This is a genomic window from Marinomonas communis (genome assembly GCF_004363305.1).
GTDB classification, from domain to species: Bacteria; Pseudomonadota; Gammaproteobacteria; order Pseudomonadales; family Marinomonadaceae; genus Marinomonas; species Marinomonas communis.
In genome coordinates, this window is the sequence record NZ_SNZA01000005.1 from 288,358 (window position 1) to 341,587 (window position 53,230).

The 53,230-nt window shown below is 45.8% G+C and carries 42 protein-coding genes and 1 tRNA gene; 27 read left to right on the plus strand and 16 right to left on the minus strand.

Annotation, left to right across the window (positions count from 1 at the left end):
• The first annotated feature begins 426 nt into the window (after nt 1-426).
• The 9 genes from sdhC (at nt 427) to sucD (ending at nt 12,019) form a co-directional block, all read left to right on the plus strand.
• Nucleotides 427-804, plus strand: coding sequence for a succinate dehydrogenase, cytochrome b556 subunit (sdhC, locus tag C8D85_RS14985; protein WP_133564210.1), 378 nt, complete (start codon nt 427-429; stop codon nt 802-804).
• Entirely contained in the window at nt 798-1,145 is a 348-nt protein-coding gene (gene sdhD / locus C8D85_RS14990) for a succinate dehydrogenase, hydrophobic membrane anchor protein (RefSeq protein ID WP_133564212.1), read from the plus strand. Before sdhC ends, sdhD begins: the two co-directional genes overlap by 7 nt.
• A 3-nt stretch (nt 1,146-1,148) precedes the next feature.
• Nucleotides 1,149-2,921 carry a succinate dehydrogenase flavoprotein subunit gene (gene sdhA, locus C8D85_RS14995; protein WP_133564215.1) on the plus strand — a complete coding sequence of 591 codons (1,773 nt, stop codon included), beginning with the start codon at nt 1,149-1,151 and terminating at the stop codon, nt 2,919-2,921.
• Nucleotides 2,922-2,933: 12 nt separating this feature from the next.
• On the plus strand, nt 2,934-3,638 hold the full coding sequence (locus C8D85_RS15000) for a succinate dehydrogenase iron-sulfur subunit (protein WP_133564218.1): 705 nt from the start codon (nt 2,934-2,936) through the stop codon (nt 3,636-3,638).
• Between the two features lie 347 nt (nt 3,639-3,985).
• Nucleotides 3,986-6,823 (plus strand): 2-oxoglutarate dehydrogenase E1 component, encoded by a 2,838-nt coding sequence (locus C8D85_RS15005; RefSeq protein ID WP_133564220.1) that lies wholly within the window; start codon nt 3,986-3,988, stop codon nt 6,821-6,823.
• 31 nt (nt 6,824-6,854) lie between these two features.
• The gene (odhB, locus tag C8D85_RS15010; RefSeq protein ID WP_133564223.1) at nt 6,855-8,369 is read left to right on the plus strand and encodes a 2-oxoglutarate dehydrogenase complex dihydrolipoyllysine-residue succinyltransferase; all 1,515 of its coding nucleotides are present in this window, start codon (nt 6,855-6,857) and stop codon (nt 8,367-8,369) included.
• Between the two features lie 81 nt (nt 8,370-8,450).
• Complete coding sequence (gene lpdA, locus C8D85_RS15015; protein ID WP_133564225.1) at nt 8,451-9,890, plus strand: dihydrolipoyl dehydrogenase; 1,440 nt, start codon at nt 8,451-8,453, stop codon at nt 9,888-9,890.
• Between the two features lie 87 nt (nt 9,891-9,977).
• Nucleotides 9,978-11,144 carry an ADP-forming succinate--CoA ligase subunit beta gene (sucC, locus tag C8D85_RS15020; RefSeq protein WP_133564228.1) on the plus strand — a complete coding sequence of 389 codons (1,167 nt, stop codon included), beginning with the start codon at nt 9,978-9,980 and terminating at the stop codon, nt 11,142-11,144.
• A 2-nt stretch (nt 11,145-11,146) separates the two neighbouring features.
• Complete coding sequence (gene sucD, locus C8D85_RS15025; protein ID WP_067210799.1) at nt 11,147-12,019, plus strand: succinate--CoA ligase subunit alpha; 873 nt, start codon at nt 11,147-11,149, stop codon at nt 12,017-12,019.
• Between the two features lie 254 nt (nt 12,020-12,273).
• On the opposite strand, the gene C8D85_RS15030 is transcribed toward sucD, so the two are convergent.
• A complete protein-coding gene (locus C8D85_RS15030) occupies nt 12,274-13,173 on the minus strand; it encodes a LysR family transcriptional regulator (RefSeq protein WP_133564230.1) in 900 nt (299 codons plus the stop codon).
• A 95-nt stretch (nt 13,174-13,268) separates the two neighbouring features.
• Between C8D85_RS15030 and C8D85_RS15035 the strand changes: the two genes are divergently transcribed.
• The 3 genes from C8D85_RS15035 (at nt 13,269) to C8D85_RS15045 (ending at nt 16,445) form a co-directional block, all read left to right on the plus strand.
• A complete protein-coding gene (locus C8D85_RS15035; RefSeq protein WP_133564232.1) occupies nt 13,269-14,507 on the plus strand; it encodes a gallate dioxygenase in 1,239 nt (412 codons plus the stop codon).
• A gap of 122 nt (nt 14,508-14,629) precedes the next feature.
• Complete coding sequence (gene lhgO / locus C8D85_RS15040) at nt 14,630-15,859, plus strand: L-2-hydroxyglutarate oxidase (RefSeq protein WP_133564234.1); 1,230 nt, start codon at nt 14,630-14,632, stop codon at nt 15,857-15,859.
• Nucleotides 15,860-15,986: 127 nt separating this feature from the next.
• Nucleotides 15,987-16,445, plus strand: a complete 459-nt coding sequence (locus tag C8D85_RS15045) for a hypothetical protein (protein WP_133564236.1) — start codon at nt 15,987-15,989, stop codon at nt 16,443-16,445.
• A gap of 16 nt (nt 16,446-16,461) precedes the next feature.
• On the opposite strand, the gene C8D85_RS15050 is transcribed toward C8D85_RS15045, so the two are convergent.
• Nucleotides 16,462-16,950 (minus strand): MarR family winged helix-turn-helix transcriptional regulator, encoded by a 489-nt coding sequence (locus C8D85_RS15050; protein ID WP_133564238.1) that lies wholly within the window; start codon nt 16,948-16,950, stop codon nt 16,462-16,464.
• A 111-nt stretch (nt 16,951-17,061) separates the two neighbouring features.
• Here C8D85_RS15050 and C8D85_RS15055 point away from each other — a divergent pair, with 111 nt between their 5' ends.
• Complete coding sequence (locus C8D85_RS15055; RefSeq protein WP_133564240.1) at nt 17,062-17,940, plus strand: DMT family transporter; 879 nt, start codon at nt 17,062-17,064, stop codon at nt 17,938-17,940.
• Here the strand turns inward: C8D85_RS15055 and C8D85_RS15060 are convergent.
• From C8D85_RS15060 to C8D85_RS15075, 4 genes are all read right to left on the minus strand, one after another.
• Entirely contained in the window at nt 17,906-18,589 is a 684-nt protein-coding gene (locus C8D85_RS15060; protein WP_133564242.1) for a response regulator, read from the minus strand. The two genes, C8D85_RS15055 and C8D85_RS15060, sit on opposite strands and share 35 nt — an antisense overlap.
• A gap of 1 nt (nt 18,590) precedes the next feature.
• On the minus strand, nt 18,591-20,198 hold the full coding sequence (locus C8D85_RS15065; protein ID WP_133564244.1) for an ATP-binding protein: 1,608 nt from the start codon (nt 20,196-20,198) through the stop codon (nt 18,591-18,593).
• 61 nt (nt 20,199-20,259) lie between these two features.
• Nucleotides 20,260-21,546: a 2-hydroxycarboxylate transporter family protein gene (locus C8D85_RS15070; RefSeq protein WP_133564246.1), complete on the minus strand. Its 1,287-nt coding sequence runs from the start codon at nt 21,544-21,546 to the stop codon at nt 20,260-20,262.
• 231 nt (nt 21,547-21,777) lie between these two features.
• Nucleotides 21,778-23,352 (minus strand): methyl-accepting chemotaxis protein, encoded by a 1,575-nt coding sequence (locus C8D85_RS15075; RefSeq protein ID WP_133564248.1) that lies wholly within the window; start codon nt 23,350-23,352, stop codon nt 21,778-21,780.
• Between the two features lie 232 nt (nt 23,353-23,584).
• Between C8D85_RS15075 and C8D85_RS15080 the strand changes: the two genes are divergently transcribed.
• Nucleotides 23,585-24,622: a pirin family protein gene (locus C8D85_RS15080; protein ID WP_133564251.1), complete on the plus strand. Its 1,038-nt coding sequence runs from the start codon at nt 23,585-23,587 to the stop codon at nt 24,620-24,622.
• Between the two features lie 16 nt (nt 24,623-24,638).
• Here C8D85_RS15080 and C8D85_RS15085 read toward each other — a convergent pair whose 3' ends face one another.
• Nucleotides 24,639-25,037, minus strand: coding sequence for a GtrA family protein (locus C8D85_RS15085; RefSeq protein ID WP_244937032.1), 399 nt, complete (start codon nt 25,035-25,037; stop codon nt 24,639-24,641).
• Between the two features lie 127 nt (nt 25,038-25,164).
• On the opposite strand from C8D85_RS15085, the gene C8D85_RS15090 reads away from it, so the two are divergent.
• Genes C8D85_RS15090 through C8D85_RS15100 form a run of 3 tightly spaced genes read left to right on the plus strand, consistent with a single transcriptional unit; the run spans nt 25,165 to nt 26,641 of the window.
• The gene (locus tag C8D85_RS15090; protein WP_133564253.1) at nt 25,165-26,049 is read left to right on the plus strand and encodes a DMT family transporter; all 885 of its coding nucleotides are present in this window, start codon (nt 25,165-25,167) and stop codon (nt 26,047-26,049) included.
• Between the two features lie 12 nt (nt 26,050-26,061).
• Entirely contained in the window at nt 26,062-26,424 is a 363-nt protein-coding gene (locus tag C8D85_RS15095; protein WP_133564255.1) for a VOC family protein, read from the plus strand.
• 19 nt (nt 26,425-26,443) lie between these two features.
• Nucleotides 26,444-26,641: a CPXCG motif-containing cysteine-rich protein gene (locus C8D85_RS15100; RefSeq protein ID WP_133564257.1), complete on the plus strand. Its 198-nt coding sequence runs from the start codon at nt 26,444-26,446 to the stop codon at nt 26,639-26,641.
• Between the two features lie 3 nt (nt 26,642-26,644).
• Here C8D85_RS15100 and C8D85_RS15105 read toward each other — a convergent pair whose 3' ends face one another.
• From C8D85_RS15105 to C8D85_RS15115, 3 genes are all read right to left on the minus strand, one after another.
• A complete protein-coding gene (locus tag C8D85_RS15105) occupies nt 26,645-27,049 on the minus strand; it encodes a DUF2721 domain-containing protein (RefSeq protein WP_133564259.1) in 405 nt (134 codons plus the stop codon).
• Nucleotides 27,050-27,168: 119 nt separating this feature from the next.
• The gene (locus C8D85_RS15110; RefSeq protein WP_133564261.1) at nt 27,169-28,185 is read right to left on the minus strand and encodes an asparaginase; all 1,017 of its coding nucleotides are present in this window, start codon (nt 28,183-28,185) and stop codon (nt 27,169-27,171) included.
• A 9-nt stretch (nt 28,186-28,194) separates the two neighbouring features.
• Complete coding sequence (locus tag C8D85_RS15115) at nt 28,195-29,604, minus strand: aspartate ammonia-lyase (protein WP_133564264.1); 1,410 nt, start codon at nt 29,602-29,604, stop codon at nt 28,195-28,197.
• Between the two features lie 234 nt (nt 29,605-29,838).
• Between C8D85_RS15115 and C8D85_RS15120 the strand changes: the two genes are divergently transcribed.
• Together C8D85_RS15120 and C8D85_RS15125 are read left to right on the plus strand one after the other, a co-directional pair.
• Nucleotides 29,839-30,651, plus strand: coding sequence for a helix-turn-helix domain-containing protein (locus C8D85_RS15120; RefSeq protein ID WP_133564266.1), 813 nt, complete (start codon nt 29,839-29,841; stop codon nt 30,649-30,651).
• 15 nt (nt 30,652-30,666) lie between these two features.
• Entirely contained in the window at nt 30,667-31,914 is a 1,248-nt protein-coding gene (locus C8D85_RS15125; RefSeq protein WP_211342210.1) for an amidase family protein, read from the plus strand.
• Between the two features lie 57 nt (nt 31,915-31,971).
• Here the strand turns inward: C8D85_RS15125 and fhuB are convergent, their stop codons facing one another.
• The 4 genes from fhuB to C8D85_RS15145 all read right to left on the minus strand — a co-directional run bounded on the left by fhuB (nt 31,972) and on the right by C8D85_RS15145 (nt 37,791).
• Entirely contained in the window at nt 31,972-33,951 is a 1,980-nt protein-coding gene (gene fhuB / locus C8D85_RS15130; protein ID WP_133564268.1) for a Fe(3+)-hydroxamate ABC transporter permease FhuB, read from the minus strand.
• Nucleotides 33,948-34,862, minus strand: a complete 915-nt coding sequence (locus C8D85_RS15135; RefSeq protein WP_133564270.1) for an ABC transporter substrate-binding protein — start codon at nt 34,860-34,862, stop codon at nt 33,948-33,950. The genes fhuB and C8D85_RS15135 overlap by 4 nt, the downstream gene beginning before the upstream one ends.
• Nucleotides 34,853-35,635 (minus strand): ABC transporter ATP-binding protein, encoded by a 783-nt coding sequence (locus tag C8D85_RS15140; RefSeq protein ID WP_133564272.1) that lies wholly within the window; start codon nt 35,633-35,635, stop codon nt 34,853-34,855. Before C8D85_RS15140 ends, C8D85_RS15135 begins: the two co-directional genes overlap by 10 nt.
• A 65-nt stretch (nt 35,636-35,700) precedes the next feature.
• The gene (locus C8D85_RS15145; protein ID WP_133564274.1) at nt 35,701-37,791 is read right to left on the minus strand and encodes a TonB-dependent siderophore receptor; all 2,091 of its coding nucleotides are present in this window, start codon (nt 37,789-37,791) and stop codon (nt 35,701-35,703) included.
• A gap of 321 nt (nt 37,792-38,112) precedes the next feature.
• Here C8D85_RS15145 and C8D85_RS15150 point away from each other — a divergent pair, with 321 nt between their 5' ends.
• The gene (locus C8D85_RS15150) at nt 38,113-40,014 is read left to right on the plus strand and encodes a PhoX family protein (RefSeq protein ID WP_133564276.1); all 1,902 of its coding nucleotides are present in this window, start codon (nt 38,113-38,115) and stop codon (nt 40,012-40,014) included.
• 97 nt (nt 40,015-40,111) lie between these two features.
• On the opposite strand, the gene C8D85_RS15155 is transcribed toward C8D85_RS15150, so the two are convergent.
• Nucleotides 40,112-41,113: a LacI family DNA-binding transcriptional regulator gene (locus tag C8D85_RS15155; RefSeq protein ID WP_133564278.1), complete on the minus strand. Its 1,002-nt coding sequence runs from the start codon at nt 41,111-41,113 to the stop codon at nt 40,112-40,114.
• Between the two features lie 162 nt (nt 41,114-41,275).
• On the opposite strand from C8D85_RS15155, the gene iolG reads away from it, so the two are divergent.
• Nucleotides 41,276-42,262, plus strand: a complete 987-nt coding sequence (gene iolG / locus C8D85_RS15160) for an inositol 2-dehydrogenase (protein WP_133564280.1) — start codon at nt 41,276-41,278, stop codon at nt 42,260-42,262.
• Nucleotides 42,263-42,331: 69 nt separating this feature from the next.
• On the opposite strand, the gene C8D85_RS15165 is transcribed toward iolG, so the two are convergent.
• Nucleotides 42,332-42,417, minus strand: a tRNA-Leu gene (locus C8D85_RS15165).
• Nucleotides 42,418-42,639: 222 nt separating this feature from the next.
• Here C8D85_RS15165 and queA point away from each other — a divergent pair.
• The 6 genes from queA to C8D85_RS18090 form a co-directional block, all read left to right on the plus strand.
• On the plus strand, nt 42,640-43,701 hold the full coding sequence (gene queA / locus C8D85_RS15170; RefSeq protein ID WP_133564282.1) for a tRNA preQ1(34) S-adenosylmethionine ribosyltransferase-isomerase QueA: 1,062 nt from the start codon (nt 42,640-42,642) through the stop codon (nt 43,699-43,701).
• A 32-nt stretch (nt 43,702-43,733) separates the two neighbouring features.
• A complete protein-coding gene (gene tgt / locus C8D85_RS15175) occupies nt 43,734-44,852 on the plus strand; it encodes a tRNA guanosine(34) transglycosylase Tgt (protein ID WP_133564322.1) in 1,119 nt (372 codons plus the stop codon).
• An 85-nt stretch (nt 44,853-44,937) separates the two neighbouring features.
• Complete coding sequence (gene yajC, locus C8D85_RS15180) at nt 44,938-45,264, plus strand: preprotein translocase subunit YajC (protein WP_133564285.1); 327 nt, start codon at nt 44,938-44,940, stop codon at nt 45,262-45,264.
• A gap of 74 nt (nt 45,265-45,338) precedes the next feature.
• Entirely contained in the window at nt 45,339-47,192 is a 1,854-nt protein-coding gene (gene secD / locus C8D85_RS15185; protein ID WP_133564287.1) for a protein translocase subunit SecD, read from the plus strand.
• Nucleotides 47,193-47,206: 14 nt separating this feature from the next.
• Complete coding sequence (gene secF / locus C8D85_RS15190; RefSeq protein WP_133564289.1) at nt 47,207-48,112, plus strand: protein translocase subunit SecF; 906 nt, start codon at nt 47,207-47,209, stop codon at nt 48,110-48,112.
• A gap of 212 nt (nt 48,113-48,324) precedes the next feature.
• Nucleotides 48,325-53,230 (plus strand): Ig-like domain-containing protein (locus tag C8D85_RS18090; protein WP_162847598.1); only part of this gene is annotated, 4,906 nt, incomplete at its 3' end.

The window sequence follows — 53,230 nt, forward strand, 5'->3', positions numbered from 1 at the left end:
TCTATGTAAATTTCTAACAAGAAAATAAAATGAGCTTGCTTAAAATGTGCACAAACTTCATCTAAGCTTTTGATAAATAAACATTTAAAAAATATTTTCGATGATTTTAAAAGTGTAATTTTATACCATTATTGCTTAAATTTATGGCTCCATTCATTTTATGAATGGCGACCATCAAAAACCCTACGTTCTGTCTATTTGTCTTAGGTTTTTGGCCTAGTCTATAATTGCGACCCGATGATTTCATTGATTTGTCGGTGTTATTTAGCAAGTTTGAGTCGCTTGCAACAATATCGTTTGCAAATCGATGGGATTTTCACGGAGGCCTATGTAAACCTTTTGTACGTTTTTAAACGTAAGAGAAAGGTGACAATAGAACTTGGGTCGTGATTGACCATTCAATCAAACAAAGTGGTGTAAAGAGTCGTGAACAAAAAAAGACCAGTCAACCTTGATATTTCCACAATATCAATGCCCGTAACCGCAATAGTCTCTATCCTGCATCGTGTAACAGGGATCATCCTATTTATTGGATTGGTGTTCTTGTTTTACGCGTTTGACAAATCATTGTCTTCACAGCAAGGCTTTGATCAAGTGGTAGAGATGCTACAAAGCAACTTCCTAGCGAAATTTGTCGTTTGGGGTGTTGTTTCAGCTTTGATGTACCACTTCGTGGCAGGTGTGAAACACCTGTTTATGGACTTGGGGCATTTCGAAGAACTTGAAAGTGGCCGCGCTGCGGCGAAGGCGAACCTTGTGATCGCTGTTGTTCTGATTCTACTAGCAGGGGTGTGGATATGGTAACTCAAATTACTAGTTTTGGCCGTTCAGGTCTGTACGACTGGATGATGCAGCGTATTTCTGCACTAGTTCTTTCTGTCTACAGCATCTTTATTATCGGCTACCTTCTGCTGAATCCAGATCTTACATACGAACAGTGGAGTGGTTTGTTCGAAACTACTTCTATGCGCATCTTCTCATTGTTAGCGCTTTTGTCTGTTGGTATTCACTCTTGGATCGGTTTGTGGTCTGTATCAACTGACTACATTAAAGCAACAGGCGTTCGTTTCTTTTTTCAATCTCTATGTGGCTTAGTAATGTTTATCTATGTCGTATGGGGTATTCAGGTTCTTTGGGGGCTGTAAATAATGGCTAATATTCGTACTATTTCTTTTGATGCCATTGTAATTGGTGGTGGTGGCGCAGGTATGCGTGCGGCACTTCAATTGACTGAGTCTGGTTTGAACACTGCGTGTGTAACAAAAGTTTTCCCGACTCGTTCACATACTGTATCTGCGCAGGGTGGTATTACTTGTGCGATTGCAAGTGAAGACCCAAATGATGATTGGCGTTGGCACATGTACGATACCGTTAAAGGTTCCGACTACATTGGTGACCAAGACGCTATCGAGTACATGTGTTCTGTAGGTCCACAAGCTGTATTTGAGCTTGAGCACATGGGTCTACCTTTCTCTCGTAAAGAAAATGGCCGTATCTACCAGCGTCCTTTCGGTGGTCAGTCAAAAGACTTCGGTAAAGGTGGTCAAGCAGCGCGTACTTGTGCAGCAGCTGACCGTACTGGACACGCTCTTCTACATACTCTTTACCAAGCAAACCTTAAAGGTGGCACAACATTCTTTAACGAGTGGTATGCAGTTGACCTGGTTAAAAACTCTGATGGCGCAATCGTCGGTGCGGTTTCTATCTGTGTAGAAACGGGTGAAGTAGTTTACCTTAAAGCGAAAGCGACGGTTCTTGCTACAGGTGGTGCAGGTCGTATCTATCAGTCAACGACTAACGCCCACATTAACACTGGTGACGGTGTAGGTATGGCACTGCGTGCTGGCGTGCCAATGCAAGACATGGAAATGTGGCAGTTCCACCCAACTGGTATTTACGGTGCGGGTACACTGGTTACAGAAGGTTGTCGTGGTGAAGGTGGTTACCTGATCAACAAAGACGGCGAACGTTTCATGGAGCGTTATGCGCCAAACGCGAAAGACCTTGCAGGTCGTGACGTAGTAGCTCGCTCAATGATTCTTGAGATCCTTGAAGGTCGTGGCTGTGGTGAAAACGGTGACCATGTTCTTCTAAAGCTTGATCACCTTGGTGAAGAGACGCTAAACAAACGCTTGCCAGGTATCCTTGAACTGTCTCGTACATTTGCGCACGTTGATCCAGTTAAAGAGCCAATTCCTGTTATTCCAACTTGTCACTACATGATGGGCGGTGTTCCGACTAACGTTGGTGGTCAAGCGCTGATGCAAAACGAAGCAGGCGAAGATGTTATCGTTCCTGGTTTGTATGCGTGTGGTGAAATCGCTTGTGTATCCGTACACGGTGCGAACCGTCTAGGTGGTAACTCTCTACTAGACTTGGTGGTATTCGGACGTGCAGTGGGTCTACAGGTTAAAAAGTCTCTAGATGAAGGCTTTGACTCTATGGATGCTAACGACACTGATGTTGAAAAGGCGATGGCTCGTCTAAATCGTTTGAACAACACTACAGGTGGTGAGTCTGTAGCTGAGGTTCGTGCAGAACTGCAAAAAGTAATGCAGCTTTACTTTGGTGTATTCCGTGAGGGTGCATCAATGCAGAAAGGTTTGCAACAGCTTGAAGAAATTCGTAAGCGTGTTGAGAACCTTCACCTTGAAGATAAGAGTATGGCTTTCAACACAGCTCGTATCGAAGCTCTTGAGCTTGAAAACTTGCTAGAAGTGGCGGAAGCAACAGCGATTCCTGCGGAATTCCGTAAGGAAAGTCGTGGTGCGCATGCTCGTAATGACTTTACTGAACGTGATGATGAAAACTGGTTGAAACACTCTTTGTATCACCCAGCGGATAAGAAAGTGACCAAGCGTGATGTGAACTTTGCGCCGAAAACAATGGAACCTTTCCCACCTAAAGTACGTTCATACTAAGGAGTTATGTCGATGTTAGTTAGTATCTACCGTTACAATCCTGAGAAGGACGATGCTCCTTACATGCAGGATTACGAAGTTGAATTGCCAGCAGGTAAAGACCTGATGGTGTTGGACGTGTTGAACCTTTTGAAGGCTCAAGATCCAAGCATTTCCTACCGTCGCTCTTGCCGTGAAGGTGTATGTGGCTCTGATGGTATGAACATGTCTGGTAAAAACGGGCTTGCATGTATCACGCCTGTTTCTGCAGCAGCTAAGAACAACAAGCTAGTTTTGCGTCCACTTCCTGGTCTGCCAGTAGTGCGTGACCTTGTTGTGGATATGGGACAGTTCTACAAGCAGTACGAAAAGATCAAGCCGTTCTTGATCAACGATACGCCAGCGCCTGCAATCGAGCGTCTACAAAGCCCTGAAGAGCGTGAGAAGCTTGACGGTCTTTACGAGTGTATCTTGTGTGCGTGTTGTTCAACGTCGTGTCCGTCTTTCTGGTGGAACCCAGATAAGTTCATCGGTCCTTCTGGTTTGCTTCAAGCTTACCGATTCTTGGCCGATAGCCGTGATACAGCGACACAGGATCGTTTGAGCGACCTTGATGATCCATTTAGTGTATTCCGCTGCCATGGCATCATGAACTGTGTGAATGTTTGTCCTAAGGGCTTAAATCCTACGAAGGCAATTGGTAACATTCGTACCATGTTGATCCAACGAGCGACCTGATACTCGTTGAGCGTAAGGCATTAGTTTTTCGTTAAGATGCCCGTTAGCGACTCTAGTTTATGGAGTCGCTAATCTGCTCAAGCGCAACCTTGAGCAAAAAACATAAAAATAAGTTGCGAAGAATTTAGTTTTTCATGGCAGATATTTATTTGCGCATGAAAAAACACTAAATAGTCCCATTTGTTACTAAAAACTCTAGTCTTAGTGATTTAGAATAGGACTGTTTAAGTGTCGTTAGGCGAAAAAAGTAAATAATAAGCTGGCAACTATCTATATAGTTTAACCAGAATGAAAATTTGAGTTATCACATGGTGATAGCTGGCTCGAACATAAAAGGGTGATCGAGAATGCATGAAAGTTTGATGGAGTTGCTATGGAGCACTTCTCACTTTTCAGGGGGCAACCTTGAATATGTTGAGGGGCTGTTTGAGAGCTACTTAGTTGACCCCAACTCAGTATCGGAAGAATGGCGGAAATGTTTTGATCAGTTGCCGAGAGTTAGCGAAGCGCAGTCAACCGATCTTCCTCACTCTGTTATTCAACAACAATTCTTAGAACTTGGTAAAAACAAGTTCCGCAATATCCCTGTTTCTACAGGTGTCGCTGCAAGCTCAGATCATGAGCAAAAGCAAATCAACGTACTTCAGCTTATCAACGCGTACCGTGTTCGAGGACACCAACACTCCAATTTAGACCCGCTAGGTCTACAAAAACGAGATAAAGTTGCTGACCTTGATTTAGGTTACCACCAGCTAACTGGTGCTGATCTTGATACGTCGTTTAATACCGGTTCTCTTTTCTTTAACCAAGAAACAATGCCTCTAAAAGACATTGTGACTGAGTTAGAGAAAACTTACTGTGGCTCTATCGGCTACGAATTCATGCACATCGTCGACACCCAAGAAAAAGCTTGGTTGCAACAGCGTGTTGAATCCGTTCGCTCTCGTCCAGAGTACTCAGCTGAAACACGCAAAGCTTTGTTAGAGCGTCTAACTGCAGCGGAAGGTCTTGAAAAATACTTAGCAAGTCGTTACCCAGGTGCGAAGCGTTTCGGCCTAGAGGGTGGTGAAAGCTTAATCCCAATGGTGAACGAACTGATTCAACGTTCTGGCGCACTAGGCGCTAAAGAAGTTGTTATCGGTATGGCCCACCGTGGTCGCTTGAACGTACTTGTTAATACTTTAGGTAAAAACCCTAAAGACCTGTTCGATGAGTTTGAAGGTAAGAAATTGGTAAATACGTCTGGTGACGTGAAGTACCACCAAGGTTTCTCTTCAAATGTTATGACTGCTGGCGGCGAAGTACACACAGTACTAGCGTTCAACCCTTCACACCTTGAAATTGTTTCACCGGTAGTGGAAGGTTCAGTACGTGCTCGCCAAGATCGTCGCGAAGACAAAACAGGTAAAACAGTTGTTCCAATTTCCATCCACGGTGATGCAGCATTCGCTGGCCAGGGCGTGGTGATGGAAACGTTCCAAATGTCACAAACACGCGCCTACAAAACAGGCGGTACAGTGCACATTGTTGTGAACAACCAAGTAGGTTTTACAACCAACCGTCAAGAAGATTCTCGCTCAACTGAATACGCAACTGATGTTGCGAAAATGATTCAGGCTCCGATCTTCCATGTTAACGGTGATGATCCAGAAGCAGTTCTATTTGTTACCCAACTAGCACTGGATTACCGTTACGAGTTTGGTCGTGACGTGGTCATCGATATGGTTTGTTACCGCCGTCGTGGTCACAACGAAACGGATGAGCCTTCAGGCACTCAGCCACTGATGTACAAAATCATCAGTAAGCTAAAAACGACTCGTACTAAATACGCTGACTTCTTGATTTCTAATAAAGTAGTAACAGAAGCTGAAGCGGATGAGCTAGTGAATGAAAACCGTGAAGACCTAGATAATGGCCGTCACGTTGCTAAGAGCTTGGTGCTAGAGTCTAAGTCTGAGCTATTTGTTGATTGGACACCTTACCTAGGTGTTGAGTGGACAGATGCCGGTGATACAACTTACCCACTAGATAAATTGCAAGAAGTTGCTAAGAAAACAACCACTATTCCTGATGGTGTTGTAGTGCAACGTCAAGTAATGAAGATCTACGAAGATCGCAACAAGATGACCGCTGGTGCCATGCCTCTTAACTGGGGTTACGCTGAAACCATGGCATTTGCGACTTTGCTAGAGCAGGGGTACCCAATTCGTATTACTGGACAGGACTCAGGTCGTGGTACGTTCTCTCACCGCCACGCTGTGATTCATAGTCAAAAAGACGGTAGCACTTACATCCCACTTAAGCACTTGTCAGACGATCAGCCAACACTTGATCTTTATGACTCGTACCTGTCTGAAGAAGCGGTATTGGCTTTCGAATACGGTTACTCAACGACTTCACCAAAAGGTTTAGTGGTTTGGGAGGCTCAATTCGGTGACTTTGCTAACGGTGCACAAGTTGTAATTGACCAATTTATTACCAGTGGTGAGCACAAGTGGGGCCGTTTATGTGGTCTGACAATGTTGTTACCGCATGGCTATGAAGGCCAAGGCCCAGAACACTCTTCTGCACGTCTTGAGCGATTCATGCAGCTATGTGCTGAATACAACATTCAAGTATGTGTGCCTACGACACCATCGCAGATTTTCCACATCTTGCGTCGTCAGGCCATTCGACCAATGCGTCGTCCACTGATTATTATGTCTCCTAAGAGTTTGCTGCGTCATAAGCAAGCAATCTCTACATTAGAAGATTTATCTGAAGGTAGCTTCAAAACGGTATTGCCTGAAGTAGCAGATAACATTAAGCCAGAAAACGTAAAACGTTTGGTGATCTGTAGCGGTAAGGTTTACTACGATTTATACAATCGTCGTGAAGAGCTGGCTAAGGATGATGTGGCTATCATTCGTCTTGAGCAATTGTATCCGTTCCCATACGCTGACTTTGAAGCGATTTTGGAACCGTACAAAAATGTTGAAGAGTTAGTTTGGTGTCAAGAAGAGCCTAAGAACCAAGGTGCTTGGCATGCAAACCGCCACCGTATGAGCCGTGTGTTAGAAAAGCTGTATCCTGAACTTAAGATCCGCTTTGCTGGACGTATTTCTTCTGCTGCTCCGGCTGCAGGTTACATGTCCGTACACGTTGAAGAACAAGAAGCGCTGGTTAACGACGCGATTGTCGGCTAGCAACACTGCCTGTCAGAGATAAGGGTAAAAAATGAGTATTGAAATTAAAGCACCTACTTTTCCAGAATCTGTAGCCGATGGCACTGTCGCTACGTGGTACAAACAGCCAGGTGAAGCGTGTAAGCGCGACGAACACATTGTAGATATCGAAACAGATAAAGTTGTTCTTGAAGTCGTAGCACCAGCTGATGGTGTACTAAAAGACGTACTGAAAGCTGAAGGTGATATCGTTCTTAGTGAAGAAGTTCTTGCAGTATTTGATTCTGGTGCAGCCGCATCTGAAGCACCCGCTGCAAAAGCTGAAGCAGCGCCATCTGCACCAGCTGCAGCTGAAGCTAAAGAAACAGTTCAAATCAAAGCACCAACTTTCCCTGAGTCTGTTGCAGACGGTACGGTTGCTGCTTGGCACAAACAACCAGGTGAAGCTTGTAAGCGTGATGAGCACATCGTTGACATCGAAACTGACAAGGTTGTTCTAGAAGTTGTTGCTCCAGCTGATGGTGTGATTGCCGACATCGTTAAAGCGGAAGGCGACACAGTACTGAGTGAAGAAGTGCTAGCGAACTTTGCTGTTGGCGCAACGGGTGGTGCAGCGGCACCAGCTGAAGCTCCAGCCGCAGCACCTGCTGCAGAAGAAGCTGGTGATGAAGATGGCATCGCAGGACCTGCGGCGCGTAAAGCACTTGCTGAAGCTGGTCTAACAGCAGCTCAAGTAAAAGGTACTGGTAAAGGCGGTCGTATCACTAAAGAAGACGTTGAAGCAGCGGCGAAGAACAAGCCAGCTGCAGCGGCGGCTCCTGCAAAAGCAGCGCCTGCAGCACCAGCGCCACTAAGTGCTGACGGTCGTGTTGAGAAACGTGTACCAATGACACGTCTACGCGCAACCATCGCTAAGCGCTTAGTAGAAGCTCAACAAACAGCAGCAATGTTGACAACTTACAACGAAGTTAACATGGGCCCTGTAATGGAGCTTCGTAGCAAGTACAAAGACTTGTTCCAGAAGACTCATAACGGCACTAAACTTGGTTTCATGTCATTCTTTGTTAAAGCTGCAACTGAAGCTCTAAAACGCTTCCCAGCAGTAAACGCTTCTATCGATGGTAACGACATGGTTTACCACGGTTACCAAGACATCGGTGTAGCAGTATCGACTAACCGCGGTTTGATGGTACCTGTATTGCGTAACACGGAAGCAATGGGTCTTGCTGACATTGAATCTGGCATCATGGACTTCGCTGTTCGTGGTCGTGAAGGCAAGCTAGGCATGGAAGATATGCAAGGTGGTACATTTACCATCACTAACGGCGGTATCTTCGGTTCTCTAATGTCTACTCCAATCCTGAACCCACCTCAAACAGCGATCTTGGGTATGCACAAAATCCAAGAGCGCCCAATGGCGGTTAACGGTCAGGTTGTGATTCAACCGATGATGTACTTAGCGTTGTCATACGATCACCGTATGATCGACGGTAAAGAAGCGGTGCAATTCCTTGTAACCATCAAGGAACTACTAGAAGATCCAGCACGTCTACTGCTTGAAATCTAAGTAATTGCACCCACTTCTGTGGATGAGAGTAAAACTTGCTAGGGCGCAAAATGCCCTAGCAAACAACAATGGATAAATCCTATGTCTGAAAAATTTGATGTAATCGTAATTGGTGGTGGCCCAGGTGGTTACGTTGCCGCAATCCGTGCAGCGCAATTGGGTCTAAAAACAGCTTGTATCGAAAAATGGCTTGATAAAGACAACAAGCCAAAGCTAGGCGGTACTTGTCTAAACGTAGGTTGTATCCCATCTAAAGCTCTATTGGACTCTTCACACAAATACCACGATGCGAAAGAAGAATTCGCAGTACACGGTATTGGTGTTGACGGTGTATCGATGGACGTTAATGCGATGGTTGATCGCAAAGACAAAATCGTTAACCAGTTGACTGGTGGTATTGCTGGTCTGTTCAAAGCAAACGGTGTAACAAGCTTTGAAGGTTTCGGTAAACTACTTGCTAACAAAAAAGTTGAATTCACTGCGCACGACGGCTCTGTTCAAACACTAGAAGCTGGCAACGTAATTCTTGCGACAGGTTCTGTACCTGTGAACATTCCACCTGCTCCACGTACTGGTGACATCATCGTTGATAACGAAGGTGCTCTTGAGTTCCGTGAAGTGCCTAAGCGTCTTGGCGTGATCGGTGCGGGTGTTATCGGTCTTGAGCTAGGTTCTGTATGGAAGCGCCTAGGTTCAGAAGTTGTTGTACTTGAAGCACAAGATCAATTCCTAAGCCTATGTGACCAAGATCTAGCGAAAGAAGCGGCTAAGATCTTCAAAAAACAAGGTCTAGACATTCGCGTTGGTGCTCGTGTAACGGGCAGTGAAGTGAAAGGTGAAGAAGTTGAAGTGACTTACCTTGATGCGAAAGGTGAAGAGCAGAAGCAAACTTTCGACAAGCTAATCGTAGCGGTTGGCCGTAAGCCATTCACAGACGGCTGTCTAGCCGCTGATTCTGGTGTAAACCTAGATGAGCGTGGTTTTGTGTTCGTTGACGAACAGTGCCGTACAAACGTTCCTGGTGTGTTCGCGATCGGTGATATCGTTCGTGGCCCAATGCTAGCACACAAAGCATCTGAAGAAGGTGTAATGGTTGCTGACATCATCGCTGGTCACAAAGCGCAAATGAACTACGACTGCATCCCATCTGTTATCTACACTCACCCAGAACTTGCTTGGGTAGGTAAAAACGAGCAGCAACTTAAAGCTGAAGGCGTGAAATACAAAGTGGGTAAATTCCCATTTGCTGCGTCTGGCCGTGCAATGGCAGCTAACGATACTGATGGTTTCGTTAAAATGCTTGCTTGTGAAGAAACAGACCGTATCCTAGGCTGCCATATCATTGGCGGTCATGCTGCAGACCTAATCGCACAAGCAGTTATCGCGATGGAGTTCGGCTCTACAGCTGAAGACATTGCTCTGACTGTATTCGCTCACCCAACGGTAAGTGAAGCAGTGCATGAAGCAGCACTAGCAGTTGACGGTCACGCTATCCACGTAGCAAACCGTAAACGCAAATAACAAAATTCGATTTGCCGGCTGAGAAGCCGGCAATTTCTGTCAAACAGACAGACTTATGTCAATCATTAAGATGAGCGGAAGAATCAAATGAACCTACATGAATATCAGGCTAAGCAGCTTTTTGCTGAATACGGCCTGCCAGTATCTACAGGGTACGCAGTAGACACGCCAGAAGAGGCAGTAGAAGCAGCGAAAAAAATTGGTGGTGACAAGTGGGTTGTAAAAGCTCAAGTTCACGCTGGTGGTCGCGGTAAAGCGGGCGGTGTAAAGCTTGTTGATTCTTTGGATGAAGTAAAAGAATTCGCAGCGAACTGGTTAGGTAAAAACCTAGTAACTTACCAAACTGACGAAAATGGTCAGCCAGTTGCTAAAATCCTAGTTGAGTCTTGCACAGACATCGCTAACGAATTGTACCTAGGTGCTGTAGTAGACCGTTCTACTCGTCGCGTAGTTTTCATGGCATCTACTGAAGGTGGTGTTGAGATCGAGAAAGTAGCTGAGGAAACACCTGAGCTAATCCACAAAGCGGAAATCGATCCACTTGTAGGCGCACAGCCATACCAAGCTCGTGAAATGGCATTCAAAATGGGTCTTAACCCAGCTCAAATCAAGCAGTTCACTAAGATCTTCCTTGGTTTGTCACAAATGTTCCACGACTACGACTTCGCTCTACTAGAAATCAACCCTCTAGTAATCACTGACGAAGGTAATCTTCACTGTCTAGACGGTAAGATCAACATCGACAGCAACGCTGTTTACCGTCAGAAGAAAATGCAAGAGTTCCACGATCCATCTCAAGAAGATGAGCGTGAAGCACATGCAGCACAGTGGGAACTTAACTACGTAGCTCTAGACGGCAACGTTGGTTGTATGGTTAACGGTGCAGGTCTAGCGATGGGTACAATGGACATCGTAAACCTACACGGCGGCAAACCAGCTAACTTCCTAGACGTTGGTGGCGGCGCAACGAAAGAGCGTGTAGCTGAAGCATTTAAGATCATTCTTTCTGACAGCAATGTTAAAGCGGTATTGGTTAACATCTTCGGTGGTATCGTACGTTGTGACATGATCGCAGAAGGCATCATCGGTGCAGTTGAGCAGGTAGGTGTAAACGTTCCTGTTGTTGTACGTCTAGAAGGTACTAATGCAGAGAAAGGCCGTGAAGTTCTAGCGAACTCTGGTCTAGACATCATCGCTGCATCAAGTCTAAAAGACGCAGCTGAACAAGTTGTTAAAGCTGCGGAGGGCAAATAATAATGTCTGTTTTAATTAACAAAGATACTAAAGTAATCTGTCAAGGTTTCACTGGCGGCCAAGGTACATTCCACTCTGAGCAAGCGATTGCTTACGGTACAAAAATGGTTGGCGGTGTAACACCAGGTAAAGGTGGTCAAACTCACCTTGGTCTACCTGTATTCAACACTGTTAAAGAAGCTGTTGAAACTACTGGTGCTGAAGCATCTGTAATCTACGTTCCAGCTCCTTTCGTTAAGGATTCTATCCTTGAAGCGGCAAACGCTGGTATCAAACTAATCGTTTGTATCACTGAAGGTGTTCCTACTCTTGATATGCTTGACTGTAAAGTGAAGTGTGACGAGCTAGGCGTTCGCCTAATCGGTCCTAACTGTCCAGGTGTTATCACTCCTGGAGAGTGTAAGATCGGTATCATGCCTGGTCACATCCACATGCCAGGTAAAGTAGGTATCGTTTCACGTTCTGGTACTTTGACGTACGAAGCAGTTAAGCAAACAACTGACGCTGGTTACGGTCAATCTACTTGTGTTGGTATCGGTGGTGACCCAATCCCAGGTACTAACTTCATCGACGTACTAGAAATGTTCCAAAACGATCCACAAACTGAAGCGATCGTTATGATCGGTGAGATCGGTGGTACTGCAGAAGAAGAAGCGGCTGCTTACATCAAAGCAAACGTTACTAAGCCTGTTGTATCTTACATCGCTGGTGTTACAGCTCCTGCTGGTAAGCGTATGGGGCACGCTGGTGCGATCATCTCTGGTGGTAAAGGTACTGCTGACGAGAAATTCGCAGCACTACAAGACGCAGGCGTTAAGACTGTTCGCTCTCTAGCGGACATCGGTGCTGGTCTTAAAGAAATCACTGGCTGGTAAGCAAAACGCTTATTAGTAATGGATTCTAAAAATCCCCGCCTAGTGCGGGGATTTTTTTGTCGTAAATAAAGTGTATAAACTGTAAAACAGTGCAAATAAGAATGCATAGTTCGATGATAAAAGTAGTATGGATCTACTAACAGTAAGATATGGAAAGATTATGAAGTTATTTGGACTCGTGGTAGGCACCGCAGCACTGATGGATATAAGTAAAATGGCTTGGGTTGTGGCAGCTCTACCTTGCTAAATCTGGCCTATATCTCGGATGTGATCTCTTCTAAAAACTGAATGACCGCTCTGACTCGTGTAGATCTAAATAAGCGGCTCGGGTATACCATCTTTAGATGTGCTGATTCGATATGAGGCGCAAAGTCTTGGCACACTTCAACTAACTCACCTTGAGCTATCTGTCGCTTACAGTATTGCTCTGGCAGCATGGATATCCCACAGCCATTCAGTAAGGCTTCTCTTACGACGATAGGGTCGTTACAGCAGTTTTTATTCTGTAGGTTTAACTGGTACTGTCGCCCCTGATAAGTGGCGGTGAATTTTTGTGTGCTATATCGAGTTTCACAATACTGGATATGCTGTTGTAGGTCCTCAAGTGTGCTGAACGGACCATGCTCTTGCAGATAGCTTGGACTAGTCACCCATTTCAGCTTTCCTGGATAAAGGGTCTTAGCAATCAGATCTGAATTATCGATGCTACCTACAATAACTGCAATGTCGACTTCATCGCGTAACACATCCATCGGATGTTGGCTGGTTTGAATTTGCAGCTGGATCTCAGGGTATTGTTGATGAAAATTACCTAAATTGGGCGCCAATATCTCTCGGCTAAATGCCAGTGGAGCCGCAAGTTTAACAGTGCCCTGTGGAGTGGACTGCATACCTACTAGAGCGTGGGAAGCTTCATCTGCGAGTAGCAATACTCGCTCAGAATAGTCAAACAACGTTTGACCTTCCGCCGTGAGGCGAATATTACGTGAGTTTCGTTCGAACAGACGAACTTGATACTGTTCCTCTAGCCGTGCAATGGCCTTGCTAATAGTGGCTTTGGAAACCGCTAGCTTTTCACCCGCGGCTGAGATACTCAGTAGTTTGGCGGCCCAATAAAAAGCAGGCAATTCTTTAAGCGCTTGATTTGAGTTCATTTTTGGAAACGGTATGTGTTAATTAGTGGTATTGTTTCCTAAAGTATATCCAATTATTGTAAAAAGCATAACAACAACTTTTATTGGAGACTCACATGGCAAGAATTATTGGGGGCATCGGTGCCTCGCACTCGCCAACCATTGCTTTCGCAAAAGATACAAATAAGCAAAACGATCCTGCTTGGAGCCCTATTTTTGAAGGGTTTGATAAAGTTAAGGACTGGGTTGCTGCGAAAGAAGTGGATGTGTTGTTCTTCATCTTCAATGATCATGTGACATCATTTTTCTTTGATCATTACTCTCCTTTTGTATTAGGAATTGATGATCAATATGTTACGGCAGACGAGGGTGGTGGTGCACGTGAGTTTCCGCCAGCTAAAGCTCACCAAGCTTTGTCCCGTCACATCGCTCACAGCTTGGCTGCCCAAGAATTTGATATTTCCACGTTTCAGAAAAAGCCTTTAGATCATGGTTTCTTCTCTCCGTTTTCAATGATGATCCCTCACGATGCAGCAAGTTGGGAAGGCCGAGTTATTCCCCTTCAAGTAGGTGTGCTTCAATTCCCCGCGCCCACAGCAAAGCGTTGCTTTAATTTTGGTCAGGCTTTGCGAAAAGCGATTCTTAGTTTTCCAGAAGATTTGAATGTTGCCATCGTCGCGACCGGAGGTTTGTCTCATCAGGTACATGGTGAACGATGTGGGTTTAATGATGAACAATGGGACGCAGAGTTTCTAGAGTTATTGGAAACGGATCCGAATGAGCTGACCAAGCTGACTCATGCACAATATGCCACGAAAGGGGGGATGGAAGGCGCTGAGGTGATCATGTGGCTAATCATGCGCGGCGCACTGTCTAATGATTTGACGTGCGTCCACAAAAGCAGCTATTGCCCTTCGATGACCAATATCGCGACTGTGATTTTTGAAGAAAATACGCCATCAGAGTCTGTACAGCATGATCCTTATGAGCAATTACATGGTGTGGAAAAACTGCAGGGTACCTATCCGTTCACAATCGAGACAAGTCATAAAGCATACCGCTTGAATGCCTTTTTAAGGCAGTTGATCGACCCAGATCACCGAGATCGTTTTGTTAATGATCAGCAGGCATTGATGGAAGAATTTGCGTTAACGGATATTGAAAAAGAAATGGTCGCGGGTCGACAGTGGATAGAGTTGATTCGTTACGGTGTCATTTTCTTCTGTTTAGAGAAAATGGCTGCGGTGTTAGGTCAGTCTAACCCTGAGGTCTATGCCGCAATGCGTGGGGAAACAATAGAAGAATTTCAAGCTTCACGGAAAGTCTCGATGACCTATTCCGTATCAGCTAAGTAAGTTGAACTAGCCGTTCGCGTTTTGGCGACCTTCGGGTCGCTTTTTTTTATCTTGATGAAAGGGGACGTCGATTGCTTTGGCAACGTATAATGTTAGTAAAATAATATTAGCACGGAGCAATCATGTCATCTCTCACTCCTCAATCTTCCTCTCCAGATCACCAGTACGACATTGTTATCATCGGAGCGGGTATTGTTGGTCTATCAACCGCTTGGCAAATGAAAAACAAATATCCGGATAAACGCATTGCAGTGCTTGAGAAAGAGAGCTCTGTGGCATTGCATCAAACGGGCCATAACTCAGGGGTGATTCATGCCGGTGTGTATTATGCACCAGGAAGTCTAAAGGCGAAGTTTTGTAAGGAAGGTGCTGCTGCGACCAAATCGTTTTGCCAACAACATAACATCCCTTTTGAAGAGTGTGGAAAACTGTTAGTTGCAACGGATGAGCTTGAGCTGCAGCGTATGGATGCATTATTTGAACGCTGTAAAACGAATGACTTAGAAGTACATTATTTAAGTCAAAAAGAGCTAAATGAACGTGAGCCAAATGTTGTCGGCAAAGGGGCTTTATTTGTGCCCTCAACGGGTATTGTCAATTACAAGCGCGTTTGTGAAAAACTGGCTGAGCTGTTAACCAATCAAGGTGGTAATATTCACTTGGCAACCACCGTCACTCATCTCGCCGAAGATGCTTCTAATGTCATGATTGAAACGACAAGAGGAGTGTTTAAAGCTAAGTATTTGGTGTCTTGTGGAGGTCTAATGGCCGACCGGTTGACTAAGATGTTGAACATTCCGACTGATTTCCAAATTGTGCCATTTCGTGGCGAGTATTATCGACTCAGTCCGCATCACAATCAGATTGTTAACCATTTAATTTATCCGATCCCTGATCCCGAGCTACCTTTCTTAGGGGTTCATCTGACACGTATGATTGATGGCTCTGTCACCGTTGGTCCAAATGCGGTTCAAGGCTGGAAGCGGGAAGGGTACGGTCGTATCAATTTTGATGTCAAAGATGTTACCGATATGCTGAGGTTTAAAGGCTATTGGCGTCTACTTAAAAACTATTGGAAGGTAGGGATTAAAGAGACCTACAATTCTTGGTGCAAAGATGGCTACCTAAAAGAAGTGAAGAAATACTGTCCTATGGTGCAGCGATCTGATCTTGAGCCTTATCCCGCGGGCATTCGTGCTCAAGCAGTATTGCGTGATGGTAAGCTGGTTCACGACTTTTTGTTTGCTCAAAGCCCTAGAACACTTCATGTCTGCAATGCACCGTCTCCGGCCGCTACCAGTGCCTTCCCGATAGGTGCTTACATAATTGCTAAGCTAGAAGAACAAATGTAAAGCAATAGGTTAGAGTTCTAACTATTGTGTTAAAAGCAAGTAAATAATGGCCAAGAACGATCACTGTGCTTGATAAGTAAATGCAATAAAGCCACATTTAAGCGATCAACTTACTAAGGAGAGCTTTATGAACGTTACATCTAAAGGCATTGCTAAAGTGGTCGCTTGTTCACTCATTGCATCTCAACTGGTTGCGTGTGGTACGTTAATATATCCTGAGCGACAGGGGCAAAATGGCGGCAAATTGGATTTAGGCGTTGTCGCATTGGATGCATTGGGTTTGCTGTTTTGGTTCGTGCCGGGCGTGGTAGCGTTTGGTGTTGATTTTATTACTGGTGCTATTTACTTGCCCGGCGGCACAGTCGCACAAATGTCTGCAGACGATATGGAACGCATGAAGCTCCCTGGCGGCCAGCTAGACCAAGCTGCGCTCCAAGAGTGGCTAGTTGATAACCACTACTTAGATGCATCACAAGTGGAAGGTCAGCAATTCATTACACAAGTGTACCAGACGCCAGAAGCACTTCAGCGTGCGGTGAACATGTCTTCTACTGAACAGTACGCGTCCTTAAGTGCAGTGAAATAGTTACGCTAATGTCTAACTAAAGATCTCGTTCATGCTGGCCAAGCCATTTGGCCAGCAGCATAGAGAGGTCAGCCTGCTCTTCCAGAGTAAGACTTTGGAGGAGCAATTTTTCATTTGCAACATGGGCCTCAACGGCTGCATCAATGATGCTGACTCCATGTTGCGTTAACGCAACTCGGCAACTGCGTCGATCTTCCATATTCGCCAAACGTTGAACCCAATCGCGATCTACTAGCTTATCTAGCTTGCTGGAGACTGCTCCAGATGAAAGCATGGTTGTTTTGTATAGCTCTGTTGGTGTTAAAGGTTGATCGGCTCTTCGTAACGTGGCCATCAGGTCAAACTCAATGCGACTCATTCCATGCTCATTGATGACTTTCTCAACTGCTGGACTGATGAACTTTTCCATTCTTCCTATTCGACCGATAACGCCCATGGGACTGCAATCTAAGTCTGGGCGGACGTTTTGCCACTGCTTTAATAACTTTTCAACGTGATCAGGCATAAACTATCTTTCTGAATATTTGTCTTTTGTAAAAGATACTTGATTTGCGGAGTGTAATACAATATCTTTCACGAAAGTATCTTTTTTAAAAGATAAGTTTCTGGAGGTTTCTTGTACCCGTTTCTTTTGACAGCACTTGCCCCGATTTTATGGGGCAGTACGTACGCCGCAGTTGGCTTATATTTAACGGATTTATCACCACTTTGGGTCGCTGTGTTTAGGGCGCTTGGAGCGGGAGTGTTCTTGATGTTGCTATTGCGCCGTTTGCCTAGGATGGCGATGAGTAAGGTCGTGATCCTTGGTTTCTTTAATATCGGTGTGTTTTTTATTTTGCTGATGGTTGCAGCGTATCGCCTTCCGGGTAGCGTCGCTGGCACGCTAGGTGCGACATTGCCATTGTTACTAATCGTTATTCAGTGGTTGGCTCAAGGGAAACGTCCCGCTGTTAAGGCGACTTTGAGTGCTGTGGTAGGGTTGTTTGGGGTTCTTTTGCTATTAAACCCATCCGCTAATCTTGATCCAATAGGCGTAGCGTGTGCATTAGGCGCAACCTTTGTCATTGCTATCGCAACATTACTTACCCAACACTGGCAGGTGAAAGATATTCTAGGTGTGGCAACATGGCAGTTGCTGACTGCGGGCACATTGCTCATTCCAGTTGCATGGTTGTGGGAGGGAGCGCCTACAATGGTTACACTGGAGCAGTTACCTGGGCTTTTCTGGTTAATTATCTTAAATACTGCATTGGGCTACATCATTGCAGTTAATGGTATTAAGCAGATAGGCCCAAATGCGTTTGGCATGCTGTCGCTGCTGAACCCAATGATGGCCGTGGCATTGGGGATGTTTTTAATGAGCGAAACTTTAGGGTTTTGGCAATGGTTTGGCGTTATCTTAATTATCGGCTCTTTAATTGCTTCAAATGTCCGCTGGCGAGGGACGGTACCCGCCAACGTTACGCTTGAGCGACAATGTGATAAAGCTGCTTAGGACGTCCGCCAGTGTTGTAGTTTAGGCTCATGCTAACCATACCTTGCTCTTCTAGATACTCAAGGTAGCGTCTCGCGGTGATGCGGCTTAGATCTAATTCATCGCCAATTTCTTGCGCAGAAAATGGTGTGCTGCGCAGTTTGATGTGCTCGATCATTGTTGCGAGCGTGGTGGCGTCGATGCCCTTTGGCGTTTTTCGAGTGCGAGGTTGAGCCTTGTTTTTACGCATCAGATCATCAATCTGGAGTTGGTCGATTCGCTCTGACTCCTCCAGTTTGTTCTGAAATGCGACGAAATCGTTAAGCGCTTGATGCACCCTCGACAATCTAAGTGGCTTAACTAAGTAGTCGTTAACACCAAATTGGATGGCTTGGGCAACGGTTGATGACTCTCTCTCTGCTGTGGTCATAATGACGGAGGCGGCAATGTTTTGTTGGCGTATCTCCCGCAATAGTGTCATGCCATCGCCATCAGGCAAGGTGATATCCAGCAATATTAAGTCTGGGTTTTGCGCTAGGCACTGGCGAGTTTCTTCGGCTGTTTCGGCGGCCGCGCAAACAGTAAACTGCGGGTGCTGATTGACAGCTTGTTCTAAGGTGTAGCTTGCTTGCTGATCATCTTCGACGATCAACACAGTGTATTGACTCATATTAAAGTAACTCACGTTTATCTAAGTAGACGCTAAAAACGGTTGTCTGATCATCGCTGCGTTCCCAATCAAGGGTGCCGTTGTAGCGTTTAACAATGCGGCTGACAAGGTATAAGCCAACACCGTGTTGTGTTTGGTCTGGTTTACTGCTGACCCCTAGGTCATAAATGCGCTGTGCGATACGCTCATCAATGCCTAATCCCGTATCTTCAATGGTGATCATGACATAATTCGTACGATCACTGATAAAAACATCGACGGATGGCGGTAAGTGAGGATTCCCCTTGGCAGCGTAAAATGCATTTTCAACAATATTACCGATAAGGGTCACTAAATCATCATTCACGGATTGGCTATAAGCGTTTAGCTTACTGTCTTCATCCAGTACAAATGTGATGCCAGCTTCTGCTGCGTAATTGTACTTGGACAACAGCATGCCTGCCACAGGGCTATTCTCAATATTTTTAACAAGGGTTGCCAAAATAGACTGATGATAATCACTCTCTTGTTGGAGATAGTCGATGGCTGAAGCGTATTTCTCCGCTTGTAAAAGGCCAGATATGACGTTCAGCTTATTGTTATGTTCGTGGGTTTTTGCTCGTAATTGATTGGCGTAAGCGGTTGTTCTAGCCAGTTCTTGTTCTAATTCTGACATGTCCTTTTCGTGGTTCAGCACAATCAGGTAACCGCTTGCGTCGCGGTTTTCATCCGTTAGTGGATAGAGCGAAGTAGCAAATTCATGCCGACCCAATGTGAGGGTATGCTTGTGTCGATTATTTAATGAATCCAATATGAGCAGAGACAATGCCTGCGATACATCCGATAGGGCGAAACCAACTAATTGGTGGGGCTCCTTTTCCGGTGCAAGCCAAGCACTGGCGGCATCATTAATGGCTGTAATTCGGTGGTGTCGATCAACAGCAATGATGCCTTCACGTATGCTACCTAACAGTAAACTGTGTTCTTTGAAGCGCTGTACGATTTCTTCCGGCTCGTATTCTAGGAAGGTACGTTTTAATTTACTTAACAGCGAGAGTGTTAACAGTATCGCGCTGACATAGAGAAAGCCCAGCCATGCAATCGCTTCTTTGTAATATGTAAACAGCAAATCAGTGATCGACTGCTCTAGATAGCCAATACTGATAGCTCCAATAATGACACCGTCAGCCTGAATTGGGACAAAGTTACGGATCGCCGAACCGAGTGAGCCTGTCGCGAGTGTTGTACGTGTTATGCCTTCGTTTAAAGTAGGGTAGATATCGCTGCCAATAAAGGTTTTCCCGATGCGCTCTAATGTCGGGTGACTCAGGCGGATGGCATTTTGATTAGTGATGACGATGTAGGACGCATCTGTTTTAGCACGTATGGACTCTATGTAGTTCCTCAGGCTGACATGCTGCCCTTGGTTTGATAGCAAGGTTGCTTCTATCACTCTTGGGTCATGTGCGAGAACACGGCCTAATTCGATACCGCGCTGACTGACGCCATCTAAATAGGTTTGCTTGGTAACAAATACCAGTAAGGTTCCTGATACCGCCGTAATTAAGGTGATGGTAATAAGAATGATGGCGGTGAGATAGGATTTTAGGGTCATGGTATTGGCGGTCATTGGCGAATACCCAGCATTATAAAGGAGGGGAAAGAGCCCTCATAGAGGGCTCTTGAAAGGTTTATGCAAGCAGTTGGATAGCGAAGGTCGCTAAGATCAACATGAATGCACCACCAATGCGCGATGAAATTTGCGCAAATGGCATCAACTGCATACGTTTGCTGGCAGCCAGTACCGCAACGTCACCAGTACCGCCCATGTTAGCCATACATAGACCACCAGTAATTGCCGACTCTATTGGGTAGAAGCCCATTAGACGGCCGACAATACCAGCACCGATTGCTGCACCAAGCACCGTGGCGAATACCATAGCGAAGTACATAGGGCTTAGCGCGTCAATGATCTGGTTAAGATCTGTGTAGGCAACACCGATGCCCACAAGTAATGCTGGGGTTAAGTTGCTAACAACGAACGTGTACCAAGCGTGAGCTGCTTTTTCTAGGCGCTCAGGCATTAAACCAGAGACTTTGATCAAAGCGATAGATAGGATCATCAGCGCATAAGTGTGCATGCTGATAACCGTTGATAGCAATGTGCCTAGGAAGAACATGCTGATAGCAATCAGTGCGCCCATGCCAAGCTTTTTAACATCCAAAGAATCGCTTGACGTTGACTTGTCTTCAATTGCTTCTTCTGAGCCACGGATAAGCTCGCCATTACCCGTCCAAGAAGGCTTCATATTGCCCACTTTGTTCAACAAGCCCGCGATGACAATGGCAATAGCGTTACCGATGGCTAGCGCTGGTACCATTTGTGACATCAGTGTCGAAGCGTCCATACCAGTACGGCCAGACATGATTTCAACAAGCGGTACTGCGCCAGCGCCCATGCCGCCACCCATGATAGGTAGAGCGATCAACATTAGAGATTCAAACAGGTTCTTGCCGAAAAACAGACCTACAACGCCTGCGAATAGGAAAGAGATTGCAACAGCACCCAAGATAACTGGGATGTACTTTAGCGCTGCTTTTTTAAGAGTATCCGTACTCATGCCCAAAATAGAACCTGTCACTAGGCTGGCTACATAGAAAGAAAGGAAGCCACCGCTCTTCGTGAACGTTGTGATTTGCTTTTCAATGTCACCTGACAAGAATCCACTGTGGAAAAGGTATGATGAACCGAAGATAACCACGATAGCACCACCACCAAAGAATTGGTTGATAATAGGGGTGCGGTCACCTAGGTAGTTCAGGATGAAACCAACAATAACCATTGCGCCTAATGCGCCAATCATACCGCCTGGTAACTGGTTAAAAAAGGTTGCAAGTAGGATGACAAACGCCGCGATTAGAAGAACAATTTTAACTTCACGCTGGTCGTTTGGGGAGACTGCTTCGTTTGTAATCATGAAGAATACTCTCTATTAGTTTGTGATTATTATTGCAGCGCAGTCTACCAATCTTTGATATTTACAGAAGTCCCCGAGAGATTAAGAAAGTAAAAGGTGTATTTGTAACTTTTGAAACCTTTAAATCTTATTTCAATGGTTTTGTAGTTTTATATAAAGGCGAGGGAGGTGTTTTATGGAGATGATGAAAATGCGCCATTTTCATGGGAAAACAGCGCATTTAGCGGGTTTTTAGTGAGAGTGATTGGCTTTAAAGCCAATTCTGAATCCTCCCCAATGCTTACCCTTAACGTAGATCGGGATGGATAAGTCATGCAGAATATCCCCTGTATCACGCTTGTAAGTTTGCAATAAAAAAGAATCTGTATGGCTGCCACAGCGTCTTCCAGTCGGGTCATCAAAGATGCGTTTGGTACGATTGTTTATCAAATCTTTATCGTAATCTCCGCTTAATGGCTGTGTATAACGGCGATTATGGGTTGGAAAGTAGCCTTTTTTATCTACGGCCCCAGCATACAAAATATGTTGATGACGCTCTAAAATGGGCTCTTGAATATCCGGTAGTCCCTGATCTGTCATTTGATCGTAAGCCGTCGAATACTTAGTAGGGTTAGTATTAGGGATCGGAGTATAGTTCTGCTCAAATAATGCGCTTTCTGTAATGCGCCCCTGATCAATCCATGATTCAAATAATTGGCCAATAGATTGTGCCGCGGTTCTGCCTTCTGCCAACGTTTCGGCAAAGAAACTAGCATGCGGAATACCATCCAGTGACAGAAATACACTCTCTGCGCCTTGGCTAAGACCGCTGGCTTGCCCCGAGAGTTCTTCACTGCGGCGCGATAAGGTTGCCAAAGCTGCACTGATGTCATCAATTGAACTGTTGATTTGCAAGCTAGTGGTTTGAAAGCCTAAGCTGGATTGTTTTATTTCTTCCATGGATTGGGACGCTTCTTGTACATCCTGAGTAATGCCTAAGAAGGTCTGTGTGACTTCGGTGAGTTCTGATTCTAATAACTGACTCTGCTGAGTGACTTGGGACATATCATCCCGGGTGCGAAGGGTATTGCTACGTACCTCATTTAACATATCTGCGATTTGCTGTGAGGCTTCGGCGCTTTTTCCTGCAAGGGTACGCACTTCATCCGCCACGACGGCAAACCCTCGACCTTGTTCTCCTGCACGGGCCGCTTCGATGGCCGCATTCAACGCCAGTAAGTTGGTTTGTTCCGAAACGCCCTTAATAACATCTGTAATCGTCTCGATGTCGTCAGCACTCTGCTTTAGTCGTTCAAGCTGTTCAGCAGCACTGTTTACAGCCAATGCCAGTGATGAAACTCGTTCAGCACCTTCACGTAGTTTATGCTCGGACTGTGATGCCGCTTGAGCGGTTTGTTCCATAGTTTGATTGACTGTCACGATGTGGTTAGAAAGTTGTTCACCCGTTTGGCTCAAATCCGATGTGGCGCCAGAAATCTGCTGACTGTGATTTTCAACATCCTGAATACTGGTAGTAAGGCTGTCTACCGCAAAAGAAACCTCGGCTGACCTGATGGCCATTTGCGAAGCCGTGGAGGAAACGGTGGAAGCGATCGTTGAGGTGCTGCTCGGAGCAGAAACTTGCTCGTTACAAGTGAACTTATTAGAGGAATGGTTTGTGTTGAGATGGCTCGCCATCGCAATGATCCCATTTAAAGCACAGATGACGCTAGCAAGCGCTGCGAACCAGATAGGGATACCACCTAACAAAACAGCTGTTATGGCAACAATAACCATTATCACTGTAGCAATCCAAATGCGCACCATACTACATACTCCAAGCAATTTAGTTTTTCTTTGATTACAACATTAGGTCCAGCTTATTGCATCAGTGCTACGACGAAAGTAGTACGAGCAATGTAAATTAGCAAAAAACGATTTAATGTGAATAAAGTGTAGCTCTAATTCATAAAAGCGTATCAATGACGGCTCAGGATATCGCGCCATCACGCGACATACGTTAACCTACAAACATTACATTGTTTTCTAGAGGTGACAGATGACTTCGGTTATAAAACAGCGCTTAAAGCTGGATATGTTTTGGCCAACCTTGGATCCGTTTTTATTTTGTGCTTTCCATAATGACCGCTTTCCGAAGGGCAACGGCGCATTAGGACCTTCGGCTTCGCTAGCGGGACGTAACATTGGTCAGGATTTTGCGGGTATGGATGGCTGGCGCATGTACCATGGCAGTAAAGTGCCAGGTTTCCCAGCGCATCCGCATCGTGGCTTTGAAACCGTGACCATTGTTAATGAAGGCTTTGTCGATCATGCTGATTCGATGGGCGCTGCGGGACGTTATGGCCAAGGTGATACCCAATGGATGACCGCTGGTAAAGGGGTTCAGCACTCGGAAATGTTTCCACTGGTCTTCGAAGACAAGCCTAACCCTATAGAGTTATTTCAGGTGTGGTTAAACTTGCCAGCCAAAAACAAAATGGTTGAGCCTCATTTTGCCATGTTATGGAATGAGCAAACGCCAGTTACTACGGTTAAAGATGAGTCTGGCCACACAACTCAGGTGAAAGTGGTGGCTGGGACATACCATACCCCAAGCGGTGAAGTGATTTCTCCACTTGCACCACCGCCGGATTCTTGGGCCGCTGATGCAAACAATGATGTCGCCATATGGATTGTAGATCTTGAACCCAATGCGAGTTGGACGTTACCAGCAGCCAGCGCTGGGCTGAATCGAACGTTGTACTTTTTTGAAGGGGAAAGTGGTACTTTTGATGGGCTTAAGGTCGCAGTACAAGAAGCCTATGTTGTAGACAGTCAATCCGCCGTCGACATCCACAACACAGGTTCAAAAGCACGTTTTCTGTTACTGCAAGGCCGCCCAATCAGCGAGCCTGTACAGCAGCATGGTCCGTTTGTCATGAACACGCGCCAAGAGCTTCAGCAGGCTTTCTATGACTACCAACAAACTCAGTTTGGCGGATGGCCATGGCAGGCGAGTGATCAAACTCACGGTAATGATAAGGGCCGTTTTGCAAAATATGCCGATGGAAAGGTCGAAGAGCCAGGCACGGTCTGAACTCTAAGTGACCAAATTAAGCTTTAAATACCCAGAACTTCGACAATGAGAAGTTGACCAGCATTCCGGCAAGGACGCCAGGAATCATGGCGAGGTATGGGTAGAGAGGCATATCAATAAGTGCCTGTTGTTCACCAAAACCCATCAGCAAGACGAATACGCCCCAATTCGGGATAAAGCCTATTAGCGAAGCTAAGAAAAATTTGCCCCACTGCTGGTGGGCCTTCTCACTATGCTCCGCATCTTGGAAGGTGAACACCCGGTTTAGCCACCAATTTGACGTGACAGCCGCCCAAAATGAAATGGCGCGGGCGGTTGGGTAGGGGAGCCAATGAGAGGCTAGCCAGAGAACTAAAGCATCGACTAGGAAGCCAATTGCTCCTACCATGCCGAACTTAATAAATTGTTGTTTCACAGTCTGCTTTTTAAATTTGAATCATTCCAAGGTGTTATGTGAAATATTCTATTTATTCCTTTTACAAATAGAACGCAAAACACCATCCTACGCCCATCAGCTATGGGTAACGGGAGAATACTAGGCTATGTGGGTCTTTGTCACACTATTTGCTGCAGCATGCCAAGCAATGCGTACAGCGTATCAGAAAACCTTATCACAAGAGCAAGGTTTCCTTCATGCTACCATGGCACGTTCGCTTTATGGCCTTCCTTTGGTCTCTGTGTACTTGATTGTCTGCTGGATCTTCATTGGTGGCGTTCGGTTTCCCGAGGCGGGGAGCTTTATATTATTTGCCACTATTTGTGCTATGGCTCAAGTGTTGGCGACTTACTTAATGCTTAGAGTGTTTCAGTCGGGCAGTTTTACATTGGGTACATTGCTGGCGAAAACGGAAGCTGTGTTGGCCGCTTTAATTGGTATCCCTCTATTGCACTACTCCTTAAGCCTTTTGGGATGGGTAGGGATCATATTGGGGGTTGCTGGAGCTTTGGTAATGAGTTTGCGCTTAGAAACATTACGACACGCCCACAAAGACATTTCTCTCATCGCAGGGCTTGGTAGTGGTTTATGCTTCGCTGTCACGTCTGTTACCGCGGCGATGGCCAGCCACTCATTACAGGGATCCTTGATTACCAGTGCTGGCGTCACCTTATGGTATGTACTAGCCTTTCAGTCAGTGTTGCTATGTGCTTTACAGATTTATAAGACGAAAGACATCAAAGCTCCGATTAATAGGTCAGTACGCTTGAGTTGGAAAGTGGGGGTTTTAAGCTCCTTAGGCTCGATTGGCTGGTTTACCGGATTTGCCTTGGTGAATCCCGCGCTAGTCAAAACGCTCGGCCAAGCTGAAATACTGGGGACTTTGTATTTATCTAAGCGACGCTTTAATGAACGCATCACTGCCCAACAGTGGTTTGGTGGGGCAATGATTCTGGCCAGTGTGATTTTAGTAACACTGGCAACGATTTAGAATGAGAGAGTTATGCAAACGCATCATAGTATTAATTACGTAGAAATGGCTGCCTGTGACTTAGAAGCCAATAAGCGCTTTTTCGAACAGGCCTTTGGTTGGAGCTTTGAGGACTTTGGGCCGGATTACACCGCGTTTAAAAACTCAGGCTTAGAAGGGGGCTTCTTTCGTGCTGATTTTACCTCACGGCCTCAAAATGGCGCAGCTTTGGTGGTGTTATACAGCGATAACTTAGAGGCCAGCTTGGACACTGTTCGTCTTTATGGCGGCAGTATTGAACAAGAAATTTTCGAGTTTCCCGGCGGTCGTCGTTTTCACTTCCTCGACCCATGTGGCAATGAATGGGCCGTGTGGTCCAAATTAGCTACAGAGTAAAAAAAGAGAGGCACTCACAATGCAGCCTTTGTCCGAAGAAGAGATCTTTTGTCCCTACTGTAATGAATGTATTTCCGTGCTGATTGAAGTAAGCACGGAAACGGATGAATACATTGAAGACTGCCAAGTCTGTTGCCGCCCCATCGTTTTTCATATTGAAGTTGATGAAATGGGCGAGCAAAGTCTCAGTGTTAGAGCTGAAAACGATGTTTGGTAACGTTTAACGTTTAAAGCGCGCCTTGAAATCGACCTTGAAGGTTTTAAGGTGCACGTCTAACGCATCGCAAGAAATATTGATTTCTCTGACTGACAAAAACAGTGAATAGAGTAGGCAAGCCAAGCTTGCTGCAAAAATATAGCCACCGATTGCCTCATATCCCCAATACAAAGCCATCATAGACACCACACATAGACAGAAGCTGATGACCCCCGCTTCTTGCATGCGGCGAATCAAATAGATTCTTTTACGCAGATTAGCAATTTGCTGTTGAGTATTTTCAGTGCTGTGCTCAGGATCGAAATTACGAATCAATGAAGCCAGTGTGACGAAACGGTTTGTGTAGGCGAGAAGTAACAATGAAACCGCAGGAAAAAGCATGGCAGGAGTGGTTAAAGAGATGGACATAATCAGATTCTCGATCACATTGTAGTGATTTAAATCATCCTCTATGGCCGCTTTTGTTTCAACCTGCCATGCGCATTTTTTCAACGCTTAATGCTATTGTAAGTTTCGTTAATGCTGAATTAGCACGAATACTCGCCAATAATATTATCAGACCAGAGAGTCTGAATTTCATTAAAGCTATGGCCCTTGGCAAGTAGCCAGTGAACTTTTGAGAACGCAGCTTCTAAGGTCATGTCTTTACCATCAAGGATCGACAATCGTTCAAGTAGCGAACCTGCAGCATAGGCTCCTGTCGAAGTGCCACCATGAGCACACTGGGTAACATTAATCACCAGCTTTTTATTGGCTTGCATTGCTTCTAAGAATGCCACCAAGTCTGGGTTAGAGTCGGCAATGTTACCTGCGCCATAGGTTTGTAAAACGATGGCTTGGCATTGGTCGTCCTGCAAAAAACCTTGGTAAGCACTGCTTGGCAGGCTAGGGTATAAAGGTAAAACCCCAACACTGTTGGCAGCAAAGTCATAGTCTCTAGGGCTTGGGGCATGAGTTAACAAGTGATTCAACTGCACGCCAGTAAATTGCTTATGGATCGATAGCTTTGCAAGTGGCTCGGCATTGAATGACTGAAAAGCCGCAAAATCATGACTGCTAAACTTGGTCACTCGGTTTGCTTGCATCAAAGTGTGGTGGAACAACACTGTCGCCATACCAAAACTTTCTTCTCCTGCAATGGCAAGTGCCGCTTCCAAATTGCTGATACCATCACTTCGACTCATGCCTAACGGAATCTGTGAGCCAGTAATAATGACATTTTTGTCACAAGCACCCAGCATGTAAGACAAAACAGAAGCGGTGTACGCTAATGTGTCGGTGCCATGCAGCACAATGAAGCCTGAGTAGGCTTGCCAGTTTGACTGCAATGTATCGTAAATTTTACACCAATGGTCAGGTGTGATGTTTGAACTGTCGATTAATGGATTAAGCTCAATAACATCGAACTCTGGCAGCCCTTGTAAACTCTCACCAAGGGTGTCATGGATACGCTCGTTTAGTCCCGCAGCAGGCGCTAATCCTTGCTCGGTTTGAACCATTCCAATGGTGCCACCTGTATATACGATAAGAATTTTGTGTGTCACGTTATCTCCTTATGATCCGCTCTTTGCTCGAGTTGGAGCGATCATGTTCTCTGGCTTAAGCAATTCATTGAGCTCGTCTTCGGTCAGTAATGACTCTTCTAAGATAAGCGATTTCACTGTTAAGCCGCTAAGCAGTGCTTGGCGCGCAATGCGTGATGCATTTGCGTAGCCAATGTGGGGCACCAACGCGGTAATGATGCCAATGCTGTTCTCAACATGCGCAAGACAGGCGTCTTGGTTGGCTTGAATACCACGAATACATTTGTTTTCGAGCATCTCACAAGCCTGCTTCAGCATTTTTAATGAGTTCAACAGATTATAGATAATCATTGGCTCCATCGCGTTTAGCTGGAGCTGGCCTGCTTCGGCTGCAAGGGTGACAGCTAAGTCAGATGCCATGACCTGATACGCCGTTTGGTTCATGGCTTCAGGAATCACAGGATTAACTTTGCCTGGCATAATAGATGAGCCAGGTTGCATTTCAGGTAGTCTAATTTCCCCAAATCCAGTTCTAGGGCCACTTGAAAGTAAGCGCAAGTCATTACTCATCTTACTTAATTTGATGGCCAAACGCTTCAAAATCCCTGAGAAGAACACAAATGCGCCCATATCTGATGTCGCTTCCACAAGGTTCGATGCAGGAACCAGTGGCTTCTTAGAGATAATGGCAAGCTTCTCGATCGCTTTTTTAGAGTAGCCTTCAGGTGTGTTGATGCCTGTACCGATAGCGGTTCCACCTAGGTTTACTTCGCATAGCAGGGCACAGGCTTCTTTGATGCGATCAATGTCTTCACCGAGAGTGACAGCAAATGCGTCAAACTCTTGCCCTAGTGTCATGGGGACAGCGTCTTGTAGCTGTGTACGGCCCATTTTTAACACATGGGAAAACTCTTTGCCTTTATCTTCCAAGGCATTTTTCAATGATGCCAAGGCTGGTACGAAATTGTCTGCCGCAAACTGAATACCAAGACAAGCTGCAGTTGGGTATGCATCATTGGTCGATTGAGAGCGGTTTACATCGTCATTTGGATGCAGGAACTGGTACTCACCTAGACCGTGGCCTAATTTTGTCAATGCGATGTTGGCAATGACCTCGTTGGCGTTCATGTTGGTCGATGTACCTGCACCACCTTGAATAACGTCCACAATAAATTGCTCATGGTACTGTCCGTTAATCAAATCTTGGCAGGCATAGACAATGGCATCTGCCTTGCCTTCATGCAGCAAACCAAATTCTTGGTTTGTTCGAGCAGCAGCGGCCTTCACCATAGCAAGTGCCTTAATTAACTCTGGGAAGTGCGAAATTGGCACACCAGTGATGGAGAAGTTTTGTGCAGCCCTTAATGTCTGAATGCCATAGTAAGCATCTGCTGGGACATCTAAATTGCCTAGTAGATCGTATTCGGAGCGAGTATTCATAGTAGCATCCTAAAAAAGATGGGCGGCACCACCGAGCATGCCGCTAGTGCCTGACTTGTTTGTACTTTTGGATCATAGTAGATATTGAAACGAATACGGCAGGGAAAAGGGAGTTTGTAAGCTGGTTTAAATTGATGTTATTTGATGTTTTAATAGCATCAATTAACGCTATTGTTTGAGTTTAACTACTCTTTTGATAGGGTTACTATGCGAAAAACATGTTGGGGGAGTGTTATGAATGACAGTTTTCCAGAGAACCTGAGGTTGCTCTGCAGTTATTACAAGTCGATTGCTGATGTCTGTCGGCGCTTATCTATCAATCGACCACAGTTTAACCGTTATTTAAGCGGTACGACCTTTCCATCGAACAGTACCTTGCGCAGAGTATGTGATTTTTTTGGTGTAGAAGAACATGAGATTCTGCTACCTCACAGCCAGTTTAGACGCTTGTTACAAGTACGGCCAATTGCTGAACAAGAACCGGTCGCGGCAACACCTGAGCAACAGTTTTTCGACAAGTTAAACAGTATCGGGCAGCATGGTGTTGATAAATACGTCGGCTACTATTTTGAGTACTACCTTTCCATGGCTTATCCGGGCAAAGTCCTACGAACTCTGGTTTGCTTGGAGCGTCAAGGTAACAAAACCTACTATCAACGCACAGAGCGTTTAAATCCTCGCCGTTCAGGTAAACCTTTCCATGGTATGTATAAAGGGGTTGTGCAATTTTTGGGGGACCGAATATTTCTGCACGACTATGAAACACTTACCAATCTTGAGATGACCCAGACAATTTTGTACCCAACCTTTAAGAATCGGGTGGATCGATTAACCGGTTTACGTTTAGGCGTGTCTGGCAGTGGTGAGCGTATGCCTTGCTGTACTCGTGTGGTGTACGAATTTATTGGTAAAGAAATAAAGCGCAATAAAGTTTTCCCTCTTTTAGGGTTGTATGACTTTGACGATGAGCGCTTGGACGATGATATTCGCGACTCAATCAAAAATGATATCGCAACAGGCGAATGGCATTTCAGGGCTCGATTTTAAGGAAAAGGTATGGACATGATGGATTCTAAACATTGGTCAGAGCGGGGCTTAGATACGCATTTGGATAAGCTTAAATCTGAAGTGACAGCGTGTTCAGAGCCGATCTTTATTGCACCGTTTGTTGAATCCTCGGTCAGTAAGGATGGGGCACTTTCTGGTGCAGTCGTCTCGGTAAAGGCGACATTTGATGTTGCGGGTCACCCGACGACGATGGGATCCAAGTTGCTGGGACAGAAGCATGCTGAAAAAGATGCAGATGCTGTCGCATTTTTACGGGCAGCAGGTGCAAGCCTAATTGGCCATACCAATATGACTGAGTTGGCGTATTCCGGTGTAGGTCTCAACCCACACTTTGGAACGCCTGAAAATCCGTTCAAACAAGGCCGTATCCCTGGTGGTTCTACAAGTGGTGGAGCGGTTTCCGTTGCAACGGGGCTTGCTGATATCGCTTTGGGAACAGATACCGGTGGTTCACTGAGAATTCCCGCTGCCTTTTGTGGTTTAGTGGGGTTTAAGCCGAGTCAGCAATCCGTATCCAGCAAAGGCTGTCTACCACTTTCTCAGTCTCTAGACAGCATCGGCGTAATGGCTAACTCGGTTAACGATTGTTCTCTAGCTTGGCATGTATTGAGTGACAAAAAAGAGGAGCATGTTGATCACGACTTTATCTTAAAAGTCCCGACGAACTTTGGTATGGATGAAGCTTCTTCGATAGTCAGAGAAGCTTTTGATTCTGTAATCAAGTCTTTGCAAGATCAAGGGTTAAAGATTGAGCATGGTAGCTATCCCATTTTTGAAGCCTATCAACAGTTGCCAGTTTGGCAGTTTTCTGCGGTGGAGAGCCGTCGTTACTTTGCGAGTCTTATTGATCTAGAAAGTGATCTGCTGGACCCGCGAGTGCGTCAGCGCATTGCTAGGGGGAAGGGAGTTACTGACGAAGAATTCAGCAACACTCAGCGTTTAAGGCACGACTTGATAGAGCGTATGTCCGCTGAGGAAGCAAACACGGTATTTATCATGCCAACTGTCGCTTGCATTGCACCTGACTTTTCTGATTTTGCAACAGACGAGGATTTTAATCGCATCAATTTGCTTTGCTTGCGAAATACATCATTTGCCAATGTGATTGACGGTTGTAGCCTTTCACTTCCGTTTACCTACCAAGGCGAGCCAATCGGATTAATGCTAACCGCTAAAAATGGTGACGATCAAAAACTTCTGTCGTTGGCACAAACGATTGAACGACTGCTTTGCTCATTCTAAAGCATATTTTCAACACTGAGCTCCGAGTGATTTTATCGGAGCTTAGTGTTGAAGCGGCTATGGCTTCTTAAACCGCCCAATAACCAACAGAGCAATGAAATAAAGCCCGCCTAGGATAGAAACTAGAGTGCCCGCTGCAATCTGCGCTGGGTAAAGCAAACTTTGCCCTAGCCAGTCGGCCCATAGCAGCAATGTTGCGCCTAATATCGCGGCGCATAAAATTTGACTGCGAGTACTTCTGGCTCCCAGCATGATCGCTAAATGGGGTGCAATTAATCCAATGAATGCGATTGGTCCCATTGTTGCGGTGGTGGTGGCGCAGAGTAGTGCAACAAGAGTCAGAATGATTAAACTGGCTAGATTGAGAGGGACACCGCGGGCCAATGCAAAGGCTCTCCCGACAGAAAGTAGGGTAAGCCAGCGCGAGCTAATCAGAGCAAAGCTTAATAGTAATAGGCTACTAGCGAGCAATGCTAAGCTTTGAGCGTTTGTGACACGATAGGTGGAACCTGCTAACCACAACAGAATACGGTAACTATCTTGAGTGCCCTTAGCCAAGCAGAACTGAATCACCGCATCAAGCAGAGCAGTCAACGCAATGCCCGTCAGGATTAAAGTGGAAGGTGCGAATTGATGCTTGCGAGCTAAAGCAATCAATACCAGCAAAACTGCGATACTACCCAAGGCTGCAACAAGCCAATTGTTTGACAGGGTTGCGTTAGCAAACAAAACAGTTGTGGACACCAAGGCAAGGGTTGCACCTGCAGATACGCCGAGAATATCAGGGCTGGCTAACGGGTTATAAATCAGTCTTTGTAATAGCACGCCAGCGATCGCTAAACTTGCACCAGCAGCGACTGCGGTCAGCAGTCTTGGCTGTCTTATTTGCCACTGATAGTCACTGAGCCAATGCCACTCAAAAGAACCACTAGAAAAGTCTGCGAATGTGTTGAGTAAGAGTATCGTAACGACACTCACCCCGATACCTGATAGCGCTTTAAATGAAAGACTACGTCCACCAGTAGGCAATATAAACGCTAAATTATCTTGGGCTTTGAGCTGGCGCCGACTGAACCAAACCAATGCTGGTGCGCCAATTAATGCAGCAGTGACGCCGCTGGTTACAACATCATTGGTGTACTGGGTTAACCAAAAAGCCATGCGATCAGTAGCGAAGAGTAATCCCGCACCTAGAATCATACTGAATACTAATTCTTGGCGTGCTGTACGAGCGCCCATTGCTCTTGCTATGTTTGGTGCAATCAAACCAATAAAGCCAATGACGCCAATACTGCTGACGATAGCAGAGGCAAGCCAAATGCCTGTTGTCATTAAGACAAAAAAGGTTGGTAGCACGGATAAACCGCGTGCGCTGGCGCCTTCTTTTCCTAGTCGTAGTAGGCTTAGCGCCCTAGGTGCAAAAAACAAAATAGGCAGCCCGATAAGTAACTGAGGGACTAAACTTGTAAAAGTATCCCAGCCATTTTGCGCGAGGTCTCCTGCCCCCCACATGAAGATGTTTTGAGCAAATTGTTCATTGAGCAGTATGATGCCCGTCGCGATAGCGCCCAGCAATAAGTTAACAACCATGCCCGCCACGACGATGGGCAGGCCCGTCATATTATTGAGGCCGACGATGGCGAGGATAAGTCCAAAGGCTAGCATCGCCCCCATCATGGCGGCTAAATCCCCATAGTCATTTACATACTGGGCAAACCAGACATTCATAATGATAAGGGCCAGCCAAGCGCCTGAAGAGGAGCCGAGTGTGAGCGGTGAGGTGAGGGGGTTCTGTGTCAGTTGCTGCATTAAGCTGCCAACTAACCCTAATGTGGCTCCAACAATCAGAGCCATCGCAATGCGTGGTAGGTGTCCAAATAGGAAACTAAAATCGTCAAAGCTTTCCGGTGCTTGTGTTCCCTGAAGTAGGCTCCATTGATGATCAATGGATAAGGGGCTGCCGAAAACTGTGAGTAAAATGATCAGTAGGGCGAAGCCACTGCCAGCGCCCCAAATAGGAAAATGTTTTACGTTCATTGGGCAATTTCAAGCAGGCTTTTGGTGTAGGCCTCGGCCGTGTAGCGTAGTGACATGGCGCCGCCAAAGCTCCAAACTGGCGCAACACTGTTATAGTGTTTTGCTCTCACGAAAGGCATGGCTTGCCATAAAAATGATTTCTTTAATTTCGCTTCTTCGTTAAACGGCAATATATATAAGAAATACGCATCAGTAAGGTCTTTTAATTGATCAATACGCATCTGCTTTGTGCCCCAAAGTGTTGGCGACAGGGGAAGTGCATTTTTAAGTCCGAGCTGTTTCAACACCCAATCAGAAGATGAGTTTTCAGTATAAAGGAACACGGTTGTTTCACTGCCAAATCGGGCAGGTAAAACACTGGGCAATTCTTGTCCAAATGATTGCTCTAGTTGCTGCTTTAAAGACGCTAAATCAGAATGTAACTGTTCAAGTTTAGCTTCCGCCAGCGCTTCTTTTTTAAATAGCTTGGCTAATGTTCTGAAATTGGCAATAGCTTGCTCACCAGCATCGTAATCACCTTGATAATTTTCAAGTAGCACGACGGGTGCGATCTCTGAGAAGCTGTCTAATAAGTCCTTCTGAGGCGATGCAGCAATGATGACATCAGGCTTTAGTGCTGCGACTTTTTCAAGGTTAGGCTCAGCTCGTGTACCGATGTCCGCTACTTGCTCTGATGCATGAGGTTGCGCTACCCAAGTGTTGTAACCTTCAATATTCGGGCCTCCAAGAGGCGTGACATCCAGCTCAAGTACTTGCTCAATAAGGTCCCAATTCAGAACAACAACACGCTCTGGTACCTTCGAAAAGGTTTTCTCACCTTCACTGTCATGGATCGTAATGTCAGCTAATGAAGTGCTACTGGCAAAAAGGCTGAGTGTTAACAGCATCAGTCGAGGGAGGTTTAAGGACATACGACGGCCACCTTTGATGGTTGTTGTGGAACGGAGTTAGGATGATCAAGTAATTTTATTGGAGTTTGGTAAAGGTCACTTAGACGATCTTCATCAAGCAGTAGCTCGGCACTGCCTTCAAAGACAATTTGACCTTTTTTAAGAGCAATGATCTGCTGAGCATATTGCAGTGCCAGATTGAGATCATGAAGTATGGCAATGATGCCGCGCCCTTGCTGCTGACAGAGATCGGACAATAAGCTCATTAGCTGATATTGATGTTGAATATCTAGAGCGGAAGTTGGCTCATCTAGAATCAACACTGGCGATTGTTGAGCGAGCAGCATAGCAACCCAGGCACGCTGACGTTCTCCGCCTGATAAGCTGTCTGCGGCAGTGTTAGCAAACTCACTGATGCCAGTTTCTTCGATGGCTTGGTTAATAATCTGTTCATCTTCTTTTTGCCATCTCCCAAGTAAACCTCGCCAAGGAAAACGGCCTAAGCGCACGACTTCGCGGACAGTTAATCCGGCTGAGGAGGGTAACTTTTGCGGTAGAAAAGCAATGTTACGAGCGAGCATTTTGGCAGACAGGTTGTTTACCTCATCCGAGTGCAACATGACCTGGCCTTGATCTGGTGCCTGCTGTCCCGAAAGAAGACTTACCAAGGTGGATTTGCCGGATCCGTTATGACCAAGAACCACGGTAAGCTTGTCCGTAGGAATGGCCAGGGAGGGAATATCTAAAATGACTCGCCCTGAGCGAACCATCTTAATATTTTTAAGTGAGAACATGAACGTCGAAATTCCTCATACGACAGATGGCTCCTGAAATGGAGCCATCGCGTAGTCAATGATCGCTACCAGCGATACTGTGTGCTTAACATAATGGAGCGAGATTGGCCGTAGTAGCAGTAATAGTCACAGCCAGATAAATACTCTTTGTCGGTTACATTGTTAATGTTTAACTGAGCGCGCCATTGATCGTTGATCTGATAAGCGGCCATCACATCGAACAAAGTCACTGCGGGAACGGTTAGGTTGCTGCTTTTAGGATTGTCTTTGCTTTTACCAATGTAGCGAAGGCCTGTACCAAAGTTCCAATCCTCCGCACCCAATGCAGCGCCTTCAAGGTCTAGCCATGCTGATGCCATATGTTCAGGAATTAGGGCAGGGCGCTTGCTGCCTTGGTTATTGGTTTCATCTGTTTGTGCATCAGTATAGGTGTATGAAGCGGTCAGGGTTACGTCATTGCTGAGCTCTGCCATAGATTCAACCTCTAAACCTTGCGAGGTGACTTCACCTGTTTGTGTCGCAACGTAGGTTGTTGGGTTTGTTACTAAAGCATTTTCTTGTTTAAGGTCAAACAGGGCGACATTGACGTATCCAGCAAAGCTGTCTGGGGCATACTTCACACCGACTTCAGTTTGTTTGCCAATCAGAGGCTTATAAAGCTCGCCCGTTGCACTGTCTATGGTGGTTAAGACATTAAATGACTCGCTGTAACTGATGTATGGGGACAAACCGTTATCGCCTAGGTACATCAACCCAGCGTTGAGCGACAGTTCAGAGTCATTGCGAGACTTATCTTCGCTTTTGCTTTGGCTCGTGTTGTCAGTCTCGATCGCGTCAAATCGGCCACCAACGCTTGCCACCCATTGTTGGTTAAGCTTTCCTTGGTATTGCGCGTAAAGCCCTGCCTGAGACTTGCTGATTTCACGGTCGTTATTATTGGCCATATTCAACGGCGTGTAGTTACCATAAACTGGCGCATAAGGATTGATTGAACCAAAGCTATAGTTGTCTTGCTCTACACCGTCGGTTTTATGATGTTGTAGGTCTAAGCCAAGCAGAACCGTATTTTCAATGGTATCGGACTGCCAGTTCGCAACCGCTTTAGAATCAAGAGATACGCTGGTTGTGTCGCCGTCGCGAAAGACGATTCCTTGGCCAATGCTGTTTGCCGTGGTGTCTGAAGACGGGAAAATATAAGAACTGCGAAGATAAAGCTCATTGAAGCCGACATTGAAGTTCTGCGATAGCGTCCAAGTATCATTTAGAAAATGATCTAGTTGATAGCCAGCAGAGATTTGTGTGCGTTCGTACTTATCATAGCCAGGCTGACCTAAGTTTGTACCTGCAGCAATACTACCTAAAGACGAGTCTAAAATGGTGCCAGCAGCAGGGTAAAACGGGTTAGTAGGAATACCATCATCCTTCAAGAAGGTTGCCAGCAAGGTCAATGTGGTATCGTCAGAAAGATCAATCAATAAACTTGGCGCTAAGTATACACGCGTATTTTCAGTGCCGTTTAATTCACCATCGTTATCTTTAATTGCACCAACAAGACGATATTGATTGTCACTCCACTCACCAGACACATCGATCCCAATGCTTTTCTGGCTATTTGAGCCTACTTCTATATCTAGTTGATTGTCCGCTGTGGCATCGGGTTTCTTCTGGACTGCATTGACCACGCCTCCTGGGGGCGCTTCGCCGTATAAAATAGAAGCTGGCCCTTTTAAGACTTCCACTTTTTCAAGCCCATATGGTTCTAAAAGCCACGTGTAGTAACCATCACGAAAGAGACGGCTGCCATCTAGATAAGTGGCGGCATCAAAGCCACGTACTTTCACCCAGTCAGTGTCATTGTCTGCGCCGTAAGGTTGTGAGGTAACCCCTGATGTATAGCGAAGTGCTTCATCAAGTTTTTGTGGTTTGCGATCTTCAAGAGCTTTTTGATCAACAGATGAGATAGAAACGGATTGCTCTTGTGCGGGAGCGTCGACCTTAAGTGTTTCAGCGCTCACCTCCAGTAGGTCGAAAGTGACTTGTTGTGGGTTATCAGATGCCATCGCTGTCGTACTGCTTAGTAATAGCAGGGCGCCTGCCTGCGCTAAGCGATTATGCCTGATGTGAGTAGCAATTTTTGTGGGTAAGAATTTGGCCATTGAAACGATATCCTGAATAAATTGTAGAGTGATTCAGTTTCTATCTTAATTTGAGTAATAATACAAAACTAATACTAATATTGCTAATCATTATCATTTCTAATCACTTTTATTGCATAGAGTCTGTTTGGGGTTATTAGAGCTATGTCATTGATCTGTATAAGCACTCCTGAAATGTAACTGACATAATTCTGTTGCTAAACGGTCATGTAATCATCATGTAACTGACATGGTTCAAAGGCTAAATATCTGTCGGATTTATAAATAACTGCGCAGCCAGCGCGCATACAAATTAAAACGATAGTTATTGAGGGAATACCCATGTCAGTTAAGCAAGATCAAATGCTAGGTTTTGATGAGCATGATGAATTAGTACGTCCAGCTGCAGAAGTAGTGGAATTTGAAGAAACAGCCAAAGCAATGGTGTCACGCCGTGGCTTCTTGACTGGTGGTGCAGCAGTGGGTGCAACCGCATTCGTAATGGGCTCAACAACACTTGCAGCCGGTAATGCTTTAGCAGGCGAAGAAATGAAAATGTCTCGCCTTGCGTTTGAAATGGTAAAAGCGAATGCGCTAGACACAGTGACTGTGCCAAAAGGTTACAACTGGCAAGTACTAGCGTCTTGGGGTGAGCCATTGTTCTCAAATGCGCCAGCTTTTGATCCAGCAACGGGTGGTACTGGCGCTTCTCAAGAAATGGCCTTCGGTGACCACAACGATGGTATGGCGCTTTTCTCTCACAACGGTCGCCAAATCCTTTGTGTTAACAACGAGTACACAAATGCGAAGACGCTTCATGCGAACCGTGCTGATGGCAAGCCAATTAATGCTGACGATGTTCGTAAGAACAAAGCGGCACACGGTGTTTCAGTGGTTGAGATCGCCCGTAAAGATGGTAAATGGGGCATCGTAAAAGATTCTGAGTTTAACCGTCGTATCACAGCGGACACTGAAATGGACATCACAGGCCCAGCGCGCGGCCATGATCTAATGAAGACCAAAGCTGATCCGAAAGGTGTCGTAGCAAAAGGTACTTGGAACAACTGTGGTAACGGTCAAACACCATGGGGTACTTATCTAACGTGTGAAGAAAACTTCAACGGTTACTTCTCATCTAGCAACAAAAATTTCCCGCTTACACCACAAATGAAGCGTTACGGCATCAGTCATGACGATCGTGGTTATAACTGGGCGCTAGCGGACTCTCGTTTTGATCTTTCTAAAGATCCACAAGAGCCAAACCGTTTTGGGTACATCGTTGAAATCGATCCACTGAACCCGACTGCTCGTCCTAAAAAGCGTACAGCGCTAGGTCGCTTCAAGCATGAAAACGCTGAAGTAGAAGTGGCAGCAAACGGCTATGTTGTAGTGTACCTAGGTGATGATGAGCGTGGTGAGTTCCTATACCGCTTCGTATCTAAGAACAAATACGTTGTTGGTGGTGACAACACTGACCTACTAGAAGAAGGTACGTTGTACGTTGCGAAGTTCAACGAAAACAACACTGGTCATTGGATTGCGCTAACGCCAAAAGCCACTGGCATGACAGAAGCGGAAATCGCTATCTACACTCGTGAAGCAGCATCTAAAGTCGGTGCAACGACAATGGACCGTCCTGAGTGGGTGGCATCTAACCCAAATAAAGCAGAAGTTTACTGTGCACTCACGAACAACAAAAACCGTGGTGTTAAGCCAAATGCGGGCGGTGATGAAACCCCAGCAGTGGGGCCAAACCCACGCGTAAAAAATAACTACGGTCAGATCGTTCGCTGGCAACCGGCTAACCAAGATCATACTGCTGAAAAATTCACTTGGGATCTATTCGTACTAGCGGGTAACCCTGCAGTATACGATGACGCTTACGCGGGCTCTAAGAACGTTAACAAAGACAATATGTTTAACTCTCCAGACGGCCTGAAATTCGATAAGAAAGGCATGCTGTGGATTCAAACAGACGGTAACTACTCAAACGAAAAAGACTTTGCTGGTCAAGGTAACAACCAAATGTTGGTGGCTGATCCTGAAACAGGCGAAATCAAGCGTTTCCTAGTGGGGCCTAAAGAATGTGAAATCACTGGTGCAGCTTGGAGTGCAGATCGTACGACAATGTTCGTTAGCATCCAGCACCCAGGCGAGAAAGGTGATTCAGTTTGGCCAAACGGTGGTGTACCGCGTTCAAGTGTGATTGCGATCTCTCGTGATGACGGTGAAATGATTGGCTAATTAAGTTTTGTTATAAAGCTTAATTAAGCGGCGCCTGATGGGCGCCGCTTTCGTTTCAGTTTTGGGTTATTGGTTTTCTTTGTTCAGCAAATTGTGCCTAGATGGAATTATATGGTGTGATAATGCTGATGGGAGATAGGCAATCTTGCTCTTGCTGATGACGGATAATGTTCACCGCGGTTTTTACTTCTTGCTCGACATCATGGCCGATCACCAAATCCATTTCTCTTTGGTCTAATAACTCTCGCGTGTGGCTGCTGATCTCGTGGCCGATGAAGACGACATGGCGCGTCAGGTTGTGTTCCCTAAGTGCTTTGGCGATCCCTCGGTTACCGCCTGCCGCGTTGTAAACTGCATCAAGGTGGCGATCTTTTTTAAGGAACTCCAACATGGACTGATACGAATAGTCTGAGTCGTCTTGGGAGTGGATGCATTCTTTAATTTTAAGGTGTGGGAACTCTTGTCTTAAGGCTTGGCGAAATCCCAGTTCTCTTTGTAATTGGCAGTCGTAGGGCGCGCTGGCTACGAACAGAATCCGCCCAGGCATGCGAGGTAACATTCTCCCCAGTAAATAACCTGCAGTTGCGCCGACGCTTTTCTGGTCTGAGCCAACATACGCGGTGCGATTTGAGTTAGGTAGATCGCTTGTTAAGCAAATGACAGGAATGTGTTGCTCGATGGCTTGATTAACGGCCCGATTCACAGGAACGGAGTCGGCAGCCATTAAAATAATGCCATCAACTTCTTGAGCTCTCTTAAGGATGATCTCGGCGATATCTTGGCTCGAACCTTGGCCTGTTTTCAATGTGTCGAGTGAGTATTCTATTTCATGTTCGTTTTCTTCAATAAAAGCGGTAATAGCGCCTTCGACTAGGCTAATAAACGTTGGCCCAGCTTCCACAATGAACGCAATTTTCGTCAGCTTAACTTTGTTAGTATTGCTATGGCGATTTAGTTGATCAATTGCACTTAGTACCTTTTCGCGAGTCGAGGCTTTCACACCATCGCGCCCATTGATCACTCTGTCCACGCTCGCTGTGCTGACGTTTGCTGTTTTGGCGATGTCTTTGATGGTCAGCTTTTTAATTCTTTCCCGCATTTCTAAAAACCAACTTTGATGCGTTTTAAATCAAAATAGATCATTTTGATGTGAAAAACAAAAATATTTTGACCGTTTTGCTTGGGGGAAATATACATGATCTCACTCTCTGCACGTCGCTGACGTGTATTTACAACAAGTACAAAATAAATGGAGTGAGTTATGCATACTTTCGCATTGTTTGGTTGTGGCCGTATTGGGCAGATCCATGGAGCTAACGTCGCAGCAAATCAGAAGTGTCACCTAAAATACGTCGTAGATGTATACCAGCCGGCTGCTGAAGCGGCAGCGAGCAAGTTCAACGCGAGTGTTGCGACAATCGAGGAAGCCCTTGCGGATGCAGAAGTCGACGCTGTCTTGATTTGTAGCGCAACAGAAACCCATGCCGACCTGATTGTTCAATCTGCGCACGCTGGTAAGGCAATTTTCTGTGAGAAACCGGTTGATTTGAACATTGATCGAGTTCGTCAATGTTTAGCCGTTGTGAAAGAGTGTGATGTGCCTCTAATGATGGGCTTTAACCGTCGCTTTGATCCAAACTTTGCTCACCTTAAAAACGCTTTAGATCAAGGGGCTGTGGGTGATCTAGAAATGCTGACCATTGCTTCTCGTGATCCGAGTGCGCCGCCAGTCTCTTACATTCAGTCATCAGGCGGGTTATTTCGTGATATGACTATCCATGATTTTGACATTGCCCGTTGGTTGTTAGGGGAGGAACCAGTCACCGTTTACGCTTCAGCCTCTTCACTTGTGTCACCGGAAATTAAAGAGGCTGGTGATGTGGATACAGCAGTGGTCACACTGACTTGTGCAAGCGGAAAGGTCGCAGTGATCACCAACAGTCGTCGAGCATCCTACGGTTATGATCAGCGTGTAGAAGTGCATGGAAGTAAGGGAATGCTGGAAATCAAAAACGTTCCAGAAAGTACCGTAGTGGTTTCTACGGATGCGGGTGTGCAAGCCCAGAAACCAATGCATTTCTTCTTAGAGCGTTATGCCGCAGCATACAAAAGCGAGCTAGAGTGTTTCGTAGAAGGTTTGGCGTCTGGTAACCACACATTCCCAAGTGGTAACGATGGTGAGAAAGCCTTGTTGTTGGCTGATGCGGCGGTTGCCTCATTGCAATCAGGTCAAGCGGTGGCGCTGTAACATAAGCTAGCCCATAAAACGAAAAAAGCCCCAAGGTTTGTAACCTTGGGGCTTTTCGCATCTTAAAGATGGTACCAGTGGCCGGACTCGAACCGGCACGCTTTATAGGCAATGGATTTTGAATCCATCGTGTCTACCAATTCCACCACACTGGCTTTGAAAAAGGTGAGGCGTATTATGGTGATTTCTCTATACCTGTCAACGGTTTTGCTAAAATTATTTTGATTTGGGCGAAGTAAATGCGGTTTTGTTTAAAAGCTGAACAGAGTTTTTAGAAAACCAAGCAGTGAAATGGGAAATACTCTTATATCGTACCCAATCGGTTAGAAATTCGCTAAAATGCCGCATCATTTTTCTTGGTGAATTAAATAGCTATTATGCGCGTTTCTGATTATCGCTTTGAGCTACCTGAAGAACTCATTGCACGCTACCCGATGCCCGAACGAACTGCGAGCCGTTTACTTAAGTTAGATGGCCCTTCGGGCGAGCTGACACACAACACTTTTAAAGACGTTCTTGATTTCGTTGAACCTGGGGATTTAATGGTGTTTAACAACACTCGAGTGATCCCTGCGCGTCTATATGGCCAAAAAGAATCTGGCGGTAAGTTAGAACTATTAGTTGAGCGTTTGCTGTCAGAGCATGAAATCTTGGCGCACGTACGTTGTAGTAAGTCTCCCAAGGTCGGTAATCGACTTATGTTAGGTACAGATCGTGGTGCCGCTCATGGTGCAGAAATGGTAGGTCGTGAGGACACACTGTTTCACCTACGCTTTGACGAGCCAGTGCTTGAAGTATTGGAAAAGGTCGGTCATATGCCTTTACCACCTTATATCGAGCGTCCAGATGATGAAAGCGATCAAGAACGCTACCAGACGGTCTATAACAAGACTCCTGGAGCCGTGGCTGCACCGACTGCTGGTCTGCATTTTGACGACGAATTGTTAGCAGCCTTAAAAGACAAAGGTGTAGATACCGCTTTTGTCACCCTGCATGTTGGGGCGGGTACTTTTCAGCCAGTACGTGTTGATGACGTGAAAGACCACGTTATGCACTCTGAGTATGCAGAAGTATCTCAAGAAGTTGTTGATAAAGTTCGTGCGACCAAGGCAGCAGGCAAGCGCGTTATCGCGGTAGGAACAACCAGCGTGCGCTCTCTGGAGTCGGCCAGTCAGTCGGGTCAGATCGAGCCGTTTGCGACTGATACGAGTATCTTTATTTACCCAGGTTATGAATTCAAAACGGTTGATGTGCTGGTAACTAACTTTCATTTGCCAGAGTCGACTCTCATTATGCTGATCAGTGCCTTTGCTGGTTATGAAAGTGTGATGAATGCTTACCGTGTCGCGGTAGAAGAGAAGTACCGTTTCTTTAGTTACGGCGACGCTATGTTTATTACTCGAAACCCAAAGGCCGAAGGGCCAACTACTGAGGAATAATTCGAATGTCAGAAAAACGTCCAGAATGTTTCATGGACTTTGAGGTGTTAGCCACCTCAGGCAAAGCTCGCCGTGCGCGCTTGAGCTTTCCACGTGGTGATATTGAAACCCCTGCTTTTATGCCGGTTGGCACCTACGGAACAGTAAAAAGTATGCTAACCAAAGATATTGAAGCCATTGGCGCTGATATCATTCTTGGTAACACATTCCATCTTTGGTTGCGTCCAGGTACGGATGTCATCAAGGCTCATGGGGATTTGCATGACTTTACCCAATGGCAGAAGCCGATCCTGACTGATTCAGGTGGTTTTCAGGTGTTTTCGCTAGGCGATATGCGAAAAATCACGGAAGAGGGTGTGAGTTTCCGCTCACCGGTTAATGGCGACAAGGTTTTCCTAAGTCCTGAAATCTCCATGCAGGTTCAGCGTGATTTGGGCTCTGACATTGTGATGATTTTTGATGAATGTACGCCATATCCTGCAACCGAAGATGAAGCCGCGCGTTCTATGCGCATGAGCCTTCGTTGGGCGCAGCGTTCGAAAGATGCGCACGGTGACAGCCCATCGGCGCTATTTGGTATCATTCAAGGCAGTATGTATGAGCAGTTGCGTGACGAATCACTTGAGGGCTTAACCAATATTGGTTTTGACGGTTACGCAATCGGTGGCTTGTCTGTTGGTGAACCAAAAGAAGATATGGTGCGCATTCTAGATCATTTGGCTTATAAAATGCCTGAGGACAAGCCTCGTTACCTAATGGGTGTAGGTAAGCCTGAAGATCTCGTTGAAGGTGTACGTCGCGGTGTCGACATGTTCGACTGTGTGATGCCAACTCGTAATGCTAGAAACGGTCACTTGTTTACGTCTGAAGGCATTGTGCGTATCCGAAACGCGTTTCATCGTCATGACACAAGCCCTTTAGATAAAGAATGTGATTGTTACACTTGTAAAAACTTTTCTAGGTCTTATTTACATCATCTAGACAAGTGTCAGGAAATGGTTGGTGCGCAATTAAACACTATCCATAACTTACGTTACTACCAGACGCTTATGGCGGGATTGCGTAAGGCGCTCGATGAAGGTAGATTTGATGCCTTCGTAGATGAGTTTTACGCGAAACGTGGTATGGAAACTCCACCACTGAGTGAGTAACTGTCGAAAATAATAGTCAAAATGGCGCAACTATTTTTAAATAACATGCGCATACCGTTTTTTTAACCATTGGAGAGTAAACACCATGATCGCTTTGATCTCACCAGCTTACGCTGAAGGTGCTGCGCCAGCTGACGCAGGGATTTTTAACCTTGTATTGTTGGTTGGTTTCGTTGTTATCTTTTATTTCTTGATGTGGCGCCCTCAGGCAAAACGTACTAAAGAGCATCGCAACCTACTAGCGTCACTAGCTAAAGGCACTGAAGTGGTAACAAACGGTGGTGTTCTAGGTAAAGTGACGAAAGTTGATGACAACTACGTTGTTCTAGAAGTTGCCGAAAACATTGAGATGAAGTTTCAGAAATCTGCAGTGGGTGCTGTGTTGCCAAAAGGCACACTAAAATCCATCTAATCTCAAGAGAAAAGCGCCATCTTGGCGCTTTTCTTCTTCTTGGTTTTTTATTTTATTAGCTCCAAGGACTATACATGCTCAACAAGTACCCCTTGTGGAAGTATTTGCTAATCTTGCTCGTGATCGCCTTAGGTGTGGTTTATGCGCTTCCTAATTTGTACCCCGATGACCCTGCATTACAACTGTCCACTCAAAAAACAACCACCGTCGTTGATCAACGAACGTTAACTACTGCCGAAACTGCTCTTAAAGATGCGGGTATTACTCTTAAAGAGGCAGAGTTGACCAGTGCGGGTGGTACGCTTCGCTTTAATAATGGCGAAGATCAATTGGCTGCAAAACCTGTTATTGCTGCAGCATTAGGTGAGAATTACGTTGTGGCGCTTAACTTAGTGCCAACGACTCCTGAGTGGTTGTCTTCGATTGGTGCGGGACCTGCGAAGCTAGGTTTGGATTTACGTGGTGGCGTACACTTCTTGCTAGAAGTCGATACACCCGCGGCGCTGAAGCAACGTTTGGATGTTGCGGCGAGCGAGATGAAGAACAGTCTTCGTACGGAGCGCATTCGTTACCGCAGTGTAGAAGTGACGAATGGTGTGATGTCGATTCGCTTCTTACGCGAAGAAGACCAGCAGGCAGCGCTTGAGCTGCTTCAAGATGAATTCTCCGAGTATGTTTACAACACTTCGAATCAAGGAAGTGACTACTTTGTTGAGATAGGCTTTACGGAAGCGGCTCGTGCTGAAGTGGAAGCTTATGCGTTACAGCAGAACTTAACGACTTTGCGTAATCGTGTGAACGAACTAGGTGTGGCTGAGCCTCTTGTGCAGCGTCAAGGTAGCAACCGTATTGTGGTTGAGCTTCCTGGTGTGCAAGATACGGCGGCGGCTAAGCGTATCATCGGTGCTACAGCGAACCTGGAGTTTCGCCTTGAAGCGGGTTTAGATGCCAATGCGTCTGATATCGATACGCTAACGTTCCGTGATGGTAGTGGTCGAACTGCACGTCTTGAGCGTGATGTAATCATCACTGGTGACAGTGTGGCAGATGCGAATTCATCGTTTGATGAAAACGGTCGTCCACAGGTAAACATTAGCCTTGATGGTAAAGGCGGTTCGCAAATGGCTCGTGTCACACGAACTGCAGTTGGCCGTAACATGGCGGTTGTGTTCATTGAGCATAAGAGCCGTAGCCGCTTTGTCGAAGATGAGAATGGTGAGTTGACGGAAGTGCGTCGTAGTTACAGTGAGAAAAATATTATCTCTCTAGCGACGATCCAAACAACGCTGGGCAACTCTTTCCGCATTACTGGTTTGGATAGTCCGCGCGAATCTTCTGAGTTGGCGCTATTACTTCGTGCTGGAGCACTGGCAGCGCCCATTTACTTTGTTGAAGAGCGTACTATTGGTCCAAGCCTAGGTGCTGAAAATATCCGTTTGGGTGTGTTGTCTGCACAAATTGGTTTGCTTGTAGTCATGGCATTTATGCTGGTTTACTACAAAGTGTTTGGTATTTTTGCCAACATTTCCTTGGCGCTAAATATCGTCTTGTTGATGGCGTGTATGTCTTTGCTTTCTGCAACGCTGACACTACCAGGTATCGCCGGTATCGTTTTGACCATGGGTATGGCGGTGGACGCTAACGTGCTGATATTCTCCCGCATACGGGAAGAGCTCAAAGCGGGCTTGCCAAGCCAGCAGGCGATTCATTCGGGCTTTAACCGTGCATTTACAACGATCTTGGATGCAAACATCACAACATTGTTGGTGGCGGTGATCCTATTCGCAGTGGGTACAGGTCCTGTTAAAGGCTTCGCTGTAACACTTTCTCTTGGTATTTTGACGTCTATGTTTACAGCGATTGTTGTAACACGTGCCCAAATCAATTTGGTGTACGGCGGACGTAAAAATAAGCGCTTATTTATCTAGGAGACAGCGATACGATGAATATTCCATTTATGGCAATGCGTAAAGTCGTCGCGATGTTTTCGATTGCGATGGTGCTGGTGTCTCTAGGTTCGATAGCGGTAAAAGGCTTGAAATTCGGTCTAGATTTCACTGGTGGTAGTTTAATAGAGGTGCAATACACACAAGCGCCCGCGCTTGATGATGTTCGAACGCTATTGGCGGAAGGAGATTATCATGATGTAACGGTGCAGAACTTTGGTTCGCCAGTCGATGTTGTCGTGCGCATGGGTAATGCCTACACCCCAACTTTGGGTGATGAGGTACTGAGCACGCTGCGTGATAACGACAATGTAAAAGTTGAGCTGATGCGCTCTGAGTACGTCGGTGGTCAAGTAGGTGAAGAACTGCGTGAACAGGGCGGCTTAGGTATGCTATTGGCGCTTGCAATCGTTATGGTCTACGTTGCAGTACGCTTTCAGTTCAAATTTTCTGTGGCATCTGTTGTGGCGCTTGCACATGACGTAATTATTACCTTGGGTATCTTCTCACTGTTTGAGCTTGAGTTCGATTTAACTGTATTGGCAGCTATCTTGGCGGTAATCGGTTACTCCTTGAACGACACCATCGTAGTGTGTGATCGTATCCGTGAGAACTTCCGTATTATGCGTGATACCACACCATACGATTTGATCAATGAGTCGATTAATCAGACGCTAGACCGTACTATCATCACCTCGATGACAACCTTGTTTGTGCTAGTGGTGCTGTTCTTCTTCGGTGGAGAAAGTATCCATAACTTCTCCCTAGCGTTGTTGATTGGTATTTTGATTGGTACTTATTCGTCTATTTTTGTCGCGGCTAACTTATTGCTCGCGCAAAATGTAACTCGCGAAGATTTGGTGCCAGCACCAAAAGAAGAGTTCGAAGACGAAATGCCTTAATTGCTAGTAAAAAGTTACTTGTAAATAGTAACTCAAAACCATGGTTTTAGTGTTATTTCTCAACATAGGGATGGCGCTAACCATGGTTTTTTTGTTTAAGCGAACATGAATAACTTTAGGTTAAAACGATCCTTTCAGTTCTGAGCAAATATTTTATTTTTGACTAGGCTTAGCTATACAAGTGCGTTATGTATTTCAGGGCAGAGCTAAGAATGAAAAGGTTTTATTCTAAGGATATTAATGAGCGGATTGCTCTTGAGCGGCGTTGGTTGTTCGACGGAGCGATGGTTGCAACAGTGGACGATGTGGTAGACGATGAGTCTATAGCCGTTACTCCTATCCCTACAAGTGACGGTACACCCTCTACAAGCGATGATATATCAGATGTAGCAGATTATGTGCAGGGAGTTTATTCCAACTCACTTTATATTGTTGATAGTTCACTTCTCGAGCTTGATTCCCTTATTGCCTCTTTTCATGAAGACGCTAAGGTTTTACTGCTAGATCCAGAGCAAAGCGGTGTTTCTCAAGTTGATGCTTATCTTACTACTCAAGATGAGCCGTTTGATACCATACATATTCTTACTCACGCTTCCGCTGAAGGGCAATTTAGTTTAGGAAGTGATTCTCTTTCTTCAGAAACCGTTGAAAATGACTTCTCATCATCTATCGCTGCTTGGGCAGGAAACCTAACAGAAAGTGCAGATATTCTTATTTACGGTTGTGATTTAGCCTCTAGCCCAGAAGGGATCGCAACACTCGAAACATTGAACCGAATATTAGGGGCAGACCTAGCGGCATCTGATGATCTTACAGGTAGAGATGGTGATTGGGAGCTTGAGCATGAGGTAGGTGTTATTGAGTCTCAAGTACTAAGTGCTTCAGATTGGAACGGAAATTTAGTTGACCTGACTCTTAATCTGCCTTCTGTTCCTGCTTTTTCAGAAGATCAGCCACTTGTTTTTGCTGAGCTCGGAGGAAATGTCATTAGCGTCGGCGGGATCAATGGAAGCCTTGTGGAAGTAGGGTTGTCCATACCACTTGGTGTAGGAGAGCTATCATTAACTCAAACTGCTGGAGTTGATATTTCAGAAGGCAATGCTGCTGGAGATACAGCCTTAACACTGTCTGGTGATATTGCAGATATCAATCTTGCTTTGGAAAGCTTGGTATATACACCTGCTGAAGATTATAACGGTGATGTTCAGATAACTGTTGCTTTAACGGATGCTTTGCCGCTTGGGCTGCATATTGCCACACTTCAATTACCGCTCACGATTACAGCCGTGGACGATATCGTTGCCGATACAGTCTCTACCGATAAAGATACCAGTGCTAACTTTAATGTTATGTCGAACGATGAGTTTGAGAGCTCAGGTGCAGTCGTAACAGGTTATTCGACTCCGACTCATGGTAGCGTCACGATCAATGCCCAAGGAGACGCTGTTTATACACCTGATGCAGGTTATACCGGTACAGATAGTTTTACTTATACAGTTACTAGTGGTGGAACGACAGAAGAAGCGACTGTATCAATAACGGTTAATGAACCCAATGCAATGCCGCAGATAACATTGCCAACTACGGCAAGTTTTAGTGAGGACCAAACCTACGCGTTCAGTGAAGCGCTAGGTACATCAATAGCAGTGAGTGATACAGACGGCGATACATTAACTGTAACGTTGGAAGTATCTAACGCCACCATGAGTTTGTCTGGTATCACAGGCCTAACCTTATCAGAAGGGACTGGTATTGCAGATAATAAAGTGGTTTTTTCCGGTACTCAAAGTGACGTTAATGCTGCACTTGATGGTCTAGTTGTAACTCCTAAACCTGACTACTACGGATCCGACACTCTATCGGTTTCTGTCTCTGATGGAACAATCACTCAGAACAGTAATATCGCTTTGGTGATAGCGGGGATTGTTGATGGTCAAGCAGATAGTATTAATACAGACACCAATTCATCCGTATCGTTTTACCCATTGAGTAATGATTCGTTTGATAGTAACGCACAAATCACCAGTGTTCAGGGTGCTACAAACGGAACAGTGAGTATTGGAGCAAGTAATGAGTTGACTTACACGCCTAATGCGGCATTCCGTGGCACAGATACGTTCACCTACATGGTAACCTCAAGCGGTGTTACAGAAGATGTTCAGGTTAGCGTAACGGTGAATACAGATCCTGTTTCGCTGGGCTTAGATGCGTTAAGTTTACAGGATGGGGGAGTTGTTTTAGTTAATGCAGCACTAGGCTTCAACGACCCTGATTTGGGCGATGTACTAGTGTACAGTGCTGTTGGCCTTCCATCAGGGTTGTCGATTGATCCCAATACAGGATTGATTACTGGCACATTAGCTGCTGATGCCTCAACGCAGGTGGCCTCGGGTGATTACAACGTAACAGTGACGGCTACCGATCTTCTCGGAGCGTCTGCTACGGTTGAGTTAGATATCAATGTTGTAAACCCTGTACCGATTGTGTCAGCAGGTGTTGCAGCAGGTGTTGAAGATACAGAGTTAAATATTTCTGCACTTGTTAATGCCTCGGATCCTGATGGTGACGATATCACTATCACTGCGGCAACAGCATTAAATGGGACTGTAACTATTGAGCCCGATGGCTCATTAAATTATGTCCCAAATACTAATTTTAACGGCATTGATACCATAACTTATACGGTGACGGATTCCGACGGAGCCTCTGCCAATGGTTCGATCGTTGTGACTGTCGCAGCTGTTGCTGACTTACCCACGATTTCAATTCCAACTATTGATTTACTAACAGAAGATACTCCGCTTATTTTCGCGAATTTGGTGGGACAGCAAATCAGTGTTGGTGATGTTGATGGGCAAGTATTAGACATTAAGTTGTCGGTACCAATTGGTTCAATGACGATTAATCAGACAGCTGGACTGAGTATCAGCGAAGGTGACGGCGTCGACGACCAAATTATCAGAATGTCAGGCTCTGTTGCTGATATTAATGTTGCCTTGAACAGCTTAGTTTATACGCCGGGTGAGGACTATAATGGGCCGGTGGATTTAACTGTTGAGTTAGGGCAGTTGGGACAGTTATTAGAAGTAAACGCAGTGTTGCCAATAGGCATTAGTGCGGTTGTCGATATTGTGGATGACGAGCTATCCATGATTGAAAACCAAACTATAACCTCTAATGTCTTAGCCAATGATAGTTTTGAAAATGAGGGACGGTTTGTAAAAAGTTTTACGACTCCTTCATTTGGTGTGCTTACCTTAAATAGCTCCGGTGACATAACTTACACACCGAACACTAATTTTGTCGGAGACGATTCATTCACCTACACCGTTGAGTCAAATGGAACGCTTGAAACTGCAACAGTAACAATCACAGTGAGCGCTAACCAAGCACCCAATGCTGTAGCTGACTCAGCAACGACTAATGAAGACACATCTGTTGTTATCAATGTATTGGCTAATGATACAGACCCAGAGGGTGACGCTATTGAAGTTGTTGGGGCCTCTGCTAGCAACGGTACCGTCACCGTGGATGTTAATGGATTAGTAACCTATTCCCCCAATACAAATTTCAATGGTGTGGACAGTATTTCTTATACGTTAAGGGATTCTGACGGTAATGAGTCCACAGGAGTAGTTACAGTTAATGTTACTGCTGTTAATGATGCGCCAGTTGCCAGCGATGATACTGCGCAAACTACGGATGAAAACGCAGTACTGAGTACTAGTGTACCCGTTGCCACCGATGTGGACGGCACGATCGACAGTTACCAAGTAGTCACCACTGTGTCGGAAGGCAGCTTGACCTTTAATCCTGATGGCTCATACAGCTTTGATCCGGGCGCGGACTTTGATGACTTGGCGGTGGGCGAGAGCCGAGCGGTTACCTTCACTTATACAGCGACAGATAATAACGGCGCTGTTAGTAGTTCAAAAACTGTTACGATCACAGTAACGGGTAGTAATGACGCGCCTGTTGTCATCAACGACACTGCGACCGTTATTGAAGACGGTGGCGTGACCATTATTGATGTTTTAAGCAATGATACGGACGTCGACGGTGATGTACTGACAATCGCCAATGCCACCGTTCCAGCCGAGCAGGGCACAGTGGCTGTGGTTGATGGCAAAATTCAATTCACGCCTGCTGCAGACTTTAACGGTACCGCTACGATCAGTTACACGGTGAGTGATGGAACCGACACAACAGCGGGTTCGGTTGCCGTGACTGTGACAGCGGTAAATGATGCACCAGTTGCCAGCGATGATGCTGCGCAAACTACGGATGAAAACGCAGTACTGAATACTAGTGTACCCGTCGCCACCGATGTGGATGGCACGATCGACAGCTACCAAGTGGTCACAAACGTAACGGAAGGCAGCTTAACCTTTAACTCTAATGGCTCGTACAGCTTCGATCCAGGTACGGACTTTGATGACCTTGCGTCAGGTGAAAGCCGTGCAGTCACCTTCACCTATACGGCTACCGACAACAACGGTGCAGTCAGTGCTCCTAAAACCGTAACCATCACCGTCACTGGTGCCAATGATGCGCCTGTTGTGGTGAATGATGCAGCGTCGGTCAGTGAAGACGGTGGTGTCATAGTGATTGACGTACTGGCTAATGACAGTGATGTAGAAGGGGATAGCTTATCCATCGCCAATGTCACAGTGCCAGAAGCCCAAGGTACTGTGACCATTGTGGACGGTAAAGTGAACTTTACACCAGCAGCCGACTTTAACGGCACTGCTACGATTACCTACACGGTCAGTGATGGTAAAGCCACCACAGAGGGGTCGGTTGCCGTGACTGTGACAGCGGTAAACGATGCACCAGTTGCCAGCGATGATGCTGCGCAAACTACGGATGAAAACGCGGTACTGAATACTAGTGTACCCGTCGCCACCGATGTGGATGGCACGATCGACAGCTACCAAGTGGTCACAAACGTAACGGAAGGCAGCTTAACCTTTAACTCTAATGGCTCGTACAGCTTCGATCCAGGTACGGACTTTGATGACCTTGCGTCAGGTGAAAGCCGTGCAGTCACCTTCACCTATACGGCTACCGACAACAACGGTGCAGTCAGTGCTCCTAAAACCGTAACCATCACCATCA

Excerpts from the sequence above, each read along its gene's own strand:
- C8D85_RS15030 (WP_133564230.1), bottom strand. The coding sequence starts at position 13,173 with ATGAACTCAAATCAAGCGCTTAAAGAATTGCCTGCTTTTTATTGGGCC.
- secD (WP_133564287.1), top strand. The coding sequence starts at position 45,339 with ATGCTCAACAAGTACCCCTTGTGGAAGTATTTGCTAATCTTGCTCGTG.
- C8D85_RS15070 (WP_133564246.1), bottom strand. The coding sequence starts at position 21,546 with ATGATTACAAACGAAGCAGTCTCCCCAAACGACCAGCGTGAAGTTAAA.
- C8D85_RS15090 (WP_133564253.1), top strand. The coding sequence starts at position 25,165 with ATGTGGGTCTTTGTCACACTATTTGCTGCAGCATGCCAAGCAATGCGT.
- C8D85_RS15105 (WP_133564259.1), bottom strand. The coding sequence starts at position 27,049 with ATGTCCATCTCTTTAACCACTCCTGCCATGCTTTTTCCTGCGGTTTCA.
- sucC (WP_133564228.1), top strand. The coding sequence starts at position 9,978 with ATGAACCTACATGAATATCAGGCTAAGCAGCTTTTTGCTGAATACGGC.
- C8D85_RS15060 (WP_133564242.1), bottom strand. The coding sequence starts at position 18,589 with ATGAGTCAATACACTGTGTTGATCGTCGAAGATGATCAGCAAGCAAGC.
- C8D85_RS15120 (WP_133564266.1), top strand. The coding sequence starts at position 29,839 with ATGAATGACAGTTTTCCAGAGAACCTGAGGTTGCTCTGCAGTTATTAC.
- C8D85_RS15050 (WP_133564238.1), bottom strand. The coding sequence starts at position 16,950 with ATGCCTGATCACGTTGAAAAGTTATTAAAGCAGTGGCAAAACGTCCGC.
- odhB (WP_133564223.1), top strand. The coding sequence starts at position 6,855 with ATGAGTATTGAAATTAAAGCACCTACTTTTCCAGAATCTGTAGCCGAT.
- C8D85_RS15005 (WP_133564220.1), top strand. The coding sequence starts at position 3,986 with ATGCATGAAAGTTTGATGGAGTTGCTATGGAGCACTTCTCACTTTTCA.
- C8D85_RS15145 (WP_133564274.1), bottom strand. The coding sequence starts at position 37,791 with ATGGCCAAATTCTTACCCACAAAAATTGCTACTCACATCAGGCATAAT.
- lpdA (WP_133564225.1), top strand. The coding sequence starts at position 8,451 with ATGTCTGAAAAATTTGATGTAATCGTAATTGGTGGTGGCCCAGGTGGT.
- fhuB (WP_133564268.1), bottom strand. The coding sequence starts at position 33,951 with ATGAACGTAAAACATTTTCCTATTTGGGGCGCTGGCAGTGGCTTCGCC.
- C8D85_RS15155 (WP_133564278.1), bottom strand. The coding sequence starts at position 41,113 with ATGCGGGAAAGAATTAAAAAGCTGACCATCAAAGACATCGCCAAAACA.
- queA (WP_133564282.1), top strand. The coding sequence starts at position 42,640 with ATGCGCGTTTCTGATTATCGCTTTGAGCTACCTGAAGAACTCATTGCA.
- lhgO (WP_133564234.1), top strand. The coding sequence starts at position 14,630 with ATGTCATCTCTCACTCCTCAATCTTCCTCTCCAGATCACCAGTACGAC.
- C8D85_RS15065 (WP_133564244.1), bottom strand. The coding sequence starts at position 20,198 with ATGACCGCCAATACCATGACCCTAAAATCCTATCTCACCGCCATCATT.
- C8D85_RS15135 (WP_133564270.1), bottom strand. The coding sequence starts at position 34,862 with ATGTCCTTAAACCTCCCTCGACTGATGCTGTTAACACTCAGCCTTTTT.
- C8D85_RS15095 (WP_133564255.1), top strand. The coding sequence starts at position 26,062 with ATGCAAACGCATCATAGTATTAATTACGTAGAAATGGCTGCCTGTGAC.
- C8D85_RS15150 (WP_133564276.1), top strand. The coding sequence starts at position 38,113 with ATGTCAGTTAAGCAAGATCAAATGCTAGGTTTTGATGAGCATGATGAA.
- C8D85_RS15075 (WP_133564248.1), bottom strand. The coding sequence starts at position 23,352 with ATGGTGCGCATTTGGATTGCTACAGTGATAATGGTTATTGTTGCCATA.
- C8D85_RS15140 (WP_133564272.1), bottom strand. The coding sequence starts at position 35,635 with ATGTTCTCACTTAAAAATATTAAGATGGTTCGCTCAGGGCGAGTCATT.
- yajC (WP_133564285.1), top strand. The coding sequence starts at position 44,938 with ATGATCGCTTTGATCTCACCAGCTTACGCTGAAGGTGCTGCGCCAGCT.
- C8D85_RS15000 (WP_133564218.1), top strand. The coding sequence starts at position 2,934 with ATGTTAGTTAGTATCTACCGTTACAATCCTGAGAAGGACGATGCTCCT.
- C8D85_RS15115 (WP_133564264.1), bottom strand. The coding sequence starts at position 29,604 with ATGAATACTCGCTCCGAATACGATCTACTAGGCAATTTAGATGTCCCA.
- iolG (WP_133564280.1), top strand. The coding sequence starts at position 41,276 with ATGCATACTTTCGCATTGTTTGGTTGTGGCCGTATTGGGCAGATCCAT.
- sdhA (WP_133564215.1), top strand. The coding sequence starts at position 1,149 with ATGGCTAATATTCGTACTATTTCTTTTGATGCCATTGTAATTGGTGGT.
- C8D85_RS15080 (WP_133564251.1), top strand. The coding sequence starts at position 23,585 with ATGACTTCGGTTATAAAACAGCGCTTAAAGCTGGATATGTTTTGGCCA.
- sucD (WP_067210799.1), top strand. The coding sequence starts at position 11,147 with ATGTCTGTTTTAATTAACAAAGATACTAAAGTAATCTGTCAAGGTTTC.
- C8D85_RS15035 (WP_133564232.1), top strand. The coding sequence starts at position 13,269 with ATGGCAAGAATTATTGGGGGCATCGGTGCCTCGCACTCGCCAACCATT.
- sdhD (WP_133564212.1), top strand. The coding sequence starts at position 798 with ATGGTAACTCAAATTACTAGTTTTGGCCGTTCAGGTCTGTACGACTGG.
- C8D85_RS15045 (WP_133564236.1), top strand. The coding sequence starts at position 15,987 with ATGAACGTTACATCTAAAGGCATTGCTAAAGTGGTCGCTTGTTCACTC.
- C8D85_RS15125 (WP_211342210.1), top strand. The coding sequence starts at position 30,667 with ATGATGGATTCTAAACATTGGTCAGAGCGGGGCTTAGATACGCATTTG.
- secF (WP_133564289.1), top strand. The coding sequence starts at position 47,207 with ATGAATATTCCATTTATGGCAATGCGTAAAGTCGTCGCGATGTTTTCG.
- tgt (WP_133564322.1), top strand. The coding sequence starts at position 43,734 with ATGGACTTTGAGGTGTTAGCCACCTCAGGCAAAGCTCGCCGTGCGCGC.
- C8D85_RS15100 (WP_133564257.1), top strand. The coding sequence starts at position 26,444 with ATGCAGCCTTTGTCCGAAGAAGAGATCTTTTGTCCCTACTGTAATGAA.